The sequence below is a fragment of the Streptomyces sp. AC627_RSS907 genome (assembly GCF_019049165.1).
In genome coordinates this window covers 113,897-170,508 of the sequence record NZ_JAGMUE010000034.1, presented here as the reverse complement: position 1 = coordinate 170,508, position 56,612 = coordinate 113,897, and the positions used below count along the sequence as shown (strand labels likewise).

Genomic DNA, 56,612 nt, shown 5'->3' with positions numbered 1-56,612 from the left:
GGTATCCAGCCGGACGCGATCGTGCTGCGCTGCGACCGCGAGGTGCCGACCGCGATCAAGCGCAAGATCTCCCTGATGTGCGACGTCGACGAGGCCGCCGTGGTGGCCTGCCCCGACGCCCGCTCGATCTACGACATCCCCAAGGTCGTGCACGCCGAGGGCCTGGACGCCTACGTCGTCCGCAAGCTGGACCTGCCGTTCCGCGACGTGGACTGGTCGACCTGGGACGACCTGCTCGACCGGGTCCACAACCCCGAGCACGAGATCGTCATGGCCCTGGTCGGCAAGTACATCGACCTGCCCGACGCCTACCTGTCGGTCACCGAGGCGCTGCGCGCGGGCGGCTTCGCCAACAGGGCCCGCGTGAAGATCAAGTGGGTCACGTCCGACGACTGCAAGACCCCGGCCGGCGCCAAGGCGCAGCTCGGCGACGTCGACGCGATCTGCATCCCGGGCGGCTTCGGCGACCGCGGCGTGCTCGGCAAGGTCGGCGCGATCCGCTACGCCCGTGAGAACAAGATCCCGCTCCTCGGCCTGTGCCTGGGCCTGCAGTGCATCGTGGTCGAGGCCGCGCGCAACCTGGCCGGCATCGCGGACGCCAACTCCACCGAGTTCGACCCGGCCACCGCCCACCCGGTGATCTCCACCATGGCCGAGCAGCTGGACATCGTGGCCGGTGAGGGTGACATGGGCGGCACGATGCGGCTCGGCATGTACCCGGCCAAGCTGGCCGAGGGCTCCATCGTGCGCGAGGTCTACGACGGCAAGGAGTACATCGAGGAGCGGCACCGCCACCGCTACGAGGTGAACAACGCCTACCGCGCGGAGCTGGAGAAGAAGGCGGGCATCGTCTTCTCGGGCACCTCCCCGGACGGAAAGCTCGTGGAGTACGTCGAGTACCCGCGCGAGGTTCACCCCTACCTGGTCGCCACGCAGGCGCACCCGGAGCTGCGCTCGCGCCCGACCCGCCCCCACCCGCTCTTCGCCGGGCTGGTCAAGGCCGCGGTCGAGCGGAAGACGTCGAAGTAGCACACCAGTTGTACGGTGGCCGGGGCGCGCGCACTCACCGGCGCGGGCCCCGGCTTTCGCGTACGTCTGGAAGGGCAGGTCAGGCATGACGGGCAGCACGATCAAGGACACCCCCGAGGAGTGGGAGATCCGGGGTACCCAGACCCCCTTCCGGGGCAAGAAGACCTCCGTCCGCACGGACGACGTGGTCATGCCGGACGGCTCCGTGGTCACCCGTGACTACCAGGTCCACCCCGGTTCCGTGGCCGTCCTCGCCCTGGACGACGAGGACCGGGTGCTGGTCATCCGCCAGTACCGCCACCCCGTGCGCGAGAAGCTGTGGGAGATCCCTGCCGGTCTGCTCGACGTCCCCGGCGAGAACCCGCTGCACGCCGCGCAGCGCGAGCTGTACGAGGAGGCGCACGTCAAGGCCGAGGACTGGCGGGTGCTGACCGACGTCTACACCACCCCCGGCGGCTGTGACGAGGCCGTGCGGATCTTCCTCGCCCGGAATCTGTCCGAGGTCGACGGCGACCGCTTCGAGGTCGAGGACGAGGAGGCCGACATGGAACTCGCGCGGGTGCCCGTCGGGGACCTGGTCCGGGGCGTGCTCGCGGGTGATCTGCACAACAACTGCCTGGTCGTGGGGGTGCTCTCGCTGGTGGCGGCCCGGCAGGGCGACGGGCTCGACGCGCTCCGCCCGGCACAGGCGCCGTGGCCGGCGCGTCCCTTCGAGGCCTGATCCCACCCGGAACCCTGTGCAGTGTGACGATCGGTTGATCCGATCGAGGGATGTGCCCGCCGCGCTCCGCCGGGAACGTAGCAGAGCGTGAACTAGGCTCGGGAAACGCCCGAACGGGGTTCCGGCGGGTGCCGGTGTGCGGTGGGATCGGGAGTGTGGCCCGTGACATATCAGGCGGTGGACACGGACGGCGTACGGCTGACGGACGACCCTGCTGAGGAGAGTCGGTTCCTGGGCCGCACCCGGGAGTTGAAGGAGCTGCGCGCCGACATCGAGCGCGCCGGCCTGGACACCCTCTCCGGCCGCAAGGCCCCCCGCGCGCGCGTCCTGCTCATCGCGGGCCGGCCCGGTTCCGGTCGCACCGCACTCGCCGAGGAACTGGCCGCCCAGGTCGCCGGCCGTTACCCCGACGGCGTGCTGCGGGCCCGGCTGAGCGAACCGGACGGCACCCGCGTGCCCGTCGCACGCCTCGCCCGGGAACTGCTCACCGAGCTGGGCCGCACCGCGCCGCCGGGGGCCGGCGAGGACGACCTCACCGAGGCCCTGCGCACCGCCCTCGCCGACCGCCGGGCCCTCCTCCTGCTCGACGACGCCGCCGACGCCGAGCAGGTCGACGCCCTGCTGCCGGACGCCCCGGACTGCCTGGTCGTCGCGGTCGCCGAGGGCCCGCTGACCGGCATCGCGGACGTCCGCCCGTGCACGCTGGGGGGACTCGACACCACGTCGGCCGTGGAACTGCTGTCCCGGCACACCGGCCCGGTCCGCATCACCGTCGACCCCCGGGCCGCCGAGCACCTGGTCGAGGCCTGCCAGGCCCAGCCCGCGGCCCTGACCCTGGCCGGCGGCTGGCTCGAGGCCCGTCCCCAGGCCGCCGTCGCCGACCTCGTCAAGCAGATGCGCACCGAGGGCGCCGAGGGCACCGCGCTCAGCCGGGTCCTCCGCCTCGCGCACGCCTCGCTGCCCGGCCCCGCCGCCCGGACCCTGCGTCTGCTCTCCCTCGCCCCGGCCGGCCTGGTCGACCCGCACACCGCCTCCGCGCTCGCCGGCTGTTCGGTGAACGGCGCCCGCGCCACCCTGGACGACTTCGTCGCCCTCGGCGTGCTGCGCGCGGTCGACTCCCCGCTGCCCGAGTACGAGGTCCCCGGCTGCCTGCACGCCCAGCTGAGGGACCTCGCCGAGACCCACGAACGGCCCGCCGAGCTCCAGCTCGCCCGCGCCCGCATGCTGGAGCGGACGGTGCGGCTGCTCCAGTCCTGCCGCGCGGTCACCGAGACCGACAGCACGCAGGCCCGCGAGAAGCTCCTCGGCATGCCGCGTGCCCTGCGCTTCCCCCATCCGAGGGCCGCCGCCGACTGGCTGCGCGTCCGCCGCCCCGCCCTGCTGGCCGCGGCCCGCCTCGCGGTCGCCGACGGGGAGCTGGACACCCTCGCCCGGAGACTGATGTCCCAGCTGGTACGGGCCATGGTGGCCCACTTCGGCACCCAGGCGGCGGCCGCCGACCTGTACGGCATCCACCGCCTCGTCCTCGACGTGGCGGAGCGGCGCGAGCTGCCCCGGGAGAAGGCGGCGGCCCTGCTGAACCTCGCCGACCTGGACGCCCGCACCGGCCGCACCGCCGAGGCGCTGGTGCGCTACCGGGCCGCGCTGGACGCCGGACGCGAGGCGAACGACCCGTACGCGACCGCCCGCGCGATGGAATCCGTAGGCGGCGCACACCTGGAGCTCGGGGACTACGACCGGGCCGCCGACTGGTTCGGCCGGGCCCTCGCCCAGCGGCTCGCCCGGGACGAGCGCGCCGACGCCGCCCGGGTCTACGGCCGCATCGCCACCGCCCACACCTACGCCGGCCGCTACGGGGAGGCGCTGCGGGGCTGGCGCGCGGCGGTCGCCGGATACCGCAAGGCCGGTGATGTGGCCGCCCACGCACGGGCGTTGAGCGAACTGGCCCGCGTCCAGGAGTACGCCGGACGCCCCGAGGAGTCGCTGCGCACCTGCCAGGAGGCCGTCGAGTGGGCCCGCCGGGCGCAGGACGTCCGGCTCCAGGCCGCGCTGCATCTGCGGCTGGCCGACACCCTCGACCGCCTGGGCGATCCCACGGCGGCCGGCCTGCAGCGGAGCGTTGCTGATCAGATGCTGAGGGAAGAGTCCACCGATGCCTGCGAAATCCGCAGCGCATCCTCTGCAGATTGATGCTTTGAAAGGCTGGACAGCGGGAACACCTTCATTAGACTGGCTCTGCCGCACGTTCTTGCGGTCTCTCCCGGTGTGCCCGCCCCTGGGCGGGTATGCCTTGTCATAGCCGTAACATCCCCATCCACTGAGCCAAGGACCGTGATCCACGTGAAGGTCGGCATTCCCCGCGAGGTCAAGAACAACGAGTTCCGGGTGGCCATCACCCCCGCCGGCGTGCACGAGCTGGTGCGCCACGGTCACCAGGTCGTCATCGAGCGCGACGCCGGTGTCGGCTCCTCGATCCCCGACGACGAGTACGTCGCCGCGGGCGCGCGGATACTCGACACCGCGGACGAGGTCTGGGCCACCGCCGACCTGCTGCTGAAGGTCAAGGAGCCCGTCGCGGAGGAGTACCACCGCCTGCGCAAGGACCAGACGCTCTTCACCTACCTGCACCTGGCCGCCTCCAAGGAGTGCACGGACGCGCTCATCGAGTCCGGCACCACCGCGATCGCCTACGAGACGGTCGAGCTGCCGAACCGCGCCCTGCCGCTGCTCGCCCCGATGTCCGAGGTCGCGGGCCGGCTGGCCCCGCAGGTCGGCGCCTACCACCTGATGGCGGCCAACGGTGGCCGCGGTGTGCTGCCCGGCGGCGTCCCCGGCGTGCTGGCCGGCAAGGCCGTCGTCATCGGCGGCGGCGTCTCCGGCTGGAACGCCGCGCAGATCGCCATCGGCCTGGGCTTCCACGTGACCCTGCTCGACAAGGACATCAACAAGCTCAAGGAAGCCGACAAGATCTTCGGCACCAGGATCCAGACCGTCGTCTCCAACGCGTTCGAGCTGGAGAAGGCCTGCCTGGACGCCGACCTCGTCATCGGCGCCGTCCTGATCCCGGGTGCCAAGGCCCCGAAGCTGGTCAGCAACGAGCTGGTGTCCCGGATGAAGCCCGGCAGTGTCCTTGTCGACATCGCGATCGACCAGGGCGGCTGCTTCGAGGACTCCCACCCGACCACGCACGCCGAGCCGACCTTCCCGGTCCACAACTCGGTCTTCTACTGCGTCGCCAACATGCCCGGCGCGGTGCCGAACACCTCCACCTACGCGCTGACCAACGCCACGCTGCCGTACATCGTGGAGCTGGCGAACCGCGGCTGGGTCGAGGCGCTGCGCCGCGACCCCGCGCTGGCCAAGGGCCTCAACACCCATGACGGCAAGGTCGTCTACCGGGAGGTCGCCGAAGCGCACGGCCTGGAGCACGTCGAGCCGGCCTCGCTGCTCGCCTGAGCCGCGGCGGCGGCCCGTGACGGCCGTCGCCGGCCGGTAAGTCGGTTAAGTCATCGACCGGCAAAGGCGATACGTCAACAGGCACCGTCAACCCCACACGCCCGGCCGGACCTTGCCCGACAAGGTCCGGCCGGGTGTGTGTATGGTCACTTTGCGATTCTCGGCCAACTCGCCTCGAACGTAACGCTTCAACCGATTCGCGCACCGGTGAAACCTGCTGTGCGACGGCCGTACGCCCTTGACAGGGGGATGTTTCATTGCCGACACATCGGGCCGGGTCCGGCGGATTGTGTTGCTGCGGACGGCCGACACGCCATAGAGTCGCCGAACGTCGGCATGGTGCCACGCTGACCTGTCTAGAAGTTTCCTGGTCACCAAGGAGGTAAGACGACTTGTGAATGAGTCGACATTTACTCCCGGGGGTGGTCAACCAGGAATGCCTGCACGGGCCCACGGCCCCGGGCGTCTCGAGGCTGTCGGCTCCGTCGCTGTACGCACCTTCGCAGCCGCCCACCAGAGTCCGCAGGCAACTCAGACAGCACACATGAGTATGGATGGCCAACACGTGAACGCCATGGCCGGCGACGGAAGTGGCGCGCCCCGCAACCACTTCGCCGACTACGACGAACTGCCCGAGGGGCACTTCTACGACCCGGACGCGGAGTACGAACCGGATCCCGAGTACGCCGCCACGCTCGCGCCCGACGCGGCCCGCCAGCGCCGTGAGCGCATCGGTCCGACCGGACGCCCGCTGCCGTACTTCCCGATCCCGGGACCGCTGACCGATCACGGCCCCGCGAAGATCATCGCGATGTGCAACCAGAAGGGCGGCGTCGGCAAGACCACGTCGACCATCAACCTGGGTGCCGCGCTCGCCGAGTACGGGCGCCGGGTGCTGCTCGTCGACTTCGACCCGCAGGGCGCGCTGTCGGTCGGTCTCGGCGTCAACCCGATGGAGCTCGACCTCACCGTCTACAACCTGCTCATGGAGCGGGGCATGGCGGCCGACGAGGTGCTGCTGAAGACGGCGGTCCCCAACATGGACCTGCTGCCCAGCAACATCGACCTGTCGGCGGCCGAGGTGCAGCTGGTGAGCGAGGTCGCGCGCGAGTCCACCCTCCAGCGGGCGCTGAAGCCGCTGATGGACGACTACGACTACATCGTGATCGACTGCCAGCCCTCGCTCGGCCTGCTCACGGTCAACGCCCTGACCGCCGCGCACAAGGTGATCGTGCCGCTGGAGTGCGAGTTCTTCGCGCTGCGCGGTGTGGCGCTGCTGACCGAGACCATCGAGAAGGTCCAGGAGCGGCTCAACCCCGACCTGGAGCTCGACGGCATCCTCGCCACGATGTACGACTCGCGCACCGTGCACAGCCGTGAGGTGCTCGCGCGGGTCGTCGAGGCGTTCGACGACCACGTCTACCACACGGTCATCGGGCGCACGGTCCGCTTCCCGGAGACCACGGTCGCCGGTGAGCCGATCACCACGTACGCGTCCAACTCCGTCGGTGCCGCCGCCTACCGCCAGCTCGCCAGGGAGGTGCTCGCCCGGTGTCACGCCGAGTGAGTCTGCCGGGGGCCGACGAACTCTTCCGCACGACAGGGGGAACGGCGCTCCAGGCGTCCACCCCGCGGCGACCGGCGGGCGGCGAAGCCCGGGTGCCGGCGCCGGCGGGGGAGAGCGACCAGGCGGCCGCCGAGGACACGCCGCAGTCCGTGCCCGCGCAGGGTGGTGACGGCGGGGGCGCCGAGCACACCGCGGCGGACGCGGAACCCGGCTCGGCGGGCGAGCCGCGCAGCCGGGGCGCGGAGCGCTCCGCACGGGGTTCAGGGCCGGGTACGACCGCGCAGGAGGACTCCGCCGCCGCCCAGCCCCGCAAGCGCGGCCGGGCCGCCGCACGCCGCCCCAGCGGGCGCGAGCGCCACGACGAGAAGATCACCGTGTACGTCTCCGCCGAGGAGCTCATGGACCTGGAGCACGCCCGCCTGGTGCTCCGGGGCGAGCACGGACTGGCCGTCGACCGCGGCCGCATCGTCCGCGAGGCGGTCGCCGTGGTCCTCGCCGACCTGGAGACCCGGGGGGATGCCAGCATCCTCGTACGTCGGCTGCGCGGGCGGTAGCGGTAGCCTGCGGGGGCCATGACCTCGAACGACGCTCCCCGCCCCGGCGCCCGCGCCGGCCGTCGCCGTGCGCTGGGGAGGGGGCCGGGGGCGCGGGTGGCTCCGCCGGAGGCGCCGGTCTCCGACGCGTCGGACGCGCCCGAGGTGCCCGACGAGACACCGTCCGCCGGGCCCCACGGGCCCGCGGTCGGGCCGACGACGCCCGGGACGCCACCGGACGTCACGGTCCCGGCGGCCTCGCCGCCGAGCGGAACGACCCCTTCGGCAGCGGAATCGGTGCCGGATACGGGGTGGGCCCCCCGGGAGACCGGGCCGCGCGGCGTGGCGGGTGCCCAGGCGAGCCCGGGGCCGAGCGCAGGTACCGCGTCGCAGGCGCCCGACGTCGCGTCGGAGGCCGGTGACGGGGCGGCGTACGGTTCCGTGGGTCGGGAGGCCCTGTCGCCGGGCGCTCCGGGGCCCGGCGGGGCGGTGGACGGGCGCGACGCGCGGGCGGGGAGCGCGCCCTCGGCGCCGGGGGCCGGGACCGAGGACCCGGCGGACGGGCCGGGCGACGGTGTCTTCAAGGTGCGGCTCGCGAACTTCGAGGGCCCCTTCGACCTGCTCCTCCAGTTGATCTCCAAGCACAAGATGGACGTCACCGAGGTCGCCCTGTCCAAGGTGACCGACGAGTTCATGGCGCACATCAGGGCCATGGGACCGGACTGGGACCTCGACGAGACGACCGAGTTCCTGGTCGTGGCGGCGACGCTGCTCGACCTGAAGGCGGCCCGGCTGCTGCCCGCCGCCGAGGTGGAGGACGAGGCCGACCTGGCGCTGCTGGAGGCCCGGGACCTGCTGTTCGCGCGGCTGCTCCAGTACCGTGCGTACAAGCGGATCGCCGAGATCTTCAGCGACCGGCTCGAAGCCGAGGTGCGCCGCCACCCCCGGACCGTCGGCCTGGAACCCCACCACGCCGCGCTGCTGCCCGACGTCGTCATCAGCATCGGGCCGGAGGGCCTCGCCAGGCTCGCCGTGAAGGCGATGCAGCCCAGGCCCAAGCCGCAGGTCTACGTCGAGCACATCCACGCCCCCCTGGTCAGTGTGCAGGAGCAGGCGGGCATCGTCGTCGCCCGGCTGAGGGAGCTGGGCGAGGCCAGTTTCCGGGTGCTGGTCGAGGACACCGAGGACACGCTGACCGTCGTCGCCCGTTTCCTGGCCCTGCTGGAGCTCTACCGCGAGAAGGCCGTCGCGCTGGACCAGGAGACGGCGCTCGGTGACCTGCTGGTCCGCTGGACCGGCGGGGACGGGGACGCGGGGCCGGTGGTGACGGACGAGTTCGACCGGCCGCCCGAGGAACCCGAGGAGGAGCAGAAGGCATGAGTGACGAGACCCCACGGGCTCCGGGCGGGCCGGGTGCCGTCGCCGGCCTCGACCTCAAGCCCGCCCTCGAAGCCGTCCTCATGGTCGTGGACGAGCCCGCGACCGAGGAGCACCTCGCCCGGATACTCCAGCGGCCGCGGCGGCAGATCGCGGACGCGCTGCGCGAGCTGGCCGACGAGTACACCGTCCAGGGCCGTGGCTTCGAGCTGCGCCTGATCGCGGGAGGCTGGCGCTTCTACACCCGCCCCGAGTACGCCGCGGCCGTCGAGGGCTTCGTCCTGGACGGCCAGCACGCCCGCCTCACCCAGGCCGCGCTGGAGACCCTCGCGGTGGTCGCCTACCGCCAGCCGGTCAGCCGCAGCCGCGTCTCGGCGGTGCGGGGCGTGAACTGCGACGGCGTGATGCGCACCCTCCTGCAGCGGGGTCTGGTGGAGGAGGCGGGCACGGAACCCGAAACAGGTGCGATCCTGTATGTGACGACGACCTACTTCCTGGAGCGGATGGGCCTGCGCGGTCTGGACGAGCTCCCGGAGCTCGCGCCCTTCCTCCCGGAGGCGGCGGCGATCGAGGCCGAGACAATGGAAGGGGTCCCGTCGTTCGATCCGGACGCCCCGGATTCCGAGGACGCAGACGACAAGACGGAACTTTGATGCGAAGCAGCAGCGGCAGGAACAGCAGCGGAAACAACGGCGGGAGCCGTGGTGGCAACAGCGGCGGCCGCGGCGGGAGCAGCGGTGGCCGCGGTAACCACCGCGGCGCCGGTAACAACCGCGACGACAGGCAGGGCGGTCGTCCGAAGAAGCCGCGCCCCGAGGAGCGGCGCTACGACGTGGGCCCCGGCGCCACGCAGGACGGCCCGAAGTCGGGCCGCGGACCCTCGGCGCGCGGCGGCGCCAAGGGCGGCCCGAAGAGGCCCCAGCAGCGGGGCCGCAGCGCCCCGGCCACGTCGCGCGAGTACGAGACGCGGGCCGAGGAGCGCAACCGGGAGCGGTACGCGGGCAAGAAGGACGTCAAGCTGCCCAAGACCTTCCCGGGCGCCGAGCAGGAGGGCGAGCGGCTGCAGAAGGTCCTCGCGCGCGCGGGCTACGGCTCCCGGCGTGCCTGCGAGGAGCTGATCGAGCAGGCGCGCGTCGAGGTCAACGGCGAGATCGTCCTCGAGCAGGGCAAGCGGGTCGACCCGGAGAAGGACGAGGTCAAGGTCGACGGCCTGACCGTCGCGACCCAGTCGTACCAGTTCTTCTCGCTCAACAAGCCCGCCGGTGTGGTCTCCACCATGGAGGACCCCGAGGGGCGCCAGTGCCTCGGTGACTACGTCACCAACCGGGAGACCCGCCTCTTCCACGTCGGCCGGCTCGACACCGAGACGGAGGGCGTGATCCTGCTCACCAACCACGGCGAGCTGGCGCACCGCCTGACCCACCCGCGCTACGGGGTGAAGAAGACCTACCTCGCGCACATCGTGGGCCCGATCCCGCGCGACCTCGGCAAGCGCCTGAAGGACGGCATCCAGCTGGAGGACGGGTACGCGCGCGCGGACCACTTCCGGGTCGTGGAGCAGACCGGCAAGAACTACCTCGTCGAGGTCACCCTCCACGAGGGCCGCAAGCACATCGTCCGCCGGATGCTGGCGGAGGCGGGCTTCCCCGTCGACAAGCTGGTGCGCACCGCCTTCGGCCCGATCACCCTGGGCGACCAGAAGTCGGGCTGGCTGCGCAGGCTCTCCAACACGGAGGTCGGGATGCTGATGCAGGAGGTCGAGCTCTAGCCGGCCGCCGCGGAGGCTTGTAACGACCGGCCACCCCCTTTTATAGTCTGAGTGACTATTAAGGGGGTGGCCGGTCGTGCACGGCTACGACAAGTACGCGTTCGAGCCCTTCGCCGTCACCGTCGACCTCGCCGTCCTCACGCTCCGCGCGGGCGCGCTGCACGTGCTGCTCGTCGAGCGGGGCCAGGAGCCGTACGCCGGGCGCTGGGCGCTGCCCGGCGGCTTCCTGCGGCCGGCCGAGTCGGCGGAGGCGGCGGCCCGCAGGGAGCTGGCCGAGGAGACCGGCCTGTCCGACGTGACCGGGCTGCACCTGGAGCAGCTGCGCACCTACAGCGAGCCCGGCCGCGACCCCCGGATGCGCGTCGTGTCCGTCGCGTTCGCCGCGCTGCTGCCGGACCCTCCCGAACCGCACGCCGGCACCGATGCGGCCGAGGCCCGCTGGGTGCCGTACGAGAAGGCAGGAGGCCTCGCCTTCGACCACGACCGGATCCTGGCCGACGCCCGGGAAAGGGTGGGCGCCAAGCTGGAGTACACCTGCCTGGCCACCGCCTTCTGCCCGGCCGAGTTCACGCTCGGCGAGCTGCGACAGGTCTACGAGACCGTCTGGGGCACGGACCTGGACCGGCCCAACTTCCGCCGCAAGGTCCTCGCCACCCCCGGCTTCGTCGAACCGGTCCCGGGCGCCGCCCGCCTGACCGGTGGCCGTGGCAAGCCGGCCGCGCTGTACCGAGCGGGTCCGGCCACCACCCTGTACCCGCCCCTGCTCCGCAACCCTCGGGAAGGACGCCCCGCATGACCAGGACCACCGTCACCAAGCGAGCCGCCACCGGGGCGCTCACCGGACTCGCCCTCGGGGACGCGCTCGGCTTCCCCACCGAGTTCGACGACGTCCCGTCGATCCTCGCCAAGTGCGGCCCGTGGCGGGAGATGGAGCTGCCCCGGCCCGCGATCGTCACCGACGACACGCAGATGACGCTGGCGCTGGGGAGAGGGCTGCGGACGGCGATGGACCGGGGTGTCCTGGCGCCCGAGGGGATGGCCGGGCCCGTACGGCAGGAGTTCATCGCCTGGAACCGGTCGCCGGAGAACAACCGGGCCCCGGGCAACACCTGCCTCCGGGCCTGCGGTCTCCTGGAGCGGACGGACCGCCCCTGGCAGGACGCCAGCCAGATCCACTCCAAGGGCTGCGGCGCCAACATGCGCGTCGCGCCGGCAGGACTCGCCCCCGGCCTCAGCGACGAACAGCGCGCGGGCGCCGCCCAGTTGCAGTCCGCGCTCACCCACGGGCACCCGACCGCGCTGGCCGCCTCCGACCTCACCGCGCACGCCGTACGGCTGCTCGCCGGGGGAGCCGAGCCGACCGGGCTGGTCGGGCTGCTGCGGTCGTACGCCTACGACAACCGCACCCGCTACCACGAGCGCTGGCTCGGTGACCTGTGGACCCGCGCCCAGGACCCCACGCCCGAGCACTTCATCGCCCGGGGCTGGGACGAGTGCCTGGCGATACTCGACCGGCTCCAGGGCGCGGTGCGCACCGTCTCGCCGGAGACCGACCCGTGCCTGGCGGTCGGCGAGGGCTGGATCGCCGAGGAGGCGCTGGCGGCCGGGCTGCTCTGCTTCCTGCTCTTCGTCGACGAGCCGCTGACGGCCCTGTGCCGCGCGGCCTGCACCTCCGGCGACTCCGACTCCATCGCCTGCCTCGCGGGCGCCTTCGCCGGCGCGTACCTCGGCGCCGACGCCTGGCCGGCCGCATGGGCCGACCGCATCGAGTACCGGGCCGACCTGCTGGCCCTGGGAGCGCTCTGGGACGCTTGATCCCGCGCTCGGCGCCCGGGACCTGGAGCGGCCGCACGGTGTACGGGACGAGGCGCGGGGCCGCGTCAGTCCTGCCCGACCCGCCCGCCGTCCACGACGCCCCGCACGACCTCGTCGAACGGATCCGTCCGGAGGGCCGAGGCGTGGCGGACGCGGACCAGGAAGTCCTCGACGCGGCGCCGGTCCGGCTCCACGGGCAGCGGACTGCGCCGGACGGCCTCCTCGCCCTCCCGGGCCAGGCGGGCCATCCGGGACACCACCTCCGGCCAGGGCACCTCACCGCGCTTCACGGCCAGCAGCGACTCGCGCCGGTCGCCGACGTCGATGGTGAGCGTGCCCGTGCGCAGCAGGTCGCGGGCGCTGGTCAGCAGCCGCAGCAGGTGCATGGCGTGTTTCCAGCGCGGGGCGCCGTGCGCGCGCACGGCGGCGTCCAGCTTGCGGCGCCGGCCGAGGGCGTAGCCGGAGAACGTCTCGTGGGCGCGGCGGGAGAGGAACGCCCCGCGCAGGGCGAGCAGTTCGCGGCCCGTGTCGTCGGCGTGCTCCACGAGCGGGGAGTGCAGGCACTCCAGGATGTTCGGGTTGCCGCGCAGAGCCAGCTCGCAGAAGCGCTCGAGCTCCCAGCTGAACTGCTCCTGCGCCGGGCCCTCCACGTGCGTCGGCGGTTTCTCGAATCGCCAGAACAGCGGGGTGGGCGCGAGGAACACACCCCGGCGGTCGGTGTCGCTGTCCTCCGTGGCCAGACCGAAGGCGCGCGAGCCCATGACACAGGCGTAGATCGTGTGGTCGCGTACCAGGGTCCCGGGATGCATGCGGGGAGCGTACGCGGGCACCTCAGGCCAGGTGGACCGAATTTCCCCGCACCGTGATCCGCTTCGCGGGCAGCGGTTCGGTCGCCGGTCCCTGCTCCACCGACCCGTCGGTGACGCTGAACCGGCTGTTGTGGCAGGCGCAGTCGATGACGCCGTCGCGCACGTCCGACACGATGCAGCCCTGGTGGGGACAGACCGCCGAGAAGGCCTTGAAGTCGCCCTGCTCCGGCTGGGTCACCACGACCTTCTCGTCCGCGAAGACCCTGCCGCCGCCCACCGGGATGTCGTGCGTCGACGCCAGTTTCGGCCCGGGGGCGGTCGCGACCTCCGAGGAGGCGCCGTCACCGCCGCGCTCGCCGCCGTCGTGGCCGCCGTCGCGGCTGTCGCCGCCACCGCCGCAGCCGACGGCGAGCGCGGCCGCGCCCGTCGAGAGGAGGGCCGTACGGCGCGTCGGGCTGTGGTTCATGGGGTCACTCCCAGCAGGGCACGAAAAGGAGATACCGGCAGCGGCCAGTGTCTCAGGAGGCGGGCGCCGCACACCGGTCCCACGCGGGCTGACTACGCTGGACGGACCAAGAGCCGGCACGCACGCCGGCACAACGTCTGCGAGGAGCATCGCCGTGGCGGTACGAGCGGTCCGGGGCGCCGTCCAACTGGAGCGGGACGAGGCCGGGCACATGGACGAGCAGGTCGCGGCCCTGCTGACGGCCGTCCTGGAGCGCAACGGCCTCACCGGTGACGACCTCATCAGCATCTGGTTCACGGCCACGCCCGACCTGCACAGCGACTTCCCGGCCGCCGCGGCCCGGGGGCTCGGCATCACGGACGTCCCGCTGATCTGCGCCCAGGAGCTGGACGTCGAGGGGGCCATGCCCCGCGTCGTGCGCGTCCTCGCCCACGTCGAGTCCGAACGGCCCCGCGCCGAGATCGCCCACGTCTACCTCGGCGCCGCCGCGGCCCTGCGCAAGGACATCGCCCAGTGAGAACCGCACTCGTCATCGGCACCGGCCTCATCGGCACCTCCGCCGCCCTCGCCCTCACCCAGCGGGGCGTCACCGTCCACCTCGCCGACCACGACCCCGAGCAGGCCCGTACGGCCGCCGCCCTGGGCGCCGGCACCGACGAGGCCCCACAGGGCCCGGTCGACCTCGTGATCGTCGCCGCCCCGCCCGCCCTGGTGGCCGACGTGCTCGCCGACGCCATGGGACGCGGCGCCGCCCGCGGGTACGTCGACGTGGCCAGCGTCAAGGGCGGTCCCCGGCGCGAGCTGGAGGCGCGGGGGCTCGACCTGTCGGCGTACATCGGCACGCACCCCATGTCGGGCCGTGAGAAGTCCGGCCCGCTGGCCGCCACGGGCGACCTCTTCGAGGGCCGCCCCTGGGTGCTGACCCCGACCCGGGACACCGACACCGAGGTGCTGAACCTCGCCCTGGAGCTGGTCTCGCACTGCCGCGCGGTGCCGGTGGTGATGGACGCCGACGCCCACGACCGCGCCGTCGCCCTCGTCTCCCACATGCCCCACCTGGTCTCGAACATGGTCGCCGCGCGCCTGGAGCACGCCGAGGAGGCCGCCGTACGGCTGTGCGGGCAGGGCATCCGCGACGTGACCCGGATCGCCGCCTCCGACCCCGGGATGTGGATCGACATCCTCTCCGCGAACCCGGGACCGGTCGCCGACCTGCTCACCGACGTCGCCGCCGACCTGGAGGAGACGGTACGGGCCCTGCGCGCCCTGCAGTCCTCCGACGAGGACAAGCGCCGCGAGGGAGGCGCCGGGATCGCCGAGGTGCTGCGGCGCGGCAACGCCGGACAGGTGCGGGTCCCGGGCAAGCACGGCTCGGCCCCGCGGGTCTACGAGACCGTGGCCGTCCTCATCGACGACCAGCCCGGCCAGCTCGCCCGCATCTTCGCCGACGCGGGACGGGCCGGGGTCAACATCGAGGACGTACGGATCGAGCACGCGACCGGTCAGCAGGCCGGTCTGGTGCAGCTGATGGTCGAGCCGAAGACCGCTCCCGCGCTGACGGCGGCCCTCAAGGAGCGGGGCTGGGCGCTCCGGCAGTGATCGCCCGCTCCGGGCGCCTGTCGGAGGGGTCCCGCAGAGCCAGTAACCTAGGACCTGTCCGACCATTCCCGTCTGCCCTGCGGCGCCTGGCACGCACGCTCGCCGTGTCGCCGGACACTCACGTGGCTCCGCCACGAGGGCGCGGTGGCGCCTCGCGGCCGCACGCACCGGACGCCGAAGGGCCCGCCCTCCGGGCGGACGACGGAAATGGCCGGACACATCCCGCGTGGGACGTGTCCGCGTCCCGCACACCGCTCACCGCACCGCACCAGGAAGGTGTCCCCTCGTGGAAAACGGCGCCGCCCCGACCGCCCCGGCCGTGATTGTCGCCATCGACGGCCCCTCCGGCACGGGCAAGTCGAGCACGTCGAAGGCCGTCGCCGCGCAGCTCGGCCTGAGCTACCTGGACACCGGCGCCCAGTACCGGGCGATCACGTGGTGGATGGTGACCAACGGCATCGACATAGCCGACCCGCACGCCGTCGCCGCCGCGGCCGGCAAGCCCGAGATCCTCTCCGGCACCGACCCGGCGAACCCGACCATCACGGTCGACGGCGTGGACGTGGCCGGCCCGATCCGCACCCAGGAGGTCACCTCCAAGGTCAGCGCGGTCAGCGCCGTTCCCGAGGTGCGCACCCGGATCACCGAGCTGCAGCGCACCATCGCCGCCGCCGCCCCGCTCGGCATCGTCGTCGAGGGCCGCGACATCGGCACCACCGTGCTGCCGGACGCCGACCTGAAGATCTTCCTCACCGCCTCGGCGGAGGCCCGCGCGGCCCGCCGCAACGGCGAGCTCAAGGGCGCCGACGTCAACGTCACGCGCGAGGCCCTGATCAAGCGGGACGCGGCCGACTCCAGCCGCAAGACCTCGCCGCTGGCCAAGGCGGACGACGCGGTCGAGGTGGACACCACTGACCTCACCCTCGCGCAGGTCATCGAGTGCGTCGTCACCCTCGTCGAGGAGAAGCGGGCGGGTAAGTGACCTCACCCTCCGTCCCCTCCGAGAAGGGCGCCGAGGTCGGGCGGCGCATCGGCGTCGGCCTGATGTACGGGCTGTGGAAGCCGCGTGTGCTCGGTTCCTGGCGGGTGCCCGCCACCGGTCCGGTGATCTACGCTGTCAACCACTCGCACAACATCGACGGCCCCATGGTCATGGGTGTGGCGCCGCGGCCGACACACTTCCTGATCAAGAAGGAGGCGTTCGTCGGGCCGCTCGGACGGTTCCTGACCGGCATCGGCCAGCTCGAGGTGGACCGCCACTCCACCGACCGCACGGCCATCGCCCGCGCGCTGGGAGTGCTGCAGAACGGCGGCGTGCTGGGCATCTTCCCGGAGGGCACCCGGGGCGAGGGCGACTTCGCCTCGCTGCGTGCCGGGCTCGCCTACTTCGCGGTGCGCAGCGGCGCACCGATCGTCCCCGTCGCGGTGCTGGGAAGTTCCGACCGGCCCGGACGGTTGATAAAGGGGCTGCCCCCGCTGCGCTCCCGCGTCGACGTCGTCTTCGGCGACCCGTTCGAGGCGGGCGACGGCAGCGGACGGCGGACCCGCAGGGCCCTGGACGAGGCCACCGAACGCATCCAGAAGCAGCTCACCGCGCACCTGGAGAACGCCAGGCGGCTCACCGGCCGCTAGGGTCTGCCTCGGGCCGTCCCGCGGCGTCGCGACGCCCGGCAGGCACGCTCGCCGTGGGGAGACCCGAGGCGGGCCCTGCGACACTTGAGTAGTGGATCACCCGGTACAGGGGTGGTCCACCGACCACCACGATGAACGAGGTACGGACTTCATGAACGACGACATCCACTCCGAGGGTTCGGGCGAGGAGCACGACCACGGGGCGCTTGGCGACGCCGAATACGCGCAGTTCATGGAGCTCGCCGCGGAAGAGGGCTTCGACCTCGAGGACGTCGAGGGCGCGATCGAGGCGGCCGGGCACGGCCCGCTGCCCGTCCTCGCGGTCGTCGGCCGCCCCAATGTCGGCAAGTCGACCCTGGTGAACCGCATCATCGGCCGCCGTGAGGCGGTCGTCGAGGACAAGCCCGGCGTCACCCGCGACCGCGTCACCTACGAGGCCGAATGGGCCGGCCGCCGCTTCAAGGTCGTCGACACCGGCGGCTGGGAGCAGGACGTCCTCGGCATCGACGCCTCCGTGGCCGCGCAGGCCGAGTACGCGATCGAGGCGGCCGACGCGGTCGTCTTCGTCGTGGACGCCAAGGTCGGCGCCACCGACACCGACGAGGCCGTCGTACGGCTGCTGCGCAAGGCCGGCAAGCCCGTCGTGCTGTGCGCCAACAAGGTGGACGGGCCGAGCGGCGAGGCCGACGCCGCCTATCTGTGGTCGCTGGGGCTGGGCGAACCGCACCCGGTCTCCGCGCTGCACGGCCGCGGCACCGGCGACATGCTGGACCGGGTCCTGGAGGCGCTGCCCGAGGCCCCGGCCCAGACCTTCGGCACCGCCGTCGGCGGCCCGCGCCGCATCGCCCTGATCGGCCGCCCGAACGTCGGCAAGTCCTCCCTGCTCAACAAGGTGGCGGGCGAGGAGCGGGTCGTCGTCAACGAACTGGCCGGCACCACCCGCGACCCGGTCGACGAGCTGATCGAACTGGGCGGGGTGACCTGGAAGTTCGTCGACACCGCGGGCATCCGCAAGCGCGTCCACCTCCAGCAGGGCGCCGACTACTACGCCTCGCTGCGCACCGCCGCCGCCGTCGAGAAGGCGGAGGTCGCCGTCGTCCTCATCGACGCCTCCGAGTCGATCTCGGTGCAGGACCAGCGGATCGTCACCATGGCCGTCGAGGCGGGACGCGCGATCGTCGTCGCCTACAACAAGTGGGACACGCTCGACGAGGAGCGCCGCTACTACCTGGAGCGGGAGATCGAGACCGAGCTCGGCCAGGTGGCGTGGGCACCCCGGGTCAACGTCTCGGCGCAGACCGGGCGCCACATGGAGAAGCTGGTCCCCGCGATCGAGACGGCCCTGGCCGGTTGGGAGACCCGCGTTCCGACGGGCCGGCTGAACGCCTTCCTCGGCGAACTGGTCGCCGCCCACCCGCACCCGGTGCGGGGCGGCAAGCAGCCGCGCATCCTCTTCGGTACGCAGGCGGGCACCAAGCCCCCGCGGTTCGTGCTCTTCGCCTCCGGCTTCATCGAGGCGGGCTACCGGCGCTTCATCGAGCGCCGGCTGCGCGAGGAGTTCGGCTTCGAGGGCACGCCGATCCACATCTCGGTGCGGGTGCGGGAGAAGCGCGGCGCGAAGAAGAAGTAGCGGTCCGAGCGACGAGAGAGGGCGACCCCGGCCGGGGTCGCCCTCTCTCGTCGCTCGGACGACGGTCAGGAACCCGAGCGCGGGGCCGGTGGCAGTGCGGCCGGGACGCGCTGCCACACCGACTGCTGGCCGAGGCGGGCGCCCGCGCTGTAGGCGCTGTGGGCGCCTCTGCCGCGCGGGATGCTCCTGAAGGCGGTGAACCCCAGCTCCTCCTCGCCGCTGCGATCGCCCGGCAGCGATCGGAAGGACCTGACGTACTCGGCGTAGAGCGCGTCGTAGATCGGCGTGGCCGAGGGGCCGCCGTGGCGGTGGAAGGCGTCGTATGCGTGCACGTATGTCCAAACGACCCCGGGGTGGAAGGGATGCGGCCCGGGCGGCGGCGGTTGCGGCCGTGCACCGACGGCGCTCAGGTCCCCGCGAGCGGGAGCGTCGCCGCGACCAGTTGCCCGTTCGCCGCCGCCTTGTCCAGTGCGTCCCGCAGCAGGTCCTCGCGCGGCTGCCGCCCGATCGTCCCGACGGGCGCCGCGTAGAGCAGTACCTGCTGGTACTTGCCGGCCGCCGTGCGCCAGGCCTCGGTCACCTGGAGGGGCTGGTGCGCCTGCCACCAGGCCACCGGCCGGCCGCCCTCCCCGCCCGGCTGGAGCACCGCGTGCAGCTGCCCCGTCGCGAGCAGCACCGACCAGCCGTGCAGTACGGCCGGCGGGGCGGACAACGCGGTGACGGGCAGGAAGCCCTGCTCGATGAGCAGCGGCAGGAAGTCGTCGCCGGCGCCGGCCGTGCCGGGCCGCGCGATGGGGGCGGTCGGTTCCACCACGAGCGCCGGGCGCAGCTCCCCGGCGATCAGGACCAGTCCGCTGGTGACGCCGAGCACGGCCTGTGCGGGTGCGGCCCTCGCGGGCTCCGGGGGGCGGGCGTTGTCGGCGCTGATGGACCGCACCGCGCCCTGGAGCTGCTCCTCGGTGACCTTGACGACCTGCGAGGGCAGACAGCCGGCGTGGGCGAAGGCGAGGACGGCGGTCTCCTCGCCGACGAAGAGAACGGTGCTGGTGCGCTCCTGCTCGCAGTCGCCCGGCGTGCGGCAGGACGTGCAGTCGTAGGTGCCCGGGGCGGACACCCCGGCGAGCAGGCGGTCGGCTTCTTCGTCGCCGATCTCGGCGCGTACGTCGTCGCTGAGGTCGAGCATGCGCGGCACGGGTGGCTCCCTCGGGATGCGGTGCGCGGCCGGACCGGTTGGCTCCCGGCCCGTGGTCCGGGTGGGTCCCCGGCTCATGCAGAAGACAACGGGCGATCTGTGGCGGGAGTCACGCCCCGCGGCCAACCGAATCGAACCATCCGGCGCGTACGCCCCGTCGTCCGCCGGAATCCTCCGGCAGCCGCCAAGTGCCGTGAGGAGCAAGGGTGTTGCCTCGGTCGGGCGGGGCACGGGTCGCCCCGTCGGTTGGTCGACAAATCAGGAAATCAGCGAATGAAGTGGGTGGCTGAAAAGGGTGTGCGCCGAGGGCTGCCGAAACCGGTCCGGAAGGGCGGGCCGGGCCGGTGCCTCCGCCGCCCCGGCGGTCGTGATCACGCCGCCATCCGGCACGGACGACCAGAAGGCGCTGTTTCGGGGCTGACCGGACGAGGAGACACCCGGGGAGGAACCGCAACCGCATGACGCCCCCGCCCGCACCGGCCGCCCCGCTGCGCGCCGACTGCATCGGTGACTCCGCGGGCCGGCCCGACCTTCGACTCGCCGCGCACGGGGACACCGCGGCGGCCCTCCTGGTACTGCGCCGCCGCGCCGCGGACGACGAGGTCTTCCTGCCGCTCGCCCCGGGCGCCGAGGGCCGGCCGCGCGCGGCACTGCCCAGCAGCGTCGCCCTGCCCGAGGGCCGGTGGGACGCCTACGCGCGCGTGTCCGATACGCGTGCGTGTCCGACGGCGAGCCGCGGCGTCTGGTGCCCGGCGTCACCGACCTGCGCTCCCTCGCCGCCCGCATCCCCGGCGGACTGCCCTGCCACGTGGCCGTCCGCATCTCGTACGCCACCCGGGCAGGGCAACCTCACCGTCCGCAGCCGGCTGCGTGCCCCGCACGCGCAGCTCACGGACGGCGCGCTGACGGTGCGCGGGCGGGTGTACGGCACGCGGCTCGCCCCCGGCGCCCAATGCCGAGCCGCGCCTGCGGCCCGGCACCGGCGAGGGCGGCACGCGCCGGCTGGGCGTCGTGGCCGAGCGGACCGGTTTCGGCTTCACCGTGCCCCACGACACCCTGGCGTCGGGCGTGTGGGACCTGTGGCTGCGGCCCGTCGGCGAGCCCGGACCGCGCGTGCGGCCGGCGCGGCTGCTGGACGACGTCGCCGACAAGCAGCCCGTCCTCACCTACCCACGCGCGTGCGGACGCCGCACGGCCTCGTGGAGGCCGGCCCGTACTGCACGCGGGACGACGACCTGTCGGTGTCCGTCACCGCGCCGGCCGCCTGAACCGCGGACCGTACCTGTCCGCAACCACTGGCAGACTCGGCACCATGCTCGAGACCTCGGCACGACTGCTGCGCCTGCTCTCCCTCCTCCAGGCCCACCGCGAGTGGTCCGGCACCGACCTGGCCGACCGCCTCGGCGTCTCCCCGCGCACCGTGCGCCGGGACGTGGACCGCCTGCGCGAGCTGGGCTACCCCGTCAACGCCAGCCCCGGCACCGGCGGCGGCTACCAGCTGGGCGCGGGCGCCGAGCTGCCGCCGCTGCTGCTGGACGACGACGAGGCCGTCGCCGTCGTCGTCGGGCTGCGCGCGTCCGCCGGACAGGGCATCGAGGGGATCGGCGAGACCTCCGTCCGCGCCCTCGCCAAACTGGAACAGGTGCTGCCGAACCGGCTGCGCCGCCGCGTGGGCGCCCTCAACGCCTTCACCGTGCCGATGCTGCGCGGGCCCGAGCCCTCCGCCGTCGACCCGGGCGTGCTGACCGAGCTGGCCCACCTGTGCCGGGACGGCGAGCGGCTGCGCTTCGCCTACCGCGGCCATGACGGCACCGAATCCCGCCGCACCGTCGAGCCGTACCGTCTGGTGTGCTCCGAGCGCCGCTGGTACCTGGTCGCCTTCGATCTGGACCGGACGGACTGGCGGACCTTCCGGGTGGACCGCGTCACGCCGCAGCCGCCGCACGGACCCCGCTTCGTCCCCCGCGATCCGCCCGCCGCGGACCTGGCCGCCTACGTCTCCGAGGGTGTCTCCACGCGCGCGTACGCCACGCACGCCCGGGTCCGGCTGCTGGTGCCCGTGGAGAAGGCCGCCGAGCGGATCTCGCCCACCGCCGGGGTCCTGGAGGCGGAGGGCCCGGAGAGCTGCGTCCTGCGCACCGGCGCCGCGAGTCCGGACGTCATGGTGGTGCACCTGATGCTGCTGGGCTTCGACTTCGAGGTGCTGGAGCCGGCCGGGCTGACGGAGACGATCAGGACGGTCCGCGACCGGCTCACCCGCACCCTGTCCCGGGCCGGGGAGCGGGTACCCCGGTACGGGGAACCTGTGACCGAAACATGAGTTTCCTGTGCCGACGACCGGTTTCCGTAAGTCCGGACGGAGTCGCTTCGGAGTCGTTTCCGAGTCGACCGCAGGCCGATCGCGAGTCGATTCCAGGTCGATTCCGGATCGTTCGGCCGCGGAATGGGGGAGGCCCCCGGGGTGCGTCGAAGGTCTTTCTCGCCCGTTTATTCGAGGGGTCGGTGCGACACGCGGTGATTTACCTCGAATGCCTGCGGAAGGAGTACGGAACCGTCCGTTCGTGTGACGGAGTTCGGTCAAAACGTGGCACGTGATCCTGTGACAGAAATGTGACCGGAGGGGCCTTCGTCACACCTGATACCGGCCTGGGCTTCCACGGTCGTGGGGCAGGGCATAGCGTGGCGGCATGGCACCGATTCCGACACCCTCAGGGGAACCCCAGGACAGTCCGGACAGGTACGTCGGCCTCGATTCCGAGGCGGCCGAACGGCAGGCGCGCTCACGGGGCTGGGCCACGGTGCGGTCGCTGGCGCCGGGGACGATCATCACGATGGAGTACCGGGTGGGCCGGCTCAACTTCGAGGTGAAGGACGGCCGGGTGGCCCGGGCCTGGAAGGGCTGACGCGCGGGGGAGCCGCGGGGCGTGCGGGTCCCCCCGCGTCGTCGCGTGAAGGGGGTCAGCCGCCCGACGGATGGCGGGCGGCCGAGGCCGGGTTCCGCGGGTGGCGGTCGGCGTGCGGCGGCCGGCGGCTGCCCGCCGGGGTGACCGGCGTGCGGTCCGAGCGGGTCGTGTGCGGCCCCGGGGCCAGGTAGACCGGTGCCCGGGTGCGGGGCGCGGCGAGCGGCTCGCGGGCCGGGGCCTCCTCCCGGCCGGAGGTCGTGGGGGTGAGGACCACGGGGGCGCTGACCGGCTGCTTCGCCGGCGCCGCACGGCCGCGCCGGGCGTACCAGCGGTCGCGCAGGCCGAGGATCCAGGCCTCGGCGCGAGTGATCAGCGGCTCCAGCCACGGCAGCGCCAGCAGGATCAGCAGCCCCGCCGCCCAGCCGAGGAGCACGTCGCTGAGCCAGTGCGTACCGAGGTAGACGGTGGACATGCCCACCCCGAGCGAGGTGACCGCCGACAGGGCCGACAGCCAGCGCCGGGCCCTGGGCGTCGAGGCCAGGTAGGCCAGGATGCCCCAGGTCACGACGGCGTTCGCGGTGTGACCGCTCGGAAATATATCGCCGCCGCGCCACATCTCGTTCGAGCCGATCGTGGTCGCGTAGTGCGGCCCCAGCCGGCCCATGCCGTACTTGGCGGCACCGACCGTGACGTTCAGCAGGAGCAGCGAGACGCCCAGCGCGAGCAGGGGGCGCAGCGTGTGCTGCCGCCAGGAGCGCCAGCCCAGCCAGGCCGCGACCATCACCGCGGTGGGGCCGCGCTGGCCGAGCACCACGTAGTAGTCGACGAACGCGTGGATCTCCGGCCACTGCTGGTAGGGCCGGAAGAACATGACCTGCCAGTCGAGCCGCACCAGCCACGAGGTGATCAGTACGGCCCACACGATCGCGATGTAGAACGCGAGGGTCCCGGCGAACAGCGCGAACCTGTGCCGGCTCATCTCCGGCACGTCCAGGAGGGCCGGTCGTTCCGGCTCCCGGTCCAGTCTCGCGAACACCCGGTCCAGACGGGTGAGCTTCCGTTCGGTACGCACCCAATCGACGTTACAGCGAGTGAGGAGTGATCCCGGCCGAATCAAGGGCTTTGTGATGACGATGTGATGTGGGATTCCTCTCAGGCGGCAGTTCATTTACCGGGAATCCCTAATCCGCTGCAACTCCGGACTTCAATTACTTTGATCGGTCCGGTCGGCCGTCTTATTGCGCTTATGAATTCGTTCACCGAATGCTGGCGTGGAATTCTCCGCACCGCCATCGGCGACCGGGGCCTCAGGGTGGCCCGGAGCCGTTCAGCCAGAACGCCCCGTACACCGCCGACGCCACCGCGACCGCGCCCACGACCGGTGCCGACCTGGACGTTCGGAGCCGGGCCAGGGCCAGGGCGAGCGGCAGCAGCAGCGGGAAGGCGGGCAGCAGCAGCCGCGGCTTCGAACCGAAGTAGCTCGACGCGCACAGGGCGAGGAGGGTGACGATCCCCGCGTACACCAGCAGCGCGAGCGGCTGGCGCTGCCGTACGCAGGCGACGTACAGCCGGACGAGCAGGGCCACACCGACGACCAGCCCGACGCCCGCCAGGGCCGACGGGAACGACGTGAACTTCTCGGCGGTGAACCGGGCGAAGGCCAGGCCGCCGTCGAAGCCGTTGCGCCAGCCCGCCTGGACGTCGAGGTAGCCGAGCGGCCCCTTGCCGGTGCGGTGGCCGACCCACAGGACGTAGCCGGCGGCGCCCAGGGGTGCGAGGAGCACGCCGAGTGCGCGCCGTGCGCCGTCGCCCGGGGCGCTCTCCGGTCCGTGGGCGCCGTCCGGGGCGCCCTCGCTCCGGCTTCGCCCGAATGCCGCGATCGCGGCCACCCACACCGCCGCCGTCACCGCGAGCCCGACCGGGCGGGTCAGCCCGGCCAGCGCGGCCAGCGTCCCCGCCACGACCCAGCGCCCGGTCAGCACCGCGTACAGCGACCAGGCGGCGAGCGCAGTGAACAGGGACTCGCTGTACGCCATCGACTGCACGATCCCGACCGGGAGCACCGCCCACAGCAGCACCGCGCACACCGCGGGCCGACGGCCGTACACGTGCTCGGCCACCGCGAAGATCCCCCAGGCCGCGGCGAGCGAGGCGAGCAGCGAGACGACGAACCCGGCGTCGGCGAAGGACAGCGGCGTCACCGCCGCGCCGAGCCGCTCCAGCCAGGGCAGCAGCGGGAAGAAGGCCAGGTTGGAGTGCACGTCGCCGTTCGGCAGACGCACCTCGTAGCCGTAACCCAGCTCGGCCACCCTGGTGTACCAGAGGGAGTCCCAGCGGGCGGTCAGCAGTGTGTACGCGCTCTTGTCGCGCGCGGCGCTCCACAGGGCCAGGGCGAGCAGACCCAGGGCGCGTACGGTCGCGTAGCCGAGAAGCGCCGGGGCGGCCCGGCGCAGGACTCCGGGGCGGCCGGGGGCGCGCGTTTCAAGATCGGTCACGGGCCCGATTATCTGCCGTGCGCGGGGGCGACCGGCCGGCCGGGGCGGGCGGCTCCCGGGGTGCGGTGGCGCATGCCACACAGGTCACGCGGGATGTGTGAGGCCCGCCACGTGCGTGATGCACGGTCTCGCGTACCCTGACGACTCACTCGCGTTCCGTTGCCCGGCCCGGAGCCCCCACGTCTCTGCGGCCGAACCGCAGGGAGTCCCCACCCCGCGCAGCCCGCCGGACGCGAGGGAACATCTGGGAGGTACGTACATGTCCGGGACGACCACGGCTGCCGCCGCGCTGCGCCGCCGGGCGGCCGGGGCCGGTGCCAACCGCTGGGTCGTCCTCGTCGTCCTCTGCGTCAGCCTGCTGCTCGTCGCCGTCGACGGCACCGTGCTGCACGTGGCGGTTCCCGCCGTCACCGAGGACCTCAGGCCCGGCGCCATCGAACTGCTCTGGATCGTCGACGTCTATCCGCTCGTCTGCGCCTCGCTGCTGATCCTGTTCGGCACGCTGGGTGACCGGGTGGGCCGCAGGCGGATCCTGCTGCTCGGCTACGCGCTCTTCGGCGTCGCCTCCGCGCTCGCGGCCCTCGCCGGCACCGCCCAGGTCCTGATCGTGGCGCGGGCGCTGCTCGGCGTCGGCGGCGCCATGATCATGCCGGCGACGCTGTCGATCCTGCGCCAGGTCTTCCCCGACCGGCGGGAGCGGGCCCTGGCCATCGGCGTCTGGAGCGCCGTGGCCGCCGTCGGCGCGGCGGTCGGGCCGCTGCTCGGCGGCTTCCTGCTCGAGCACTTCTGGTGGGGCTCGGTCTTCCTCGTCAACATCCCGCTGATGCTGGTCAGCCTGCCGGTGGGGCGGTTGCTGCTGCCCGAGTCGAAGGGCGACGGCCGCGGTCCCTGGGACGTGGTCGGCGCGCTGATGGCGGCGGCCGGTTTGTCCGGGGTCGTCCTGGGCGTGAAGCGGCTGGGCGGCGGGGAGCCGGTGGTGAGCGTGTTCACCGTGCTGCCGCTGGTGGTCGGCGCGGTCCTGCTGGCCGGGTTCGTGCGACGGCAGCGGCGGCGTACGTACCCGCTGGTGGACCTGCGGATGTTCCGGCGGCCGGCGTTCAGCACGTCGGTGGGGTGCATCGTGCTGGCGATGCTGGCGCTGGTGGGTCTGGAGCTGATCGCGGCGCAGTACCTTCAGCTGGTGCTCGGGCTGTCCCCGCTGGAGACCGGGCTGCGGCTGCTGCCGCTGACCTTCGCCGCGATGGCGGCGGGTCTGGCGGGCGCGCGGATGCTGCGCCGGTTCGGGCCGCGCCGGATGGTGTGCGCCGGGTTCTGTCTGACGGCCGTGGCGGTGGTGCTGCTGACGGCGATGGGCCGGGCCGACAACTGCGCGCTGCTGCTGTCCGGGTTCGTCCTGCTCGGCTTCGGGCTGGAGACCACGCTGTTCGGGGCGTACGAGTCGATGCTGAGCGAGGCCCCGCAGGCGCAGGCCGGCGGGGCGGCGGCGATCGGGGAGACGTCGTACCAACTGGGCGCCGGGATCGGGATCGCCCTGCTGGGCACCGTGATGAACGCGGCGTACGCGCCCGGGCTGGCGGGGGGTGTGCCCGGGGTGCCGGCGTCGGCATCGGCGGCCGCGGGGCACTCGCTGGGGGAGGCGTACGAGGTCGCCGGGCAGCTGGGCGGGCCCGCGGGGGGCGCGCTGCGGCGGGCCGCCGCGGACGCGTTCGTGCACGGGCTGCACGTGACGTTGGTGGTGAGCGCGGGGTTGTTGCTGCTGGGGGCGGTGATGGCGTTGCGGTTGCCGCGGGTGATGCAGTGCGAGGGGGTTTCCGTGCCCGCGCCCCGGGACACGGTGGAGTCGCGCGTCTCGGTGTGAGCGCACGGGGTGGGAGACCATGGTGGACGTGCGGGACGCCGCGTCGTAACGTCGGCACGCAACCGTAACTAGCAGCGCTAGTTTTCGCCGTCCCGGAGGGTGCCCCATGGCTGTGTCGTCCCCCCAGTCGCCCGCGTTCGACCCCGCAGACCCCCTCGGCCTCGACGACCTCCTGGAACCGGAGGACCTGGCGATCCGGGACACCATGCGGCGGTGGGCCGCGGACCACGTCCTGCCGCACGTCGGGGAGTGGTACGAGAGGGGCGAGCTGCCCGGCATCCGGGAGCTCGCCCGCGAACTGGGCGGCATCGGCGCGCTCGGCATGTCGCTCGAGGGCTACGGCTGCGCCGGCGCGACCGCCGTGCAGTACGGCCTGGCCTGCCTGGAGCTGGAGGCGGCCGACTCCGGCATCCGCTCCCTGGTCTCCGTGCAGGGCTCCCTCGCCATGTACGCCGTCCACCGCTTCGGCAGCGAGGAACAGAAGCGGGCGTGGCTGCCGCGCATGGCAGCCGGCGAGGTCATCGGCTGCTTCGGGCTGACCGAGCCCGACCACGGCTCCGACCCCGCCGGCATGCGCACCCACGCCAGGCGCGACGGCGCGGACTGGATCCTGAGCGGCCGCAAGATGTGGATCACCAACGGGTCGGTGGCCGGTGTCGCCGTCGTCTGGGCGCGGACCGAGGACGGTATCCGCGGCTTCGTCGTACCCACCGACAGTACCGGCTTCTCCGCGCCCGAGATCAAGCACAAGTGGTCCCTGCGGGCCAGCGTCACCAGCGAGCTCGTGCTCGACGACGTACGGTTGCCCGCCGACGCCGTGCTGCCGGAGGTGACCGGCCTGCGCGGACCGCTCAGCTGCCTCTCCCACGCCCGTTACGGCATCGTCTGGGGCGCGATGGGCGCGGCCCGCAGCTCCTTCGAGGCGGCCCTGGAGTACGCGAAGTCGCGGGAGCAGTTCGGGCGGGCCATCGGAGGGTTCCAGCTCACCCAGGCCAAGCTCGCCGACATGGCGGTCGAACTGCACAAGGGGATTCTGCTCGCCCACCACCTGGGGCGGCGCATGGACGCCGGCCGCCTGCGACCCGAGCAGGTCAGCTTCGGCAAGCTCAACAACGTACGCGAGGCCATCGGCATCTGCCGTACGGCCCGCACGATCCTCGGCGCCAACGGGATCTCCCTGGAGTATCCCGTGATGCGGCACGCGACGAACCTGGAATCGGTGCTCACCTACGAAGGCACCGTCGAGATGCACCAGCTGGTGCTGGGCAAGGCGCTCACCGGACTCGACGCCTTCCGGTGAGGCGGGGGCGGGGCCGTGGTGCGCGGCCCCGCCTCAGCTCTGGTTGAAGAAACCGTCGGAACGGTGCGCGGCGGACTCGCCGCTGATGACCTGGGTGTCGGCCGGGCTCAGCAGGAACACCCGGGTGGACACCCGCTCGATCGAACCCCGCAGACCGAAGATGAGCCCGGCCGCGAAGTCGACCACACGCTTGGCGTCGGTGGCCTCCATGGCCGTCAGGTTGATGATGACCGGGACGCCCTCCCGGAACAGCTCGCCGATGGCGCGCGCGTCCCGGAAGCTGTCCGGGGTGACCGTGCCGATGCGGCGGCCCTTCTCCTCGGCCACGTCCGTGGCCACCTTCACCCGGGGGTCCGTGACCCAGGCGTCCCCGGACTCGGGGCCCTCCGAGTAGTCGTCGTCGTAGTAGCGCTCGTCATCGTTGTCGTCGACGAGGCCGAGCCACGCACTCGCCTTGCGTACCGATCCCATGGACGCCTCCTCTCACAGCGTTCTTTCGTGCTTCCGCATCCCTATGGTCATCCATGATGCGGACGTCGCGCCAAGTGGATAGACGCCGCGCGGGGGGTTTGTGACGGTACTGGTGCACAGCGGATCCGTCGAGAGTCCTTGTGTCCCAAGGCCCGTTTCCCAAACGGGTGCTGACCGTGAGTGAAATATGATTCTTCCTGGCGTACGGGTGAGCGAGCGGGCGTACGGGTGAACTCGACAGCGATACGATGCCGCAGCTCAGCGTCGTACGAACCACGGGGGACGTAGTGTTCGGAATCGTCAGGCCGTGCAGGCACCGGCTGGGAGAGAGCCTCACGAGCCAGTGGATGGCGCATTTGTGCGGATTGTGTCTCGCACTGCGCAAGGACCACGGACAGTTCGCGCGGATCGTGACGAACTATGACGGGTTGCTCATATCGGTTTTGACGGAGGCTCAGGCCGGTGTCCGCGGCGGCAGGGGCGCCGGGCGGCGTACGGCGGGGCCGTGCCCGCTGCGCGGGATGCGCACCGCGTCCGTGGCGCACGGTGAGGGAGCGCGGCTCGCGGCCGCCGTCTCCCTGGTGCTGGCCTCGGCGAAGGTGCGCGACCACGTCGCTGACGGGGACGGGCTGCTGGCCCGCCGGCCGGTGGCCCTCGCCGCCCGCCGGGTCGCCGCGGGCTGGGACGCGGCCGGCGCCCGCAGTGGCAGTGCCGTCGGGTTCGACACCGCCGTACTGGTCGACGCCGTCGACCGGCAGACCGGCATCGAGGCGCTCGCCGGGCCCGGCACGCCCCTGCTCACCGTCACCGAGCCGACCGAGACCGCGACCGCCGCCGCGTTCGCGCACACCGCCCACCTCGCCGGACGGCCGCACAACGCCGCGCCGCTCGCCGAGGCCGGACGCCTCTTCGGCCGGCTCGCCCACCTGCTGGACGCCGTGGAGGACCGGGAGGCCGACGCCGCGGCGGGCGCCTGGAACCCGCTCACCGCCACCGGCACCCCGCTGACCGAGGCCCGGCGGCTGGCCGACGACGCCGTGCACGGGGTGCGCCTCGCGCTGCGCGAGGCGGAGTTCACCGACGGCCGGCTGGTGCACCGGCTGCTCGTGCACGAGCTGGGCAACTCCGTCGACCGCGCCTTCGGCACCGCCTCCCGCGCCCACGGCAGCCACCCGTACACCCCGCCCGGCACCACCCCGGGTGCGCCCGGCGGCCCCGGTGCGCCGATGCCTCCGGAGCCGCCCCGCCGCGACCGGCGCGGCCTGCTCGCGGGGTGCGCCGTGTGGCTGGGGCTGGCCTGTACGTGCCAGTTGTGCTGCGGCACGTACCACGACCCGTGGAGCGGGGAGCGCAAGCAAGGGCCGTGCGCCAACTGCGACTGCAGCAGCTGTGGTGACTGCTGCGAGTGCTGCGAGTGCTGCAGCAACTGCGGCGACGGGTGCTGCTGCGACGGCTGCGGGTGCGACTGCTGAGAGGCCGTCGGTCCGGTGCCGGCGCCGGTCGTCACCTTCAGGCCGCACGGCTGCCTCAGGTCCGTGACCTCGGACGGCTCGCTGTCCTCGCGGGCGGCGAAACCCTGCCCGCCGTGGATGCAGGTGACGAAGTCGATGGACTTCCGCCGCTCCTCGGTCACACCGGAGCCGGCGGCGCCGACGTCGTGCTTGCCGCTGTCCAGGGCGGGCAGGAGCGCCTCGAAGGACGCCTGTTCCGTCGTGAGGCGGATGCCGGGCGCGCCCGCGACGGTGTGCGAAGTCGACGTCCTGGCCGGTCAGCGTCCTGCCGCCGGTCGGACAGGTGGTGCCGGGCGGGGCACCGCCCACGCTGACGGCGAGGGTGGGTTCCCCGGTGCCGGGCGGCGGCAGCTTCGCGGCGGCCGCGTTCTCCGTGACGTCGGAGACGACGTCCGTGGTGGGGACCGCGTCGGAGCCGGCCGCCGCCCCCGCGACGTTCCCGGCGGGGTCGCCGGAGCCGCACGCGGTGAGCAGCAGGGCCGCCGAGACGACCAGGATGAAAGGTGTGAAGGGTCTTTTCCGGGCACGCCTGGGCGTATGCGCGGCAGTGGTCTCCTGGGAGCGGAGGGAGGCAGGGGACGGCACGAGGGGAGGGGTGCGCGTGTGAAGGCGGGGAGGAGAAGACGGGAAACCCGAAGAGCCCCGACGGTGTCAGGTGATCAGGGCAGGCAGGGGGGTCGGCTCAACAGGAACAGGACCACACTCGACCGAAGTCGATGTGGGAGCGCGTGACCAGCCACTGCTGCGGATGCATGGGCCAAGTGGAACAGGCATCCGGTTCCGCGTCAACGATCTGAGGCGCGCGGCTCACAGTCTGGACATCCTTGACAGCGGACCGAACCGTCCCCGTACCCTCGGCGGACGGCCCTGCTGAGGGGCTCGGCCGTGTGAAGGCACCACCCACCGTGTCCGGCTGACTCGATGTCACGGAGCCTTCACATGTCCTCCGACACCCTCGCCCAGCCCGTCGCCGTACCGGAGACCCCGGACAAGGCGGACCTCCCGCGGATCCTCCCGGAGCGCCGCCTCGGCCGGTGGACGGCAGCCGTCGCCGTCCTCGTCCTCCTCGGACCGGCCGTCAACTCCGTCCTGCGCGACGACGCCTTCCCGTGGGGCGTCGTCGCCGACCGCTCCACCTCCGACGCCGTGCTGCGCGGCCTGTGGCTCGCCCCCTGGCTGACCGCCGTCGTCATGGTCCTCGGCTTCGTCTTCCAGAACTTCCCTCTCTTCCCGCACCTGACCGTGCTGGAGAACATCACCGAGGCACCGGTCTCGGCGCTGAGGCCGTCGCGCCGCGAGGCCGTCGACGCGGCACGCCGGCTGCCGGAGCGGGCCGGGCTCGCGGACAAGGACCTGGCCCGCCGGGGCACCATCATGATCGTTCGTCACCCACGAGATCGGGTTCGCCCGCGAGGCCGCCGGCACCGTGGTGTTCAGGGACGACGGGCGCATCGTCGAGCAGGGCCCGCCCGGTGACGTGCTGGAGCGCCCGCACGAGCGCACCCGGGCCTTCCTCTCCGAAGTCCTCTGAAACCGCGGCTTCGTTCCCGCACCAGAAAGGGATGACCCCCCATGACCTCCTCCCACGGCAGGGGGCGGCTGCACCTGGCCGCCGCCCTGGACCTGCGGTCGGCGTACGACGCCGATCCCTACGTGGCCGCCGCGCGGCTCGCCGAACGCGGCGCGCTCGACTTCGTGACCCTGGGCGACGGGTTCGCCCGCCCCGGTCCCGACGCGCTCGCCGTCCTGTCCCGGGTCGCCCCTGCCACGCACCGCGTCGGCCTGGTCCCCACCGTCACCGTCACCCACACCGAGCCCTTCCACGTCCAGGCCGCCGTGGCGACCCTCGACTGGGTCAGCCGCGGCCGGGCCGGCTGGCGGATCGAGGTGTCCACCACCGAGGGCGAGGCCCGTCTCTTCGGCCGTCGGCACGCCGCACCCGCCGAAGCGCTCTGGCAGGAGGCCGGCGAGGTCGCCGATGTCGCGGCACGCCTGTGGGACAGCTGGGAGGACGACGCCGAGACCCGGGACGTGGCCACCGGTCGCTTCGTCGACCGGGACAAGCTGCACCACGTCGACTTCACCGGCTCCGCCTTCTCGGTCAGGGGCCCCTCGATCGTGCCGCGCCCCCCGCAGGGCCACCCCGTGCGGGTGGTCGACGCCACCGGGGAGCCCGCCCGCGCGGTCGCCGCCCGGTACGCCGACGTGGCGCTCGTCCGCACCGCGCACCCCGCCGAGGCCGCCGCCGCGCGGGCCGAACTGCGGGCGTCCGCGGCGGCGCACGGCCGGGACCCGGACGACCTGCGGGTCCTCGCCGCCCTGGACGTCGACCTCGCGGACGGCGAGTACGCGGCCGACCCCGGCCACGGCGGGGGCGGGCCCCGGACCACGCCACGGGGTCCGCTGTACCGCGGCGGCCCGGTCGACCTGGCGGAACTGATCGCCGCCTGGCACCGGGACGGCACCGTCGACGGCTTCCACCTCACGCCGGCCCAGCCGGGCCGCGACCTGGAACGGCTCGTCAACGGCACCGTGCCCCTGCTCCAGCACCGGGGCCTGTTCCGCACCTTCTACCCGGGCAGCACGCTCCGGGACCACCTGGGCCTGACCCGGCCCGCCAACCAGTACGCCGTCGCAGGGGGGACCTCATGACCGTACGCGGGAAAACGACCGTACGCGGGAACACCGCCGGACGCCGGGGCATGCACCTCGCCGCGCACTTCCCCGGCGTGAACAACACCACCGTCCGGGCCGATCCGCGCTCGGGCTCGCAGATCGAGTTCGCCTCCTTCGAGCACCTCGCCCGTACCGCCGAGCGCGGCCTGTTCGACTTCTTCCTCCTCGCCGAAGGGCTGTGGTTGCGCGAGCACAAGGGACGCATCCACGACCGGGACGTGGTCGGCCGCCCGGAGTCCCTGACCGTCCTGAACGCGCTCGCCGCCGTCACCGAGCACCTGGGGCTGGCCGCCACGGTCAACACCACCTTCAACGAGCCCTACGAACTCGCCCGGAGGCTCGCCACCCTGGACCACCTCAGTGGCGGCCGGGCGGCCTGGAACGTGGTCACCTCCTCCGACGCCTTCACCGGCGAGAACTTCCGGCGCGGCGGTTTCCTGGACCACTTTGAGAGGTACACCCGCGCCGCCGAGTTCGTGGCCACCGCCCGGGAGCTGTGGGACTCCTGGACCCCGGACGGCACACCCCGCCCCTTCGCCCACCACGGGAGGCACTTCGACATCGCGGGTGAGTTCACCGTGCCGCGCTCCCCGCAGGGACACCCCGTGGTGATCCAGGCGGGCGACTCCGACGAGGGCCGGGAGTTCGCCGCCTCCTGCGCCGACGTGATCTTCACGCGGCACGGCACCCTGGAGGCGGGCCGCGCCTTCTACGCCGACGTCAAACGGCGCCTGGCGAAGTACGGCCGGAGCCCGGACGACCTCAAGATCATGCCGGGCGTCACCGTCGTCCTCGGGGACACCGCCGCCGAGGCACGGGAACGGGCGGAGGAGATCCGGTGGCAGCAGGTCTCCCCGCGGACCGCGCTGCTGACGCCGGAGCAGGTCCGGGGCGTCGACCTGTCCGCGTACGACCCCGACGGGCCGCTGCCCGACATCGAACCGGTGGCCGGCCCGCGGCTCGGCCAGGGGCGGGTCCGGTACGGCGACAGCGTCGCGGTCGCCGAGAAGCGGGGGCTGTCCATCCGCCAGACCGTGATCGAGACGACCGCCCGGCCGTCCTTCGTCGGCACTCCCGAGGAGGTCGCCGCCGGACTGGAGGCGTTCGTGGCCGAGGACGCCGCCGACGGCTTCATCCTCGTACCCCATCTGACCCCGGGCGGGCTGGACGAGTTCGTGGACCGGGTGGTCCCCTTGCTGCAGGAACGGGGTGTGTTCCGTACCGCGTACGAGGGCGCCACCCTGCGGTCCCACCTCGGTCTGGCGGACCCGGTGGGGAAGGGGTGATCTCCATGACGACGGACGCGACGGACGCGACGGACGCCTCGGACGCCTCGGACGCGTGGAGGCGGTGGCGCGAGCACCGCGCCGCGACGGTGTCGGCGCCCTACGGGCCGCTCGCGCTGACCGGAACCCACTGGCTGGAGGACTGTCCGGACGGACGACTTCCGGGCATCCCCGGGACCTGGACGCCGGACGGCGACGGGGTGCTGCTGACGGCCACCGGCGCGGACGCGCGCACCGTGGACGGGCGGTCCCTCGACGGTGACGTGCGGCTCACGGCCGACCGGGGCCCGGCGAGCGCGGCCCGGGTGGCCCACGGCGAGCGGCGCCTGGTGGTCCTGGTCCGCGAGGGCCTGTGGGGCGTGCGCGACTTCGACCCGGCCGCGCGGACGCGGCGCGTGTTCCGGGGCATCGCGGCCACGCCGTACGATCCCCGCTGGTCGGCACCGGGGCACTTCACGCCGTACGCCACCGGGCGGCGCAGCGTGCGGGTGCCGAGCGCGGACGGCAGGGAGCGCGGGCTCGGCCTCGGCGGTGAGCTGGCCTTCGAACTGGCCGGGCGGGAGCACACGCTCCAGGTGAGCGTCGAGGGGGACGGCTCGCTGTGGGCCGTCTTCGCCGACGCCACCAGCGGGAGCACCAGTCACCGCTTCCGTTTCCTGCGCCCGGCCGCGCCGGACGCCGAGGGGTGTACGGCGGTCGACTTCAACCGCGCGCTGCTGCCGCCGTGCGCGTTCGCCGACCACTTCGTCTGTCCCTTCCCGCCGCCGGGGAACACGCTGGAGGTCCGGATCGAGGCGGGGGAGCGCGCAGCGCGCTGAGATCCGGCGGGGGCGGCAGAAGCCCTTCAAAGTCCCGTTCAAAGGCCTGTTCAAGGCCTGCTCACAGGCCCTTTCACGGCCGCCCCGAAGGCCGGCGGCCGAAAGGCACTCTTGCGCCGACCGGCCGTTCGGCCGAATACTCCAACCTCAGCGCTTGTCAGGGGCACGACCTTTCCGGAACCCGGAGGTCCGTCCCTGGCTGCGCCTCACGGGCCCCAACCCCACGAGAGGGCCCCCTACTTCCTTTGTGGAGGAACGAGAAGTGAGGATCAAGCGCACCACCCCCCGCAGCGGCATCACGAGACGGACCCGGCTGATCGCCGTTTCCGCCGGCCTCGTGGCCGCAGCCGCGATCGCGATCCCCAGCGCGAACGCGTCCGAGACCCCCGCCACCTTCAGCGCCGCCGAACTCAGCAGCGCCAGCGGCGCGGTGCTGAAGGCCGACGTCCCGGGCACCGCCTGGGCCGTCGACAACAAGACCGGCCGGGTACTCCTCACGGTCGACAGCACGGTCTCCCAGGCCGAGATCGCGAAGATCAAGGAGCAGGCCGGTGACAAGGCCGGCGCGCTCACGGTCAAGCGCACCCCCGGCACGTTCAACAAGCTCATCCAGGGCGGTGACGCCATCTACGCGAGCAGCTGGCGCTGCTCCCTCGGCTTCAACGTCCAGAACAGCAGCGGTCAGCAGTTCTTCCTGACCGCCGGCCACTGCACGGACGGCGCGGGTTCCTGGTACTCCAACTCCGGCCGCACCACGGTCATCGGCTCGACGACCGGCTCCAGCTTCCCGGGCAACGACTACGGCATCGTCCGGTACTCGGGCTCCGTCAGCCGGCCCGGCACCGCGAACGGCGTGGACATCACCCGCGCGGCCACCCCGAGCGTGGGCACCACCGTCATCCGCGACGGCTCCACGACCGGCACCCACAGCGGCCGGGTCACCGCCCTGAACGCCACCGTCAACTACGGCGGCGGCGACATAGTCTCCGGGCTGATACAGACCACGGTCTGCGCCGAGCCCGGTGACTCCGGCGGCCCGCTCTACGGGAGCAACGGCACCGCGTACGGTCTGACCTCCGGCGGCAGCGGCAACTGCTCCTCCGGCGGGACGACGTTCTTCCAGCCGGTCACGGAGGCCCTGAGCGCCTACGGCGTCAGCGTCTACTAGACCGTCCACCGGAGCGCAGCCGGCAGCGCACCGCGAGCCCCCGTACACCGACAGGTGTGCGGGGGCTCTCCCCTGCCCGGCGTCGGCGCGCCTCTCACCGGTGCGCCCCTCACCGGTGCGCCCCTCGCCGGCGTGCTCGGTCCGGTGACGCCATCGCGTGTAGACGCACATCTGAGGCCCGGAACGCAAGAGGTGAATTTCGGACAGGGATGGTTCCGGTCGGCCGGCCTCCGGTTGCTTGCTCGTAACGTTTGCTGGATCGTCCGCCGCGCGAATCCCGCTGGAAGCGGCATGAAGGGTGAAGGCCGTGTGACCGTGCTGGAGTTGTCGTGCGCACGTCCTGAAGTCGACCTTGTGTGCTCCCTGTGGAATCGGAAGAGTGAGCGCTCGTCAACCAGCCTTCCGGCCCGTGAGGACCCCACGACCTCGCGGGCCGACCCCCCACAGGAGGACGTGAGTTGAAGCACCGACGCATACCCAGGCGGCGGACCGCCGTGGTAGGTGCGGGAATCACCGCGCTGATCGCCGCGGGAGTCACCTTCCAGAGTGCGAACGCCAGCGAGGCCCCGAAGGCCACCGCGCCCGAGACCCTGTCGGTCACGGCGGCCGGAAAGCTCGCCTCCACGCTGCTCGGTGACCTCGGCACCGACGCGGCGGGCACGTACTACGACGCGCAGACCAAGAGCCTCGTGGTCAACGTGCTCGACGACGCCGCCGCGCGGACCGTCGAGGAGGCCGGCGCCAAGGCCAGAATCGTCGAGAACTCGCTCGCCGAGCTGAAGAGCGCGCGCACCACCCTCGCCGAGGACGCGGCCGTCCCGGGCACCTCCTGGGCGACCGACCCGACCGCCAACAAGGTCGTCGTCACCGCCGACCGCACGGTCTCCGGGGCCGAGTGGGCCAAGCTGACCAAGGTGGTCGACGGGCTCGGCGCCAAGGCCGAGCTCAAGCGGACCAAGGGCGAGTACAAGCCCTTCGTCGCGGGCGGCGACGCCATCACTGGAGGCGGGGGGCGCTGCTCCCTCGGCTTCAACGTGACCAAGGGCGGCGAGCCGTACTTCATCACGGCCGGCCACTGCACCGAGTCCATCTCGACCTGGTCCGACTCCTCCGGGAACGTGATCGGCGAGAACGAGGCGTCCAGCTTCCCGGACGACGACTACGGCCTGGTCAAGTACACCGCCGACGTGGACCACCCCAGCGAGGTGAACCTCTACGACGGCTCCTCCCAGGCCATCTCGGGCGCCGCCGAGGCCACCGTCGGCATGGAGGTGACCCGCAGCGGCTCCACCACCCAGGTGCACTCCGGCACGGTCACCGGCCTGGACGCCACCGTGAACTACGGCAACGGCGACATCGTCAACGGCCTGATCCAGACCGACGTCTGCGCCGAGCCCGGCGACAGCGGCGGCTCGCTCTTCTCGGGCGACAAGGCCATCGGCCTCACCTCCGGCGGCAGCGGTGACTGCACCTCGGGCGGCGAGACCTTCTTCCAGCCGGTGACGGAGGCCCTGTCGGCCACCGGTACGCAGATCGGCTGACCGCACACCGCGCACAGCAGCACGCAGAAGTCCCGTCCCGCGCGCGAGGGGCGGGACTTCCGCGTGCGTGACTTCCGCGTGCGTACGGCGTGAGGGGCGGGGCTGCCGCGTACGTGCGGCGTGAGGGGCGGGGCTGCCGCGTGCGTACGGCGTGAGGGGCGGGGCTGCCGCGTACGTGCGGCCGGTCAGCCCACCTGCGTGGGCAGCTCCGCCTCCTGCCGCCTGCGGCGCAGCGCGGCCATCACGAGCGTGACCACCGTCCCCCCGACCGCCCAGGCCCACAGCACCAGCAGGGACCCGGTCATGGCGTTCCCCTTGAAGTAGGCGACCGACCGGGCCCCCCAGGTGCCCGCGCCCGGCGGCAGCGCCGGGCCGATCGCCTTCCAGAACGGTGGCAGCATCGGCAGCGGGAAGGCGCCGCCCGCGCTCGGGTTGCCCGCGATGACCACGAGCAGGATGGCCAGCCCGATGCCGACGATCCCGAAGAGGCCCTGGAGGGCGAGGGTGGCGGCGCCCACCGCGAAGGTGATCAGTGCGCCGAGCCCCCACAGGTCCACCACGCTGCCGGGCAGCGCACCGAGGATCGGCCCGGTGATCACCGCGCCGCCCAGCCCGCCGACGATCGCGACCAGCGCCATCGAGATCAGCCGGATCGCCGCGCGGCGCGGGTTGGCGGGCCGGGCACCGGTGCTGATCGCCAGGATCGAGGCGCACAGGTAGCCGCCGACACACCAGCCCACGACCAGGTAGAAGGACGACAGCCCGTTGAAGTCCCGGGCGGAGGCCGGTGCGACGTCGACGATCCGCAGCGCGCGGCCCTCGGCCCCCTCGGCGCGGGTGACGATGCTCTTCAGGGCGGTGGCGAGGGCGGTGCCGCCGCCGGTGGTCGTCAGCAGGGTGTCGGTGCGGCCGGCGGGCGCCACGACCAGGGCGCCGTCGATCTCCCGGTCCATGATCTGCTTCCGGGCGCTCGCCTCGTCGGCCACCGCGCGCGGATCCAGCGGTGAGCCGGGCAGCCGCTCCAGTTCGCCCACCGTCTGCCCGGCGGCCGCCCCGGGCGCGACGACCCCGAACGGCACGTCCTTCGCTCTCGGGTCGTGCAGTGCCCCCACGTAGGAGGCGATGAACAGCAGCTGGAGCGCGATCACGCCGATCACGAGCACGGTGGCCCGTGGGGTGACGGCGTCCTTGACCTCGTCGAGGAAGGAGCCACTTCGCGCGCCGGTGTCCGTGGTGTGCGACATGTCCACCACGGTCCGGGAGGGCGGACGTTTGTGCAGGTGGGACGGGGCCGAACGGATGTCGCACACACATTCGAGAATTGGTCTATGGTGGGGGTGAGGTGGCTGGGAACAGACGTTCGATAAGGGCGTCGGTTCATGAGATCGGGAGGTGTGTGTGCCGGGTTTCACGCATCTGCACACCGTCTCCGGGTTCTCCGCCCGATACGGCGCCTCCCATCCCGAGCGGCTGGCCGAGCGCGCCGCCGAGCGGGGCATGGACGCCCTCGCCCTCACCGACCGCGACACCCTCGCGGGCACGGTCCGCTTCGCCAAGGCCTGCGCGAGCGCGGGCGTCCGCCCGCTGTTCGGCGCGGAACTGGCGGTGGCGGCGGCACCCGGGTCCGGAGGCGACCGGCGTACGGAGACCTCCGTACGCCGGGACCGGCGCCGCAGCCCCGTGCGCGGTGGTGCCTTCGTCGACGAGTCGGCCCCGCGGGTGACCTTCCTCGCCCGGGACGGCGCCCGCGGCTGGGCCGGCCTGTGCCGGCTGGTGTCCGCCGCCCACACCGCGCCCGGCACCCCGCTGCTGCCCTGGGCCGCCGACCACGCCGACGGCCTGACCGTCCTGCTCGGCCCCGAGTCCGACGTCGGCCGGGCCCTCGCCGCCGGCCGCCCCGACCGCGCGGCGAGGCTCCTCATCCCCTGGCGGGAGGGCTACGGCGACGCCCTGCGCCTGGAGGCCGTCTGGCACGGTCGCGAGGGCACCGGCCCCGGTTCCCTGCGCCTGGCCGCCCGCACCGTCGGCTTCGCCGCCGAGCAGGGCGTCCGGCCCGTGCTCGCCAACGCCGTCCGCTACGCCGACCCCGGCCAGGGCCCGGTCGCCGACGTCCTGGACGCCGCCCGCCGCCTGGTCCCGGTCGGCGCCGGCAAGGAGCTGGACTCCGGCGAGGCCTGGCTCAAGGACGCGGACGCCATGCGGCACGCCGCCGAGCGGATCGTCGAGGCCGCCGGCTTCCGGCGCGAGGCGGCCCACCGCCTGCTGGAGCAGACGCAGGCGACGGCCGCCGAGTGCCTGGTCGACCCCGAGGACGACCTCGGCATGGGCGCCGTCCACTTCCCCGAACCGCACCTGGTCGGCGCCGGCCGCCGCACCGCCCAGCGGGCGCTCGCCTCCCGGGCGGCGGCGGGCATGGTGCTGCGCGGCTACGACCGGCGCCGCGCGTACTGGGAGCGGATGCACCACGAGCTGGACATCATCGCCCACCACGGCTTCGCCTCCTACTTCCTCACCGTCGCCCAGGTCGTGGACGACGTGCGCGCCATGGGCATCCGGGTCGCCGCGCGCGGCTCCGGCGCGGGCTCCCTCGTCAACCACCTCCTCGGCATCGCGCACGCCGACCCGGTCGAGCACGGGCTGCTGATGGAGCGCTTCCTGTCCAAGGAGCGGGTGGTGCTGCCCGACATCGACATCGACGTGGAGTCCGCGCGCCGCCTGGAGGTCTACCGCGCGATCATCGGCCGCTTCGGCACCGAGCGGGTCGCCACGGTCGCGATGCCGGAGACGTACCGCGTGCGCCACGCCATCCGCGACGTCGGCGCCGCCCTGTCCATGGACCCGGCCGAGATCGACCGCGTCGCCAAGTCCTTCCCGCACATCCACGCCCGCGACGCCCGCGCGGCCCTGGAGGAGCTGCCCGAGCTGAGGGAACTGGCGGGCCGGAAGGAGAGGTACGGCAGGCTCTGGGAGCTGGTCGAGGCACTGGACGCCCTTCCGCGCGGCGTCGCCATGCACCCCTGCGGAGTGCTCCTGTCGGACGCCTCCCTGCTCTCCCGTACGCCGGTCGTGCCGACCAGCGGGGAGGGCCTGCCCATGGCGCAGTTCGACAAGGACGACGTGGAGGACCTGGGGCTGCTCAAGCTGGACGTGCTCGGCGTGCGGGTGCAGTCGGCGATGGCGCACGCGGTCGCCGAGGTGAAGCGGGCGACGGGCGCCGGGATCGACCTGGACGCGGTGCCGGAGGGCGACCCGGCGACGTACCGGCTCATCCGCTCCGCCGAGACGCTGGGGTGCTTCCAGATCGAGTCGCCGGGCCAGCGGGACCTGGTCGGACGCCTCCAGCCGGCCACCTTCCACGACCTCGTCGTCGACATCTCGCTCTTCCGGCCCGGTCCGGTCGCCGCCGACATGGTGCGGCCGTTCATCGAGGCCCGGCACGGTCGGGCACCGGTGCGCTACCCGCACGAGGACCTGTCGGAGCCGCTGGCCGGCACGTACGGGGTCGTCGTCTTCCACGAGCAGGTCATCGACATCGTGGCCGTCATGACCGGCTGCGGGCGCGGTGAGGCGGACCGGGTGCGGCGCGGGCTGTCCGACCCGGAGTCGCAGGGGCGGATCAAGGTGTGGTTCGCGCAGCACGCGACGGCGAACGGCTATGACGCGGAAACGATTCAGCGGACCTGGGAGATCGTCGAGGCCTTCGGCAGTTACGGCTTCTGCAAGGCGCACGCGGTCGCCTTCGCGGTCCCGACGTACCAGTCGGCGTGGCTGAAGGCCCATCACCCGGCCGCCTTCTACGCCGGGTTGCTCACCCACGACCCCGGCATGTACCCGAAGCGGTTGCTGCTGGCGGACGCGCGGCGGCGCGGGGTGCCGATCCTGCCGTTGGACGTGAACAAGTCGGGGGTCGCCCATCGGATCGAACTGGTGTCCGAGAAGCGGAAGGCCTCCGTGTGGGGCCTGCGCCTCGCCCTCTCGGACGTGCACGGCATCAGCGAGGCCGAGGCGGAACGGATCGCCGAGGGCCAGCCGTACGCCTCCCTGCTCGACTTCTGGGAGCGGGCGCGCCCCAGCAGGCCCCTGGCCGGACGGCTCGCCCAGGTCGGCGCGCTGGACGCGTTCGGCGCCAACCGCCGCGACCTGCAACTGCACCTGGCCGAGCTGCACCGCGGCGCCCGGGCCGGACGCGGCGACCAGCTCCCCCTGTCCGGCGGACGCAGGACCGCCTCCGCCGGACTGCCCGACCTCACCTCGGCGGAGAAGCTCAGCGCCGAACTGGGCGTGCTGTCCATGGACGCCTCGCGCAACCTCATGGACGACCACCGCACCTTCCTGAACGAGCTGGGCGTCCTGTCGGCCAAGCGGCTGCGCGAGGCCCGGCACGGGGAGACGGTGCTGGTCGCGGGAGCCAAGGCGGCCACCCAGACGCCGCCGGTCCGCTCCGGCCGCCGGGTCATCTTCTCCACCCTGGACGACGGCACCGGCCTGGTCGACCTCGCCTTCTTCGACGACTCCCACGACGCCTGCGCCCACACCGTCTTCCACTCCTGGCTGCTGCTGGTGCGCGGGGTGGTGCAGCGGCGCAGCCCGCGCAGCCTCAGCGTGGTGGGCTCCGCCGCCTGGAACCTCGCCGACCTGCTGGAGGTGCGCCGGGAGGAGGGGCTGGAGGGCGTCGCGGCCCGGCTGACCCGGGGCCCGGTGGAGGACGGGGCGGAGCCGGGGGAGCGAAGCGGGACGAAGGACGGGGGAGAAGCGGAGGGCCGGAAGATCCGCATGGCCACGGGGTACGAGATGCACCCCTGGGCCGATCTGCGCCCCGCGGGCGAAGGGCCCGCGGTGGGAAGGAAGTTGTGGCACCAGAGTCCGGGGAGTGCGGGATGACCATTCTCTGCGTACGTTTCCAGCTGCCGCCGATGTACGAGGCGGCCCTGCCGCGGCTGCTCGGGCTGCTGGAGGAGTTCACACCGGTCGTCGAGGCGCTGCCGCCGGACGGGGCGCTGGCCGATCTGCGCGGCGCCGAGCGATACTTCGGGCGGGACGCCGTGGAACTGGCCTCGGTCATCCGGGTCCGCGCCCTCGCGCTGTACGGCGTCGACTGCGTGATCGGCGCCGGGCCGGGCCCGATGACGGCCCGCATGGCGCTGCGGGACGCCCGGCCGGGACTGACCCGCGCGGTACCCGAGGGCGAGGTGCGGGACTTCCTCGCCGGCAGGCCCGTCGCCGCGCTGCCCGGCGTCGGCACCGCGACCGCCCGCACCCTGTGCGAGTACGGCCTCGACACCCTCGGCAGGGTCGCCGCCGCGCCCCTGTCCACGCTCCAGCGTCTGGTCGGTGCCAAGGCCGGCCGCGAGCTGCACGAGAGGGCGAACGGCATCGACCGCGGCCGGGTCGTCCCCAACGGCGTCTCCCGTTCCCTGGCCACCGAACGCCCCTTCACCCGCGACGAACTGGACCCCGACCGGCACCGTCGCGCCCTGCTCTCGGCCGCCGGGGAACTGGGCGCCCGGCTGCGCGCCGTGGACAAGGTGTGCCGGACGCTGACCCTCACCGTGCGCTACGCCGACCGCTCCGCCACCACCCGCAGTCGCGCCCTGGGGGAGCCCACGGCGCACTCCGCGGCGCTGACGAGGACCGCGTACGGCATGTACGAGGCGCTCGGCCTGCAGCGCGCCCGGGTCCGTTCGCTGTCCCTGCGCGCCGAGGGACTCGCCCCCGCCGAGCAGGCCTCCCACCAGCTCACCTTCGACCCCGTGGACGAGAAGGTCCGCCGGATCGAGGAGGTCGCGGACCGCGCGCGGGCGAAGTTCGGACCACGGGCGGTGATGCCGGGGAGCCTGGCGGCCTAGCCGGGTCTGCCGTTCGGATCGTCTAGTTGGCCCACGGGGGAGAGATCAGGGTGCCGTCGGCGAGTTCGGCCTCCAGGCCGACGGAGGTGGTGACCCAGGAGACGGCGGTCCGGTCGGTGGGGTTCTCGACGGCGAGGGTCGCCCCCGGGTTGATGATCACGGTGTCGCCCGCGGTGACGCGCTCGGTGCGGCCGTCGAGGGTGATGAGCAGCTCGCCGGTGAGCAGATGGAGGATCTCCTCCCGGTTGACGGTGTGGGCGGGGGCCTTCGTCCCCGCGGGGATCTCGCCCCGCCAGGCGCACAGCTCCTTGCTGCCGGTGCGGGGAGTGGCGTACGAGACGAAGCGGGCGCCGTGGATCTCGTGGACGACTGCTTCGGACGAGCGGACGACGGGCATGACGGCCTCCTGCCGGTACAGGGCTGATGGTCAAGCTGCTTGACTTTTCTGTCGGTCTCCATGGTCAAGCTGCTTGACCATTGCGTCAAGGGTGTTTCAATGCCCCCGTGCAGAACTCCGACGCCATGGCCCTGTCCGCCGCCCTGCTCGCCGCCGCCGGCGGGCTCACGCAGCGCATCCACGAGGGTGTCGTAGCCCGCGGCTTCGAAGGGCTGCGGCCCGCGCACGGATTCGCGTTCGCCCGGCTCGCCCCGGACGGTGCGACGGTCACCGACCTCGCCGCGCACCTCGGGATGACCAAACAGGCCGCGAGTCAGCTCGTCGACGAACTGGTGCGCAAGGGGTACGCCGAACGCCGGCCGCACCCCGCCGACGCGCGTGCCCGGCTGGTCGTGCTGACCGAGTCGGGATGGGCCTGCACGCGGGCCGCGCAGGAGGCGGCGGGGGAGGCGGTGCGCGCGTGGGTGGACGTGCTCGGCGAGGGCGAGGTCCGCGCGCTGCGCGACCGCTTGCTGCGCGTCGCGCCGGGGGGACCGGTCCGGCCCGCCTGGTGACCCGTGACGCCCGCGGCCGGTCGCCCGCGGCCCGCCCGGCGCCGGTTATCACTGGAAGTTTTTACTGACGCGTAACTTCACATGTGCACTACTCGTCCGTAACTTGACGGGTGAACAGCATCCTCGTGATCCGGATCACAGGGCGTCCTGCCATCGCAACTCCCTTGAGCCGCAAGGAGATCACCCGATGCTGCCCTGGAAACGCGTGCTCAGACCGCTGACCGCGCTGCTGCTGACCACCGCGGTCGTCCTGGTCCCGGCCACCACCACCGCCCACGCCGCCGACGCGCGGCCCAGTGCCGGCTGGAACGACTACTCCTGCAAGCCCTCCGCCGCCCACCCCCGGCCCGTCGTCCTGGTCCACGGCACCTTCGGCAACTCCGTCGACAACTGGCTGGGCCTCGCGCCCTATCTGAAGAACCGCGGCTACTGCGTCTTCTCCCTCGACTACGGGCAACTGCCCGGCGTCCCCTTCTTCCACGGTCTCGGCCCGGTCGACAAGTCGGCGGGGCAGCTCGCCGCCTACGTCGACAAGGTGCTCACCGCGACCGGCGCCGCCGAGACCGACATCGTCGGCCACTCGCAGGGCGGCATGATGCCCCGCTACTACCTCAAGTTCCTCGGCGGAGCCGACGAGGTGAACGCCCTCGTCGGGATCGCGCCCAGCAACCACGGCACCACCCTGTCCGGCCTCACCAACCTGCTGCCGTACTTCCCGGGGGTGGAGGACCTGCTCACCGAGGAGACCCCCGCCCTCACCGACCAGGTGGTCGGCTCGGACGTCCTCACCAAGCTCAACGAGGGCGGCGACACCGTGCCCGGTGTCCGCTACACCGTCCTCGCCACCCGGTACGACGAGGTGGTCACGCCGTACCGGAGCCAGTACCTGAGTGGGCCCGGCGTGCGCAACGTCCTGTTGCAGGACCTCTGCCCCCTCGACGTGTCGGAGCACCTGGCGATCGGGCTGTTCGACCGGATCGCCTTCCACGAGGTGGCCAACGCGCTGGACCCGGCGCGTGCCACCCCCACCACCTGCGCCTCGGTCCTCGGCTGACCCGGGACCCGGGCCGGGCGCCCGGCACGGGACGAGGGCCCGTCCGGCCTGAGCCGCCGGCCGGGCCCTCGTCTCCCGGTCCCGGGTCAGCGACCGTGCCGGCCACCGTTCAGCGTCCGCCGGCGGGCCGACGCGAACAGTGCCGCCGCGCCCAGTGCCAGCGCGGCGGCACCGCCGACGGCGACGTAGGGCGTGTTGCTGTCGCCGCCGGTCTCGGCGAGGCTCTCGGGGGCCCCGCCGGCGGCCTCGACCTGGTTCGGCTCACCGTCGGCAGCCTCGGCCGGGGCCGCCGGGGCGGCCGGGTCCGTGGTCGTCTCGGCGTCCTGGTCGCCGTGGCCGTGGTGCTCGATCGTCGACTTGTCGGCCGCCGCCGCGATCTGCTTCTCGGACGGGGCGGAGGCCGAGGGGGCCGGGGCGGCGCCGCCGAACGTCTCGCTCTTCGTGCCGCTGTCGCCGCCGAAGGACACGTCCGAGCAGGAGTAGAAGGCCTCCGGACTGTCCGAGCGCTGCCAGACCGCGTACAGCACGTGCTTGCCCGAGCGCTTGGGCAGCTTTCCGGAGAAGGTGTAGAAACCGCCCGAGGCGACCGGGTCGGTGACCGTCGCCACCGGGGCGGACAGGTCCAGGTCACCCCAGCCCAGCGGCCCCGCCGCGTCGAAGCCGGGCTTGGTGATGTACACCTTGAAGCTCCCCTTGTGCGGGGCCGTCACGCGGTACTTGAAGGTGTACGAACCGCTGCTCACGCGGGTCGTGGGCCAGTCGGCACGCGTCAGGTCCAGGCCCTTGAACTGCGGGTCGTTCGCGCTGCACAGCTTGCCGTCCGGGATCAGCTTCTGGTGCTGCCCGGCGGCGTTGCCGATGCGGATGCCGTTCCAGTCGTAGAGCGCCTGCGTGCCGCCGGCCGCGACCGCCGCCTTGCACGCCTTGGACTTCGGGCTCTCGGGGCCCTCGGCGTAACACTGGGACACCCGGCTGACCGGGTCGCCCATCGAACCGTGCGCGGCGGCGGGCGGTGCGGCCAGCAGGGTCAGGGCGAGCGGGGCGAGGCCTGCGGCGGCGACGGCGGCGACCTTGCGGGACGCGGACAGTGCGGGCATGGGGAACTCCTCGAAACGGTCACTGGGAACGTGGTGCGGAACCCGTGGGGTGATCAGCAAGCTAGCCCCAGAAAACCGTGGAATCGCCCGTGGAAGGCGGGTGACGGAGATCCTTATGGTCGCGTTAAGGGAGTGCTCAGACTGCCCTGAGGTAACTACTGTCCGGGGTATGACGAACGAGGGGATCAGGCCGGCTACCGCCGCCGACGTACCCGCGGTCCGCGCCGTCACGAACGCCGCGTACCGCCCCTACATCGAGCGCATCGGGGTGGTGCCGCAACCCATGGAGGCGGACCACGCGGCGGACGTGGCCGCGGGCCGGGTCTTCGTCCTGGGCGACCCCGTCGTGGGCCTCGTGGTCCTGGAGGTGTCCGCGGACCACCTCCTGCTCGACAGCATCGCCGTCCACCCCGACGCGCACGGGACGGGCGTGGGGCGGCGGCTGCTGCACTTCGTGGACGCACACGCGCGTGCGCTGGGCCTGCCCGAGGTCAGGCTCTACACGAACGCGAAGATGTGGGAGAACCAGAAGATCTACCCGAAGTACGGGTACGACGTCGTGGAACGCAGGGTGGACGGGCCCTACGACCGCGTCCACTACCGCAAGCGGCTGCTCGGAGGCGTCTCGTCCGTCTCGCGCTGACCGCCCGGTCAGCTGTCCGGCCACCATGTGCGCGCGATGTCCTTGCGGACCTCCGGGCGGCCCGAGGGGCGCTCGTCCGCTTCCTCGCGGACTCGGCGGGCGTCGGTCTTCTTCAGGGGCTTGTGCACGGTCAGACGGCGCATGGCTGCCTCCTTACGGATCCACCGGGTTCCGCGTTCTCACGGAGGTAGACCCCTTCCCCAAGAGTCACTCATCGATGCGTGCCTGTCAGTGGCGGTTGTCACGCGCCCGCGCCACGCCCCCGTTGCCAGTGGTGGGTGACACCCTGGGCGCATGGGCGCATGGGCGCATGGGCGCATGGGCGCATGGGCGACCGCGGCGGGTACCGACCGGGACACGAGGGCCGCCACCTTCGACGACGAGCCGGACCACGGCCTGTCCTGAACCCGGCCTATGCCAGCAGGTCCCCGAAGTCGTCCCCGCGGGCCAGCCGTTCCAGCTCGTCCAGTGCGGCCACGGCGGCGGCAGCGGCCTCCGGGTCCCGCTCGGTCAGCCCGCTCTCGGCGAACTCGTCCTCGTCCAGGCGCCGTACGTCCGTGCCGTCGGCGGAGCGCCACAGGTCCAGATCGAGGTCCTCGACGACCAGTTCGCTGCCGGTGAGCACGGCGGGGCGGGTGATGTCGCAGTACCAGCCCTTCAACGCCCCGGCCGCCGTCCTGACCTCCTTCACGGAGTACCACCGGTCGCGCCAGTAGTACTCCGTGAAGACGTCGCCGGCCTCGAAGCGGACGAAGCCGAAGTTGCGGACCCCGTCGCCGGCCCAGGGGGCGCGGACCGCGACACGCGTCCCGTCGTCGTGCAGCAGCACGCTCGCGTACCGGATCTTCGTACGGCCCGCCTTGACCAGGACGACGTCCACTCCGGCCTGTCCCTCAGCCGAGTTCGTGGACATGGCGCACCTCCGTCGCGCAGACCTCGTACCCGAGCCACCTGTTGATGGCGAGCATCGGCCCGTTGCCGGTGTCGTTGCCCGTGAGCGCCTCCGTGCGACCGGCGGCGCGGGCACGGTACAGGGAGTCGGTCTTGACGAGCTTGGCCAGGCCCCGGCCGCGGTGGGAGCGGACGGTGCCGGTCATGGCCGTGGCGTACCGGGTGCCCCCGTCGGTGTAGGCGACGCTGAAGGCGACGGGGCGGCCGTCGGCGACCGCGACCGTGGTCAGTTCGCGGTCGAGCAGCGGGTGCCGCCAGGTCTCGGCGAGCCACGCCTCGTAGTCCGTGAACTCGATGTCGACGTCGCCCGGCTCGTCCGCCAGCGTCTCCGCGTCCAGTTCGAACATCGGGCGGGGATCGTCGGCGAAGTCGGCGGCGGTGCACAGCTCGACGCCCGGGGGAGGGGACGGCAGGGGCGGGAGGGTGCCGTTCGCCAGGTCCAGACGGAGGAAGTGGGCGGAGCGCCGCCGCTCGTAGCCGTGCCGCTCGGCGAAGGCCAGGTTGGCGGGCTCGTCCAGCACCCAGGCGAACAGCTTCGTCGCCCCCTCGGTGGCGAGGTACTCCTCGGCCGTGCGCACCAGCAGCCCGCCGGCACCGCGCCGGACCCTGTCCGGGTGGACGTAGATGTTGAGGTAGGCCTGACCGGGATCCGGGCTGTCGTGGACCAGCCCGATCTGGGCCGTGCCGATCGTCTCCCCGTCCTCCTCGGCGACGAGGGACCGGCTCCGGGCGTCCGGGTGGGTGTGGACGAGGTGGTGGACGACGGCCTCGGGCGTCCACAGGATGAACGGCAGGGCGAGGTGGCGGACATGGGCGAAGGCCGCGACGTCGGCCGGATCGTCGGGGCGCAGGTCGCGCACGAGAACGGTCATGTGGGCGCACGCTACGGCGGACGGTCGGTCGGCCGCCTCTCATTTTCCCGGGGATGCGGGACAATCGCCGCGTGACCTTGAAGATCCACATCGACGACGGCGCCCCGCCCTACGAGCAGGTGCGCGCGCAGATCTCCGAACAGGCGCGGTCGGGGGCGCTGCCGGTGGGGTACCGGCTGCCGACCGTGCGCGGGCTGGCCGAGTCGCTGGGGCTCGCCGCGAACACGGTCGCCAAGGCGTACCGGGCGCTGGAGGCGGACGGGGTGATCGAGACGCGTGGGCGCAACGGCACGTTCGTCGCCGCCGCCGGCTCGGCGGCGGAGCGGGAGCTGGCGTCCGCCGCGCAGGCGTATGCCGAGCGGGCCCGGCGGCTCGGGCTCGTGGAGGCTGACGCCCTGGGCGCCGTGCGGGATGCCCTGCGGGCGGCGTACGGGGACTGAGGCGCCCTTCTACCCGCGGGTGCGTCGGGGCTGCTCGCGCCCACGCGGCGCGGCCGCACACGTCTCGGCCGCACACGTCTCGGCCCCGCGCCCCTCGGGGACGCGCGTCACCGTGACGCCCGCCGTGCGCGCGAGGTGGGCGAACCGGACGGCGTCCCGTACGGCCGCCGCGTTCGGGTCGTTGTTGAAGTACGCGTGGACGTCGTGGTCGTCCGGCCAGGTGGTGGCGATGCGGTCGATCCACGTCGCCAGGGACCGGCGGCCGTAGCCCGGCCAGGCGGCGGCTCGCCCCTCGTGGAAGCGGACGTACCCCCAGTCCGTGGTGCGCCACAGCGGGGTGGCCGGGCGGGCCCGGACGTCCGCCCAGCACAGGGCCGCGCCCCGGGACACGAGGACGTCCCGCACCCCGGGCGTCCACCAGGACGTGTGCCGGGGTTCCACCGCGACCCGCGTGCCGGGCGGGAAGCACGCCAGGCAGGCGTCCAGCAGGGCCGCGTCGGCCCGCAGCGTCGGCGGCAGCTGCAGCAGGACCGGACCGAGGCGGTCGCCCAGGCCCGCCGCGTGCGTCATCAGGCGGTGGACCGGCTCCTGCGGGTCCCGCAGGCGCTTGATGTGGGTGAGGTAGCGGCTCGCCTTGACCGCGACCACGAAGTCCGCCGGTACCCGCTCGCGCCAGGCCTCGAAGGTCTCCCGCGTCGGCAGCCGGTAGAACGCGTTGTTGATCTCGACCGTCGCGAAGCCCGCCGCGTACCGCTCCAGCCACAGCCGGACGGGCAGACCGGGCGGGTACAGGACGTCCCGCCAGTCCCGGTACTGCCAGCCCGAGGTGCCGACGTAAAGGGGCATATCCCCATCAAAGCAGCAGGAACGCCCCCCATCAAAGGAGCTACAGGTACAGTCCCGCGTCCGCCCCGTCCCGCGGCTCCGGCAGCGCCGTCGGTGAGACGCCCCGGCGCAGCGCGTACAGCTCCGCCAGGGTGGCGCCCTCGCGGCCCACACCCTCCTCGGTGCCGAGCCAGCCCACCGCCTCCCGGCGGGTCAGCGGGCCGACCTCGATGCGGGCCAGACAGCGTCCCGGGCGGACGACGGCGGGGTGGAGGCGCTCCAGGTCCTCGTTGGTCGTGACGCCGACCAGGACGTTCCGGCCCTGGCCGAGGAGCCCGTCCGTGAGGTTCAGCAGCCGGGAGAGTGCCTGCCCCGCCGTGTGCTTGGCCTCACCGCGGATCAGCTCGTCGCAGTCCTCCAGCAACAGCAGCCGCCAGCGGCCCTTGCCCGCCGCGTCCTCCTCGCCGATGGCGATGTCCATCAGGTAACCGACGTCGGAGAAGAGCCGCTCCGGGTCCAGCACGCAGTCCACCTGGCACCAGTCCCGCCAGGACCGGGCCAGCGTGCGCAGCGCCGAGGTCTTGCCGGTGCCCGGCGGCCCGTGCAGGAGGAGCAGCCGGCCCGCGATGTCCTCGGGGGTCGTCTTCATCAGGCGGTCCATCGCGTCCGCCACCGGCGCCGTGTAGTTGGCCCGCACCTCGTCCCAGGTGCCCGCCGCGATCTGGCGGGTGGTGCGGTGCGGGCCGCGCCGCGGGGAGACGTACCAGAAGCCCATCGTGACGTTCTCCGGCTGCGGCTCGGGCTCGTCCGCGGCGCCGTCCGTCGCCTCGCCGAGCACCTTCTCGGCCAGCTCGGCGCTGGTCGCCGTGACCGTGACGTCGGCGCCCCGGTTCCAGCGCGAGACCAGCAGCGTCCAGCCCTCGCCCTCCGCCAGCGTCGCGCTGCGGTCGTCGTCGCGGGCGACGCGCAGCACGCGCGCGCCGGGCGGCAGCAGCGTCGCCCCGGACCGCACGCGGTCGATGTTCGTCGCGTGCGCGAACGGCTGCTCCCCCGTCGCGAAACGGCCGAGGAACAGCGCGTCGACGACATCGGAGGGGGAGTCGCTGTCGTCCACGGTGAGCCGGATCGGCAGGGCGTCGTGCGGGTTCACGGACATGCCGCCATGATCCGGTACCCGGACGCCGGGTGCACCCGGTTTCCCGGGCGCACCCGGCCTGCCCGGGCCCGGGTGACCGGCGGCCGGTGGTTCAGGCACCGGCCCCCAGCACCCGCCCGCGCGCCTGCCGCGCTCTGCGGAGTACGGCGTACCCCTTGGTGAGGACCCGGTCCCGGGCGAAGGTCCGGGTGATCGCACGGCCCTCGATGAGCCGGACGAACTCGTCGGGCCCCGTGCTGCGGCGCACGGTGACCCGCCGCAGGGCGTACGGCCCCTGGGGGCGGCGCGCCAGACCGTTGCCCACGGCGAGCGCCTGCGCGTACCCCGTCTCGCGCACCGCCTGCCGCACCCGGCGGTCGGAATAGCCGTAGGGATAGGCGAACGAGACCGGTACGGTGCCCAGCTGGTCCGCGATGACCTCCTTGCCGTGGATCAGCTCGAACCGCAGCCGTTCCCCGCCGAGTTGGTCGAGCTGCGGATGGGTGTGGCTGTGCCCGCCGATCTCCACGCCGGCCGAGGCCAGTTCGCGGACCTGGTCCCAGTCGAGCATGGTGTCCAGGGCGCCCCCGGTGTCGTACGGGCCGCGCAGCCAGCCGGTCGTGACGAACAGCGTGGCCGGGAACCCGTGCTTGGTGAGGTGGGGCAGCGCGTGCCGGTGCACGCCCTCGTAGCCGTCGTCGAAGGTGATGAGGACGGGGCGTCTCGGCAGCGGGCCGCCGGAGCGCCAGGCGGCGGCCAGCTCCGCGGTGCCCACCGGGGTGAGGCCGCGGTCGGCGATCGCCGCCATCTGCTCGGCGAAGGCCGCCGGTGTCACCGACAGGGCGCGGGTGGCGTCGTTCGGATCGGTCGCGACCGAGTGGTACATGAGGATCGGCACGCGCGCGTCGGCCTCGTGTGCCTCAGCCATGCGCGCCCCCCTCGGCCGGCTCGACCGGCGTCACCGAGAACGTGGCCCCGCCCCGCCGTGCCCGGACGGTCCCCACCACGTAGCCGCCCGCCGCCGTGAGCACCCCGGCGACGATCGCGCCCGCCCGGCCCGCACCCCCCGGCCTGGCCAGTACGGCGTCGCGCAGCCCGCGCGCCACGCCGGCCGGCAGGACGCGGGTGGCGTACCGGCGTTCGGACTCCAGCCCCTTGTCCGCACCGACGCTGCGCGCCACCAGGGCCTTGGACAGGCCCTCGGCGTAGGCGCGGGTGCGGAAGTAGCCGAAGTGCTCGCGCGTCTCGGGCACCCGGTGGTGGATCACCGCCCGGTCGTCGATCAGCAGCACCGCGTCGGGCCGGGCGCGGGAGAGCCGGATGCACAGCTCGGTCTCCTCGCAGCCCAGCGGACGTTTGTCACCGTCGCGTCCGATGCCGGTGGCGAAGCCGCCCGCCGCGTCGAACGCCTCGCGCCGGAAGGAGGCGTTGCCGCCGAGCACGTTGCGCACCCGGACCCGGCCGGGCGGCAGGCCGCGGTACGTGCAGCCCACCACCCAGTCGAACTCCTCCGGGAACCAGTCGGGCCGGCGTCCCGACGACCAGATGGGCAGGGTGCGCCCGCCGACGGCCATGACCCGCGGGTCGGTGTACCCCTCGGCGAGGTGCCTCAGCCAGTCGCGCTCGGCCACGGCGTCGTCGTCGAGGAACGCGACGACCTCACCGTGCGACGCCGCGATGCCGGTGTTGCGGCCGGCGGACAGACCGCGGGGGCCCGCGTTGGCGAGCACCCGCACGTCCTGCCTCTCCTCGTACTCCTTCAGCAGCCGGTCCCGGAGCGCCGGGTTGTGGTCGACGACCAGGAGGGTCTCCCGGGCCGGGTGGGACTGCGCCCGCACCGAGGAGACCGCCGCGAGGATGTCCTCCCAGCGGTCCTCGGTGTAGACGCAGATCACCACGGAGACGGCGGGGGAGGCGTCGGGACCGCTCAAGACGCCTTCCTCCGGACCGGGACGACCGGGGCGACGGGGGCGACGGGAGCGGCCGAGCCGACCGAGGCGAGCGTCGGCGCGTGCGTACGGCTGCGCAGCGCGCGCCGGTTGGAGCGCTCCTCGAGGATCACTCTGAGCACCCGCAGCCCGTCCCGCACGGCGCGCAGGTTGCTGACCCCGTGGATGCGCAGGTACTCGTGGCTGGGTATCTCCTGCACCTTCAGACCGGCCTTGACGACCCGGATGTTCATCAGGGTCTCGACCTCGAAGCCCGTGCAGTCGAGGTCGATCTTGTCCAGGCAGTGCCGCCAGAAGGCGTTGTAGCCGTAGCAGAGGTCGGTGTAGCGGGCGCCGAACTTCCGGTTGACCACCGCGCACAGGGCGCGGTTGCCGAGCTTGCGGATGAAGGTCATGTCGTCGGTGCCGCCGCCGTTGGCGAAGCGGGAGCCCTTGGCGAAGTCCGCGCCCGAGACGAGGGCGGAGACGTACGACACGATCTCCTGGCCGTCGGCCGAGCCGTCGGCGTCGACCATCACGATGATGTCCCCGGTGCACGCGTTGAAGCCGGTGATCAGCGCGTCCCCCTTGCCCTTGCCGCGCTGCTCGACGACCTTGACGTCCGGCCACAGCTCCCGGGCGACCCGGACGGTGTCGTCGGTGGAGTTGCCGTCCACGAGGACGACCTCGTGGATCCAGTCGGGCAGCGTCTTGAAGACGTAGGGAAGGTTCTCCGCCTCGTTCATGGCGGGTATCACCACGCTCACCGGCGGCGCTATCGCCAGGTGCGAGGAGACGGGCCGGTACTTCCGGCCGGGTGCCGGATCGTTGTCCGTCGACGCCGGCTGCAGAACTGAGCTCATGAGTCTGGTCCCTCTCGTCCGGCGGACCGCCCGCCCCAGGGGCGGTCCGGCTCTGTATCCGGTTCGAAAGGGGGGTTCTCACCCACGGCGCGACGGGACGGATCTCCGTGCGTGCCAGGTGAGCAGGCAAAGCCTGCCGGCGCCGGAAGGAAACGGCAGCCGACCGCGCGGCGCGGCCCGGTCACCGGTGTGGTCACCGAGCACGGCACCCCCCTACCGCGCGTCCCGCCCCGGTCCGCCGCGGCCTCGAGCCCTCCCCTGAGCCGCTTGCCGACGCACCGATGCGAGCGATGTATGACGGTATTGACGATTGAACCCGTATGGCAAGGCCTGGAGCCAGGTCTCACGTTTTTGTTGGTTTTGCCGTCATCCGTTCTTCTTGAGAGGCGCTCTCCCGCGTCATCGGTCCCCCGGACCGTTCCGCTTTGCCCCCCGAAGCCCAAGATGCCGGGCCTCAATGTGGCGCAGCCCGCCGGAGACCGTCAAGACGGCACTGGCGTTCCCCCGGGTATTCGTCCTGTTTTGAACGACCGTCAGCCAAATATTGGCATGGACACTTCCTGTCAACACGCGTAGCTGCTACCACGGTTGAGGCAGAGATCCTGTTAAGGGAGGTTCCATGAGACGCCCCCGACTTGTCGGCATCCTGAGTTCACTCCTCCTCGCCGCCGGCGCCGCCCTCACCGGGGCCGCGACCGCCCAGGCCGCCCAACCCGCCGTGTCCGGTGGGTACGTGGCGCTCGGCGACTCCTACTCCTCCGGGGTCGGAGCGGGCAGCTACATCGGCTCCAGCGGCGACTGCAAGCGCAGCACGAAGGCCCACCCGTACCTGTGGGCGGCCGCCCATTCACCCTCGACGTTCGACTTCACCGCCTGTTCCGGCGCCCGTACGGGTGATGTTCTCGCCGGACAGCTCGGCCCGCTCAGCTCGGCCACCGGCCTGGTCTCGATCAGTGTCGGCGGCAACGACGCCGGCTTCGCCGACGTCATGACGACCTGTGTGCTCCAGTCCGACAGCTCCTGCCTGTCGCGGATCGCCACCGCCGAGGCGTACGTCGACTCGACGCTGCCCGGCAAGCTCGACGGCGTCTACTCGGCGATCCGCGACAAGGCCCCCAACGCCCGCGTCGTCGTCATCGGCTACCCGCGCTTCTACAAGCTCGGCACTTCCTGCGTCGGTCTCTCCGAGGCCAAGCGGAAGGCGGTCAACGCCGCCGCCGACCACCTCAACACCGTGATCGCCAAGCGCGCCGCCGACCACGGCTTCACCTTCGGCGACGTACGTCCCCCCTTCACCAACCACGAGATCTGCTCGGGCAGCGCCTGGCTGCACAGCGTGAACTGGCTCAACATCGGCGAGTCCTACCACCCGACCGCGGCTGGCCAGTCCGGCGGCTACCTGCCGGTCCTCAACAGCGCGGCGTGACCCGAAGAGAAGGAGAAGAGGCGTGAGAGGGGGAGGCCCCGGCCGCCGGGGTCTCCCCCTCGCCGCGTCGGGTCGCGGCCCGCGGGAAGCCTCGCTCCTCGCCGTGCGGGCGGACCGGACGCGGGGCGAGCCGGACACCGCGCGGGGCGCGTGAGATCGCCCACGTTCTCGCGGCCCCGCACGCGTACGCCGGGTGGTGGGGAGGTCCGGAGCCGTGCGCCGGCCGTGCGCCCGCCGTGGTCGTGCCGCGACCGGGGGCGCGCGGCCGCCACCACGGCCCGCTCCGTCACTGGCGGTGACGGTCGGACCCCGGCGCGGGGCCGGCTCGCCCCACGAACAGGCTGGTTGTCCAACTCGCCCTGGAATCTTCCGGATTCGCAGAATGATCGTCAACCTCCTTGCGGGGAAGGTGAATCCTGCGACCGCGATACACGCGCGCCGTACCGGGGCGATAGGGTTACCCTGCCCGGGCCGGGTGGACTCGTACGGGTGGGGAGTGACATGGAACAGATAACAGTGCGCAGCAGGGCAAGGGTCCCTGCGATCACCTGCGGGAGCAGCGCGACCAGCTCTCGCCTCGACCGCCATCTCGCGGTGCTCGGAGGGCCTGCCCTCCCGCAGCGGGAGACGATGGAGGCGACGTCGCTGATGCGTGAGCTGACCGCACGGGAGCCCGCGCACAAGCGCAGCAGCAGGGGCGCCAGAGTGCGCCGGGTCTCGCTGTTCGCGCCGCTGCGTCGACTGCGCCGCTCGTTGTTCAGCGGCAACTGAGGCCCGCGCCCCGGCGGTCACACCGTCCCGGCGCGGCGCCGCGCGTTCGTCCGTCATCCCCACGGCACGCAGCGGCGCCCCGGTGTGACCCCGGGCGCGGCCGTTCCCCGTACGCGCGCGTCCGTACCCCGCGTCTCCGTACGTTCGTCTCCGTACGCCCGTCCTCGTACGACGTGTCCTCCCACGCCC

52 protein-coding genes and 2 pseudogenes (1 of these 54 cut by a window edge) are annotated in these 56,612 nt (G+C 72.9%); 35 read left to right on the top strand and 19 right to left on the bottom strand.

Annotated elements, in window-relative coordinates; translation table 11 throughout:
- From KUM32_RS10435 to KUM32_RS10385, 11 genes are all read left to right on the top strand, one after another.
- Positions 1–1,029 carry the 3' portion of a CTP synthase gene (locus KUM32_RS10435; protein ID WP_217141548.1) on the top strand. The gene continues 639 nt to the left of window position 1, outside the view, so only the last 1,029 of its 1,668 coding nucleotides appear in the window; its start codon lies beyond the left edge, outside the window; the stop codon is at positions 1,027–1,029.
- A gap of 85 nt (positions 1,030–1,114) precedes the next feature.
- Positions 1,115–1,750, top strand: a complete 636-nt coding sequence (locus KUM32_RS10430; RefSeq protein ID WP_217141547.1) for an NUDIX hydrolase — start codon at positions 1,115–1,117, stop codon at positions 1,748–1,750.
- Positions 1,751–1,912: 162 nt separating this feature from the next.
- Positions 1,913–3,940, top strand: a complete 2,028-nt coding sequence (locus KUM32_RS10425) for a tetratricopeptide repeat protein (RefSeq protein ID WP_217141546.1) — start codon at positions 1,913–1,915, stop codon at positions 3,938–3,940.
- Between the two features lie 141 nt (positions 3,941–4,081).
- A complete protein-coding gene (ald, locus tag KUM32_RS10420; RefSeq protein WP_217141545.1) occupies positions 4,082–5,206 on the top strand; it encodes an alanine dehydrogenase in 1,125 nt (374 codons plus the stop codon).
- 436 nt (positions 5,207–5,642) lie between these two features.
- Positions 5,643–6,773 carry a ParA family protein gene (locus KUM32_RS10415; RefSeq protein WP_189230385.1) on the top strand — a complete coding sequence of 377 codons (1,131 nt, stop codon included), beginning with the start codon at positions 5,643–5,645 and terminating at the stop codon, positions 6,771–6,773.
- On the top strand, positions 6,758–7,327 hold the full coding sequence (locus KUM32_RS10410) for a hypothetical protein (protein WP_308408630.1): 570 nt from the start codon (positions 6,758–6,760) through the stop codon (positions 7,325–7,327). The genes KUM32_RS10415 and KUM32_RS10410 overlap by 16 nt, the downstream gene beginning before the upstream one ends.
- A gap of 18 nt (positions 7,328–7,345) precedes the next feature.
- Entirely contained in the window at positions 7,346–8,686 is a 1,341-nt protein-coding gene (locus tag KUM32_RS10405) for a ScpA family protein (RefSeq protein WP_217141544.1), read from the top strand.
- Positions 8,683–9,336 (top strand): SMC-Scp complex subunit ScpB, encoded by a 654-nt coding sequence (gene scpB, locus KUM32_RS10400; RefSeq protein WP_217141543.1) that lies wholly within the window; start codon positions 8,683–8,685, stop codon positions 9,334–9,336. The genes KUM32_RS10405 and scpB overlap by 4 nt, the downstream gene beginning before the upstream one ends.
- On the top strand, positions 9,336–10,451 hold the full coding sequence (locus KUM32_RS10395; RefSeq protein ID WP_217141542.1) for a pseudouridine synthase: 1,116 nt from the start codon (positions 9,336–9,338) through the stop codon (positions 10,449–10,451). Before scpB ends, KUM32_RS10395 begins: the two co-directional genes overlap by 1 nt.
- A gap of 76 nt (positions 10,452–10,527) precedes the next feature.
- Positions 10,528–11,247 (top strand): NUDIX domain-containing protein, encoded by a 720-nt coding sequence (locus tag KUM32_RS10390; RefSeq protein ID WP_217141541.1) that lies wholly within the window; start codon positions 10,528–10,530, stop codon positions 11,245–11,247.
- Positions 11,244–12,266: an ADP-ribosylglycohydrolase family protein gene (locus tag KUM32_RS10385; RefSeq protein ID WP_217141540.1), complete on the top strand. Its 1,023-nt coding sequence runs from the start codon at positions 11,244–11,246 to the stop codon at positions 12,264–12,266. Before KUM32_RS10390 ends, KUM32_RS10385 begins: the two co-directional genes overlap by 4 nt.
- A gap of 65 nt (positions 12,267–12,331) precedes the next feature.
- Here the strand turns inward: KUM32_RS10385 and KUM32_RS10380 are convergent, their stop codons facing one another.
- Positions 12,332–13,075 carry a DNA polymerase beta superfamily protein gene (locus KUM32_RS10380; RefSeq protein ID WP_217141539.1) on the bottom strand — a complete coding sequence of 248 codons (744 nt, stop codon included), beginning with the start codon at positions 13,073–13,075 and terminating at the stop codon, positions 12,332–12,334.
- Positions 13,076–13,097: 22 nt separating this feature from the next.
- Entirely contained in the window at positions 13,098–13,541 is a 444-nt protein-coding gene (locus KUM32_RS10375) for a Rieske (2Fe-2S) protein (protein WP_217141538.1), read from the bottom strand.
- A 154-nt stretch (positions 13,542–13,695) separates the two neighbouring features.
- Here KUM32_RS10375 and aroH point away from each other — a divergent pair, with 154 nt between their 5' ends.
- The 5 genes from aroH to der all read left to right on the top strand — a co-directional run bounded on the left by aroH (position 13,696) and on the right by der (position 18,402).
- Positions 13,696–14,058 carry a chorismate mutase gene (gene aroH / locus KUM32_RS10370; RefSeq protein WP_217141537.1) on the top strand — a complete coding sequence of 121 codons (363 nt, stop codon included), beginning with the start codon at positions 13,696–13,698 and terminating at the stop codon, positions 14,056–14,058.
- On the top strand, positions 14,055–15,140 hold the full coding sequence (locus KUM32_RS10365) for a prephenate dehydrogenase (RefSeq protein WP_217141536.1): 1,086 nt from the start codon (positions 14,055–14,057) through the stop codon (positions 15,138–15,140). Before aroH ends, KUM32_RS10365 begins: the two co-directional genes overlap by 4 nt.
- Before the next feature lie 286 nt (positions 15,141–15,426).
- A complete protein-coding gene (gene cmk, locus KUM32_RS10360) occupies positions 15,427–16,122 on the top strand; it encodes a (d)CMP kinase (RefSeq protein ID WP_217141535.1) in 696 nt (231 codons plus the stop codon).
- 62 nt (positions 16,123–16,184) lie between these two features.
- A complete protein-coding gene (locus tag KUM32_RS10355) occupies positions 16,185–16,772 on the top strand; it encodes a 1-acyl-sn-glycerol-3-phosphate acyltransferase (protein WP_254405338.1) in 588 nt (195 codons plus the stop codon).
- A 151-nt stretch (positions 16,773–16,923) separates the two neighbouring features.
- Entirely contained in the window at positions 16,924–18,402 is a 1,479-nt protein-coding gene (der, locus tag KUM32_RS10350) for a ribosome biogenesis GTPase Der (protein ID WP_217141533.1), read from the top strand.
- 65 nt (positions 18,403–18,467) lie between these two features.
- On the opposite strand, the gene KUM32_RS10345 is transcribed toward der, so the two are convergent.
- Positions 18,468–18,734 (bottom strand): hypothetical protein, encoded by a 267-nt coding sequence (locus tag KUM32_RS10345; RefSeq protein ID WP_217141532.1) that lies wholly within the window; start codon positions 18,732–18,734, stop codon positions 18,468–18,470.
- A 74-nt stretch (positions 18,735–18,808) separates the two neighbouring features.
- Positions 18,809–19,594 carry a hypothetical protein gene (locus KUM32_RS10340; RefSeq protein WP_217141531.1) on the bottom strand — a complete coding sequence of 262 codons (786 nt, stop codon included), beginning with the start codon at positions 19,592–19,594 and terminating at the stop codon, positions 18,809–18,811.
- Between the two features lie 1,312 nt (positions 19,595–20,906).
- On the opposite strand from KUM32_RS10340, the gene KUM32_RS10330 reads away from it, so the two are divergent.
- Both KUM32_RS10330 and KUM32_RS10325 read left to right on the top strand, forming a co-directional pair.
- The gene (locus tag KUM32_RS10330) at positions 20,907–21,914 is read left to right on the top strand and encodes a YafY family protein (protein WP_217141530.1); all 1,008 of its coding nucleotides are present in this window, start codon (positions 20,907–20,909) and stop codon (positions 21,912–21,914) included.
- 367 nt (positions 21,915–22,281) lie between these two features.
- Positions 22,282–22,497, top strand: coding sequence for an I78 family peptidase inhibitor (locus tag KUM32_RS10325; protein WP_217141529.1), 216 nt, complete (start codon positions 22,282–22,284; stop codon positions 22,495–22,497).
- Between the two features lie 55 nt (positions 22,498–22,552).
- Here the strand turns inward: KUM32_RS10325 and KUM32_RS10320 are convergent, their stop codons facing one another.
- Both KUM32_RS10320 and KUM32_RS10315 read right to left on the bottom strand, forming a co-directional pair.
- Positions 22,553–23,569, bottom strand: a complete 1,017-nt coding sequence (locus tag KUM32_RS10320) for a phosphatase PAP2 family protein (protein WP_217141528.1) — start codon at positions 23,567–23,569, stop codon at positions 22,553–22,555.
- A gap of 235 nt (positions 23,570–23,804) precedes the next feature.
- On the bottom strand, positions 23,805–24,992 hold the full coding sequence (locus KUM32_RS10315; protein WP_217141527.1) for a glycosyltransferase family 39 protein: 1,188 nt from the start codon (positions 24,990–24,992) through the stop codon (positions 23,805–23,807).
- A 259-nt stretch (positions 24,993–25,251) separates the two neighbouring features.
- Here KUM32_RS10315 and KUM32_RS10310 point away from each other — a divergent pair, with 259 nt between their 5' ends.
- Positions 25,252–26,850, top strand: a complete 1,599-nt coding sequence (locus tag KUM32_RS10310) for an MFS transporter (protein ID WP_217141526.1) — start codon at positions 25,252–25,254, stop codon at positions 26,848–26,850.
- 106 nt (positions 26,851–26,956) lie between these two features.
- Entirely contained in the window at positions 26,957–28,150 is a 1,194-nt protein-coding gene (locus tag KUM32_RS10305) for an acyl-CoA dehydrogenase family protein (RefSeq protein ID WP_217141525.1), read from the top strand.
- 33 nt (positions 28,151–28,183) lie between these two features.
- Here KUM32_RS10305 and KUM32_RS10300 read toward each other — a convergent pair whose 3' ends face one another.
- Positions 28,184–28,621, bottom strand: a complete 438-nt coding sequence (locus KUM32_RS10300; RefSeq protein ID WP_217141524.1) for a cell division protein SepF — start codon at positions 28,619–28,621, stop codon at positions 28,184–28,186.
- Between the two features lie 287 nt (positions 28,622–28,908).
- Between KUM32_RS10300 and KUM32_RS43355 the strand changes: the two genes are divergently transcribed.
- Entirely contained in the window at positions 28,909–30,093 is a 1,185-nt protein-coding gene (locus KUM32_RS43355) for a DUF5685 family protein (protein WP_308408629.1), read from the top strand.
- 92 nt (positions 30,094–30,185) lie between these two features.
- Here the strand turns inward: KUM32_RS43355 and KUM32_RS43350 are convergent.
- A pseudogene (locus tag KUM32_RS43350) lies at positions 30,186–30,305 on the bottom strand (ABC transporter substrate-binding protein); the annotation flags it as partial.
- A 1,024-nt stretch (positions 30,306–31,329) separates the two neighbouring features.
- Between KUM32_RS43350 and KUM32_RS10285 the strand changes: the two are divergent.
- From KUM32_RS10285 to KUM32_RS10260, 6 genes and pseudogenes are all read left to right on the top strand, one after another.
- Positions 31,330–31,663 (top strand): annotated as a pseudogene (locus KUM32_RS10285) (ectoine/hydroxyectoine ABC transporter ATP-binding protein EhuA); the annotation flags it as partial.
- Positions 31,664–31,704: 41 nt separating this feature from the next.
- Positions 31,705–32,784, top strand: a complete 1,080-nt coding sequence (locus KUM32_RS10280; protein WP_217141523.1) for an LLM class flavin-dependent oxidoreductase — start codon at positions 31,705–31,707, stop codon at positions 32,782–32,784.
- On the top strand, positions 32,781–34,094 hold the full coding sequence (locus KUM32_RS10275) for an NtaA/DmoA family FMN-dependent monooxygenase (protein ID WP_254405305.1): 1,314 nt from the start codon (positions 32,781–32,783) through the stop codon (positions 34,092–34,094). The genes KUM32_RS10280 and KUM32_RS10275 overlap by 4 nt, the downstream gene beginning before the upstream one ends.
- A 5-nt stretch (positions 34,095–34,099) precedes the next feature.
- Positions 34,100–34,912 carry a DUF1684 domain-containing protein gene (locus KUM32_RS10270; protein ID WP_217141522.1) on the top strand — a complete coding sequence of 271 codons (813 nt, stop codon included), beginning with the start codon at positions 34,100–34,102 and terminating at the stop codon, positions 34,910–34,912.
- A 262-nt stretch (positions 34,913–35,174) separates the two neighbouring features.
- Complete coding sequence (locus KUM32_RS10265; protein WP_217141521.1) at positions 35,175–36,080, top strand: S1 family peptidase; 906 nt, start codon at positions 35,175–35,177, stop codon at positions 36,078–36,080.
- Between the two features lie 458 nt (positions 36,081–36,538).
- Entirely contained in the window at positions 36,539–37,621 is a 1,083-nt protein-coding gene (locus KUM32_RS10260; protein WP_217141520.1) for a S1 family peptidase, read from the top strand.
- A 185-nt stretch (positions 37,622–37,806) separates the two neighbouring features.
- On the opposite strand, the gene KUM32_RS10255 is transcribed toward KUM32_RS10260, so the two are convergent.
- The gene (locus tag KUM32_RS10255; RefSeq protein WP_217141519.1) at positions 37,807–38,865 is read right to left on the bottom strand and encodes a DUF3533 domain-containing protein; all 1,059 of its coding nucleotides are present in this window, start codon (positions 38,863–38,865) and stop codon (positions 37,807–37,809) included.
- 154 nt (positions 38,866–39,019) lie between these two features.
- Here KUM32_RS10255 and KUM32_RS10250 point away from each other — a divergent pair, with 154 nt between their 5' ends.
- Both KUM32_RS10250 and KUM32_RS10245 read left to right on the top strand, forming a co-directional pair.
- Positions 39,020–42,502 (top strand): DNA polymerase III subunit alpha, encoded by a 3,483-nt coding sequence (locus tag KUM32_RS10250; protein WP_217141518.1) that lies wholly within the window; start codon positions 39,020–39,022, stop codon positions 42,500–42,502.
- Positions 42,499–43,467 carry a hypothetical protein gene (locus tag KUM32_RS10245; protein WP_217141517.1) on the top strand — a complete coding sequence of 323 codons (969 nt, stop codon included), beginning with the start codon at positions 42,499–42,501 and terminating at the stop codon, positions 43,465–43,467. Before KUM32_RS10250 ends, KUM32_RS10245 begins: the two co-directional genes overlap by 4 nt.
- 22 nt (positions 43,468–43,489) lie before the next feature.
- Here the strand turns inward: KUM32_RS10245 and KUM32_RS10240 are convergent, their stop codons facing one another.
- Positions 43,490–43,864, bottom strand: coding sequence for a cupin domain-containing protein (locus KUM32_RS10240; protein ID WP_217141516.1), 375 nt, complete (start codon positions 43,862–43,864; stop codon positions 43,490–43,492).
- 107 nt (positions 43,865–43,971) lie between these two features.
- On the opposite strand from KUM32_RS10240, the gene KUM32_RS10235 reads away from it, so the two are divergent.
- Positions 43,972–44,418 (top strand): MarR family winged helix-turn-helix transcriptional regulator, encoded by a 447-nt coding sequence (locus KUM32_RS10235; protein WP_217141515.1) that lies wholly within the window; start codon positions 43,972–43,974, stop codon positions 44,416–44,418.
- A gap of 187 nt (positions 44,419–44,605) precedes the next feature.
- On the top strand, positions 44,606–45,472 hold the full coding sequence (locus KUM32_RS10230) for a triacylglycerol lipase (protein ID WP_217141514.1): 867 nt from the start codon (positions 44,606–44,608) through the stop codon (positions 45,470–45,472).
- Between the two features lie 86 nt (positions 45,473–45,558).
- On the opposite strand, the gene KUM32_RS10225 is transcribed toward KUM32_RS10230, so the two are convergent.
- Positions 45,559–46,569, bottom strand: a complete 1,011-nt coding sequence (locus tag KUM32_RS10225; RefSeq protein WP_217141513.1) for a lytic polysaccharide monooxygenase — start codon at positions 46,567–46,569, stop codon at positions 45,559–45,561.
- A gap of 169 nt (positions 46,570–46,738) precedes the next feature.
- Between KUM32_RS10225 and KUM32_RS10220 the strand changes: the two genes are divergently transcribed.
- Entirely contained in the window at positions 46,739–47,212 is a 474-nt protein-coding gene (locus KUM32_RS10220; protein WP_217141512.1) for a GNAT family N-acetyltransferase, read from the top strand.
- Positions 47,213–47,220: 8 nt separating this feature from the next.
- On the opposite strand, the gene KUM32_RS44690 is transcribed toward KUM32_RS10220, so the two are convergent.
- From KUM32_RS44690 to KUM32_RS10210, 3 genes are all read right to left on the bottom strand, one after another.
- On the bottom strand, positions 47,221–47,355 hold the full coding sequence (locus KUM32_RS44690) for a hypothetical protein (protein ID WP_100047231.1): 135 nt from the start codon (positions 47,353–47,355) through the stop codon (positions 47,221–47,223).
- Between the two features lie 269 nt (positions 47,356–47,624).
- The gene (locus KUM32_RS10215; protein ID WP_217141511.1) at positions 47,625–48,125 is read right to left on the bottom strand and encodes a DUF402 domain-containing protein; all 501 of its coding nucleotides are present in this window, start codon (positions 48,123–48,125) and stop codon (positions 47,625–47,627) included.
- Positions 48,106–49,035 carry a GNAT family N-acetyltransferase gene (locus tag KUM32_RS10210; RefSeq protein ID WP_217141510.1) on the bottom strand — a complete coding sequence of 310 codons (930 nt, stop codon included), beginning with the start codon at positions 49,033–49,035 and terminating at the stop codon, positions 48,106–48,108. Before KUM32_RS10210 ends, KUM32_RS10215 begins: the two co-directional genes overlap by 20 nt.
- A gap of 71 nt (positions 49,036–49,106) precedes the next feature.
- Between KUM32_RS10210 and KUM32_RS10205 the strand changes: the two genes are divergently transcribed.
- A complete protein-coding gene (locus KUM32_RS10205) occupies positions 49,107–49,475 on the top strand; it encodes a GntR family transcriptional regulator (RefSeq protein WP_217141509.1) in 369 nt (122 codons plus the stop codon).
- Between the two features lie 9 nt (positions 49,476–49,484).
- Here KUM32_RS10205 and KUM32_RS10200 read toward each other — a convergent pair whose 3' ends face one another.
- From KUM32_RS10200 to KUM32_RS10180, 5 genes are all read right to left on the bottom strand, one after another.
- Entirely contained in the window at positions 49,485–50,321 is an 837-nt protein-coding gene (locus KUM32_RS10200; RefSeq protein WP_217141508.1) for a DUF72 domain-containing protein, read from the bottom strand.
- 40 nt (positions 50,322–50,361) lie between these two features.
- A complete protein-coding gene (locus KUM32_RS10195; protein WP_217141507.1) occupies positions 50,362–51,456 on the bottom strand; it encodes a DUF5925 domain-containing protein in 1,095 nt (364 codons plus the stop codon).
- Positions 51,457–51,547: 91 nt separating this feature from the next.
- A complete protein-coding gene (locus tag KUM32_RS10190) occupies positions 51,548–52,363 on the bottom strand; it encodes a polysaccharide deacetylase family protein (RefSeq protein WP_217141506.1) in 816 nt (271 codons plus the stop codon).
- On the bottom strand, positions 52,356–53,366 hold the full coding sequence (locus KUM32_RS10185; protein WP_217141505.1) for a glycosyltransferase family 2 protein: 1,011 nt from the start codon (positions 53,364–53,366) through the stop codon (positions 52,356–52,358). Before KUM32_RS10185 ends, KUM32_RS10190 begins: the two co-directional genes overlap by 8 nt.
- Positions 53,363–54,226: a glycosyltransferase family 2 protein gene (locus KUM32_RS10180; RefSeq protein ID WP_254405303.1), complete on the bottom strand. Its 864-nt coding sequence runs from the start codon at positions 54,224–54,226 to the stop codon at positions 53,363–53,365. The genes KUM32_RS10185 and KUM32_RS10180 overlap by 4 nt, the downstream gene beginning before the upstream one ends.
- A gap of 619 nt (positions 54,227–54,845) precedes the next feature.
- Between KUM32_RS10180 and KUM32_RS10175 the strand changes: the two genes are divergently transcribed.
- Together KUM32_RS10175 and KUM32_RS10170 are read left to right on the top strand one after the other, a co-directional pair.
- Positions 54,846–55,652, top strand: coding sequence for an SGNH/GDSL hydrolase family protein (locus KUM32_RS10175; protein ID WP_217141504.1), 807 nt, complete (start codon positions 54,846–54,848; stop codon positions 55,650–55,652).
- Between the two features lie 501 nt (positions 55,653–56,153).
- The gene (locus KUM32_RS10170) at positions 56,154–56,423 is read left to right on the top strand and encodes a hypothetical protein (RefSeq protein WP_217141503.1); all 270 of its coding nucleotides are present in this window, start codon (positions 56,154–56,156) and stop codon (positions 56,421–56,423) included.
- Positions 56,424–56,612 lie beyond the last annotated feature (189 nt).

What these genes read in the sequence shown, in the direction of transcription:
- KUM32_RS10430 (WP_217141547.1), top strand. Translation starts at nt 1,115, where the DNA reads ATGACGGGCAGCACGATCAAGGACACCCCCGAGGAGTGGGAGATCCGG.
- KUM32_RS10415 (WP_189230385.1), top strand. Translation starts at nt 5,643, where the DNA reads ATGCCTGCACGGGCCCACGGCCCCGGGCGTCTCGAGGCTGTCGGCTCC.
- KUM32_RS10405 (WP_217141544.1), top strand. Translation starts at nt 7,346, where the DNA reads ATGACCTCGAACGACGCTCCCCGCCCCGGCGCCCGCGCCGGCCGTCGC.
- scpB (WP_217141543.1), top strand. Translation starts at nt 8,683, where the DNA reads ATGAGTGACGAGACCCCACGGGCTCCGGGCGGGCCGGGTGCCGTCGCC.
- KUM32_RS10395 (WP_217141542.1), top strand. Translation starts at nt 9,336, where the DNA reads ATGCGAAGCAGCAGCGGCAGGAACAGCAGCGGAAACAACGGCGGGAGC.
- KUM32_RS10385 (WP_217141540.1), top strand. Translation starts at nt 11,244, where the DNA reads ATGACCAGGACCACCGTCACCAAGCGAGCCGCCACCGGGGCGCTCACC.
- KUM32_RS10380 (WP_217141539.1), bottom strand. Translation starts at nt 13,075, where the DNA reads ATGCATCCCGGGACCCTGGTACGCGACCACACGATCTACGCCTGTGTC.
- KUM32_RS10375 (WP_217141538.1), bottom strand. Translation starts at nt 13,541, where the DNA reads ATGAACCACAGCCCGACGCGCCGTACGGCCCTCCTCTCGACGGGCGCG.
- KUM32_RS10355 (WP_254405338.1), top strand. Translation starts at nt 16,185, where the DNA reads ATGTACGGGCTGTGGAAGCCGCGTGTGCTCGGTTCCTGGCGGGTGCCC.
- der (WP_217141533.1), top strand. Translation starts at nt 16,924, where the DNA reads ATGAACGACGACATCCACTCCGAGGGTTCGGGCGAGGAGCACGACCAC.
- KUM32_RS10330 (WP_217141530.1), top strand. Translation starts at nt 20,907, where the DNA reads ATGCTCGAGACCTCGGCACGACTGCTGCGCCTGCTCTCCCTCCTCCAG.
- KUM32_RS10325 (WP_217141529.1), top strand. Translation starts at nt 22,282, where the DNA reads ATGGCACCGATTCCGACACCCTCAGGGGAACCCCAGGACAGTCCGGAC.
- KUM32_RS10310 (WP_217141526.1), top strand. Translation starts at nt 25,252, where the DNA reads ATGTCCGGGACGACCACGGCTGCCGCCGCGCTGCGCCGCCGGGCGGCC.
- KUM32_RS10305 (WP_217141525.1), top strand. Translation starts at nt 26,957, where the DNA reads ATGGCTGTGTCGTCCCCCCAGTCGCCCGCGTTCGACCCCGCAGACCCC.
- KUM32_RS10300 (WP_217141524.1), bottom strand. Translation starts at nt 28,621, where the DNA reads ATGGGATCGGTACGCAAGGCGAGTGCGTGGCTCGGCCTCGTCGACGAC.
- KUM32_RS10280 (WP_217141523.1), top strand. Translation starts at nt 31,705, where the DNA reads ATGACCTCCTCCCACGGCAGGGGGCGGCTGCACCTGGCCGCCGCCCTG.
- KUM32_RS10275 (WP_254405305.1), top strand. Translation starts at nt 32,781, where the DNA reads ATGACCGTACGCGGGAAAACGACCGTACGCGGGAACACCGCCGGACGC.
- KUM32_RS10270 (WP_217141522.1), top strand. Translation starts at nt 34,100, where the DNA reads ATGACGACGGACGCGACGGACGCGACGGACGCCTCGGACGCCTCGGAC.
- KUM32_RS10255 (WP_217141519.1), bottom strand. Translation starts at nt 38,865, where the DNA reads ATGTCGCACACCACGGACACCGGCGCGCGAAGTGGCTCCTTCCTCGAC.
- KUM32_RS10245 (WP_217141517.1), top strand. Translation starts at nt 42,499, where the DNA reads ATGACCATTCTCTGCGTACGTTTCCAGCTGCCGCCGATGTACGAGGCG.
- KUM32_RS10240 (WP_217141516.1), bottom strand. Translation starts at nt 43,864, where the DNA reads ATGCCCGTCGTCCGCTCGTCCGAAGCAGTCGTCCACGAGATCCACGGC.
- KUM32_RS10230 (WP_217141514.1), top strand. Translation starts at nt 44,606, where the DNA reads ATGCTGCCCTGGAAACGCGTGCTCAGACCGCTGACCGCGCTGCTGCTG.
- KUM32_RS10225 (WP_217141513.1), bottom strand. Translation starts at nt 46,569, where the DNA reads ATGCCCGCACTGTCCGCGTCCCGCAAGGTCGCCGCCGTCGCCGCCGCA.
- KUM32_RS10220 (WP_217141512.1), top strand. Translation starts at nt 46,739, where the DNA reads ATGACGAACGAGGGGATCAGGCCGGCTACCGCCGCCGACGTACCCGCG.
- KUM32_RS44690 (WP_100047231.1), bottom strand. Translation starts at nt 47,355, where the DNA reads ATGCGCCGTCTGACCGTGCACAAGCCCCTGAAGAAGACCGACGCCCGC.
- KUM32_RS10215 (WP_217141511.1), bottom strand. Translation starts at nt 48,125, where the DNA reads ATGTCCACGAACTCGGCTGAGGGACAGGCCGGAGTGGACGTCGTCCTG.
- KUM32_RS10210 (WP_217141510.1), bottom strand. Translation starts at nt 49,035, where the DNA reads ATGACCGTTCTCGTGCGCGACCTGCGCCCCGACGATCCGGCCGACGTC.
- KUM32_RS10200 (WP_217141508.1), bottom strand. Translation starts at nt 50,321, where the DNA reads ATGCCCCTTTACGTCGGCACCTCGGGCTGGCAGTACCGGGACTGGCGG.
- KUM32_RS10195 (WP_217141507.1), bottom strand. Translation starts at nt 51,456, where the DNA reads ATGTCCGTGAACCCGCACGACGCCCTGCCGATCCGGCTCACCGTGGAC.
- KUM32_RS10190 (WP_217141506.1), bottom strand. Translation starts at nt 52,363, where the DNA reads ATGGCTGAGGCACACGAGGCCGACGCGCGCGTGCCGATCCTCATGTAC.
- KUM32_RS10180 (WP_254405303.1), bottom strand. Translation starts at nt 54,226, where the DNA reads ATGAGCTCAGTTCTGCAGCCGGCGTCGACGGACAACGATCCGGCACCC.
- KUM32_RS10175 (WP_217141504.1), top strand. Translation starts at nt 54,846, where the DNA reads ATGAGACGCCCCCGACTTGTCGGCATCCTGAGTTCACTCCTCCTCGCC.
- KUM32_RS10170 (WP_217141503.1), top strand. Translation starts at nt 56,154, where the DNA reads ATGGAACAGATAACAGTGCGCAGCAGGGCAAGGGTCCCTGCGATCACC.